A 55,047-nucleotide genomic window follows, 5' to 3' on the forward strand; every position below is an offset into this window, starting at 1 on the left:
CACGAACCTCAGGCGAGAACTTGTTCGATTTCTTCATGGCTCCATCTTCTCAAGAGTGGGAGCCTCCTCAAAACCCGGGGCGATTCACTCTTGCATGGTGTCCACCAGTTTTCTTAGTGGACACTATCCTTCACGCCGGCCGACGCTGGCTCAAGATGGGTTCGCCGGACGGATACAGCGCGTCAGCACATCCTTGAGGTAGGCGTAGGGGTCGTGCCCGTTGAGCCGGGCCGTTTGCACCAGGCTCATCACGGCGGTGGCCCGCTGGCCCGCGTGCAGGCTGCCGGCGAAGAGGCTGTTCTTGCGTCCGAGTGCGACCGGGCGGATCGCGTTCTAGACGCGGTTGTTGTCGATCGGAAGCGCCCCGTCGGCCAGATAGCGCGTGAGCGCGCCCCAGCGTTTGAGGCTGTAGTCGATGGCCCGCTTCGAGTGCATCGTTCTGGACGACATCGGCTATGTTCAGCACGACTGCGACGAGATGGAAGTGCTATTCACGCTGCTGGCCGAGCGCTACGAGCGCAATAGCGTCGTCATCACCACGAACCTCGTGTTCTCCGAATGGGGACGCATCTTCAAGGACCCGATGACAACCATGGCGGCGTTCGATCGGGGCGTGCATCACAGCGTCGTGCTCGATCTAATGGCCGTCGACAGCTACCGCACTCAAGCGGCCGGTACATCACAGAAAGCACGCACCGCCGCCGTCGCGGCGGTCGGCTAAACGGCTGCAGATTTAATTGTCGCCACCGTCAAATCTAATTGACGTCGGACAGCGTGCCCCTGTACCGCGTCAAGACGGGTTGGGCGGACACTTACCCGTATGCGTCCGGGGAACCCGCCATGTGATGTCACGGCAAGCTGATCGTGACGTGCGCCTGCCTCGGAGCGACTTTGACGATGTCGCTGAACTGCTCGAGTTCTTTGTTTGTGTTGCGGGTAATCAACGTCTGCAGGCCCGCGAACACGAGCATTGCGATGAAGGCGTAGCCGCTTAACACGGCCCAGAGCGGTATGTTGCGTCGCAGGGCGTGTCGAATGGAGTCGGGTGCCGCCCAGTCCGGGGCGAAGCCGGGGCGTTTGCCTTTGAAATGGGCGATTTCGTCTCCGAGCCGGCCAACGAGGTAGCCGAGCTTCTCGGGCGATTCGAGCAGGTATTTTCCGCGAAACCCAAGGAGGAGGCACAGGTGGTAGACCTCCAGGGATTGGAGACGAGCCGTCCCTTCTGCTCTGAGCCCTTCAAGGCGTTCGAAGAAGCGCTCGCCTGCGAGCTGGTCGCCAAAGAACGCGAGCTGCAGCGGCTGACGTTCCCAGCTGTCGCGGATCGACAGGCGCGACGAGAGGATGTGTTCATCCATTGCTGCGCAGAAGGCGTACTTGGCGGCGAAGATATCTTCGGTCGGAATGTCGACCCGTTTGGCGTTGCGCTCGAATTCGTCCAGAAACTCTTTGAGCCGATTCCTGAATGCGTCGGCATCGTTTGGCGCGGCGCGGTTTCGCACCAGGAACATGAGATAGAAGCCGTCATACATCAGATCGGCGAGGGTCTTTGACTGGCGCGGGGCGTCCGCGGGACGCCGTCGCATCTCAGCGTCGCCAAAGAGAGAGGGAGGGCTGTTGGGAGTCATCATTGCACCAGCGCAAAGAGTTCGACCCGAAGGTCTCGGAATCCAGATGGCGTATAGACGGCGATCGTCTGGGCCTGCAGCATGCGCTCAAAGAGCGGGCCGCTTGGCTCGATTGAGAAGTAGTAGTTGCCCGGCCGGACGGGTATTGCGGCGGGGACCTGGGGGGCGGCGGTGATCTTTACCCCGGGCATCGCAGAGAGCAGCAGCTTATCGACGTCATCCGGCGCGCCCAGCTTGAACCTTAGCGGAACCGCCTCGACCAGTTCGGGCGGCGGCATATCTGCCGACACCGCCAGGTAGAAGCTCGTACCTTCGTTGAGCTTTTCGCCGTCGAGGCGCCCGACGTAGAACGAGGGCTTGGTCTCGTTCAGCGTGATGGTTGCGCAACGAGTGGAGATGACCGTCTCAAGCAGTTCGCGGATGATTCGGTCGAGCTTGAAGAACGATGGCGCCGGAGCGAGGTGATCGTAGCTTGGCAGGTCATCGAGGGTGTAGCTCTTCGAAAACGTCATCAATGCGCCGGCGACTTCGAGCAAGCCCTCGAACAGGCGTTCGGGGTGCAGGCGAGGGTGCCGGAACAGGTGACTGAGCCGCGCGTATGCACTGCTTGCCGTATGGAGCAGCCAGAACGACGCAATGTCACCTGAACGCACCTCGACGATATTGCGGCTGGGTTCGCGGTGAAATCCGTACAGCGCAGCACACTTTGCCTGGAGGATGTCGAGGGTGCGCCGCAGCATTGCCAGCAGGGTTGGGAGTGCGTCGATCGACGCGGCCGGCGCCATGAAGCTCGGATCGAGTTCATAGCCGCCGGTCGACGTCTTGCGCACTCTGACGGCAGGCAAGGTTACGAACTGTTCAAGCGCATCGTTTTCGCTCAGCAAGCGCGGCTGCTTTCGCAGCAGCATCACATCCGCTTCGGCTGCGCGGGTAAACAGGTCAGGCGCGTGCTCGCTTGCGGGGCGAAACCGTGCGTTGGTTCGGTTGTCGCCGGGCTGCGCGTGGTTGCCGCCACTTTGCCGCAGATGCGCGAGCGCCAAATGAAAAGTGATCGCGTCGCTCGAGAACTCTCGTTGCGATAGGTTGACTGGATCGGGGAGTTCGTCCGCGTCCGGCGCGGCATAGAAATCACCATCGGGGAAGACGGCGCGGATTTCGTCCAGCCGGAGGATGCCGCTTGCAAGGGCTTCTTTGTCGATTCGCAGGTTTCGAAAACCCCAGGCATAGGGGTGCAGCGTCCGGCTCAACTCCGCCAGGCGGGTCTCGTGGTAAAGATCCTGGCGCTGAAAGTGCTGCGGCCGCAGGAAGAGGCCTTCTCCCCACAAGACTTTTGCTGCTGAAGTCAAAATGCTTCTCCTGATACGGCTACTTCGATTCTTGGGGAGCTGCGCCACATCGGGCTGCTGCCAAGCGGGCGGGTTGATCTTCTGCCCAGCCGATTGTCGCCCCGGCGCTGACGCTCAGCGCGCATGCGTGTGCGCCCAACAGCACACCACTCTTCGCCGCAGCTGCGCGCTCGAAGGCGACTCGCCAGCGCATCGGCGCCGGCGTTCGGTACCCGGCAGCAATTGCAAGAAACGAAGCCTCCCTGCTGACCTTCTCCTTCAGCTCCAGCTTCTGGTTGGGCGTCAATATCAGTTCGCGGACTTCGATTAAATCGGCGCCGAGCGCCTCTTTCTCCTTACCAGGCTGCAGAACCGCATCGGCCGACATCGCAAGGAAGGCGTCAGCGCTGCGCAGCTTGTAAACATGAAGCACCAGCGCGGTTCCCTTGCCGTCCGTCGTTGCATTCAGGTTACGCGCGGCGTGGATGCGCAGCGGGACTTCATCGAAACCTTCTGTTGAGTCGAGGCTTGCGCGTTTGAGTCCCACTCTGTTCAGCGCGCTATCTGCAGCCGATCCGACCATGGTCGCGGTCTCGGTCGTGCTGCATGCGCACATCATCAGCGCGAGCGCTGCTACAGCCAGTCTGGGATTCGACCGACTGCCTGCTGATGCGGAAGAACTGCACAGTGCGTATGGCATCGTCATTGAAAGCGTGTTTCCTTGTTCGTAGAGTACCACCCATGCCGCATACGCCAACGGGATATGCGGGCAAGGTGTGAAGTGCAGCATGAAGCCGCACACGAGCACTCAAGACCAAGATAGGGAGCCGACCATGAATGACCAATACATACGCCGCGTGCTGGGCGGCAAGCGATTGATTCCGCTTTGCGCAGCCTTCTTGCTTGCCGCTTGCGCCACCACGCCGCAAGTCTCTGAACTCGATCAGTTCAAGGACGTCGCAGCGGTTCAACAGCGCGTTGATGAGCTTGTGAGTTCGGGTGACGTGCAGAAAGCACAGGCGATGCTTGAAGGGGCTGCGAAGGCTAATCCGACTGACCCCGCGCCGTGGGTTCGACTGGCACAACTGCAATTTGACCGGGGGAACTACTCGGGCACGATCGCCGCCGCCGAAGAGGCCGTCCAGCGCGATGCAAACAACACCCAAGCCAAAGGCTTGGCCCTGGTTGCGAGCTTGCGTATCGCGGTTCGCAATATTCAGGAGCTGCGCGGCGGCGTCGCACTTGGCGGCGATACGCGTGGCGAGGCGGAGCGTCTGGCTCGCACGCTGCGCGAGACGATCAAGGAAGACGTTCTTGTTCCGGTTGCGCCAAGTGGCGAGACCAAAAAGAAGTCGCGTACCGCGTCCGCCAAGCAGGCTTCGCCGGTTGCTCAGACGGCGCCTGCCGCATCCGCTGCCCCCGCAGCGGCCGTGTCGACGGCGCCGGCGAAGCCGGCAGCCCCGGCCGCCAAGGCTCCTGCCGCGCCCGCCAAAGCCTCCGCCGACCCGTTCGGCGCGTTGAAGTAACCGCCCCCCACCAGACGAACCGAACAGGAAAAAAGCACCATGGCCAAGAAAGACAGCGTTCAGCAAAAACTGACCCGCGTTCGCCCGCCTCGCGTCCAACTCACCTATGAGGTGGAGCGCGGCGACGCGGTTGAGCAGAAGGAACTGCCCTTCGTCGTGGGCGTGGTGGGCGACTTCGCCGGCCAGTCCGAGATCGAGCAGCCGCGCTTGCGTGATCGTCGATTTGTGAATATCGACGGCGACAACTTTGACGATGTTATGCAAGGGCTTGAGCCGCGCGCAGCCTATCGCGTCGACAACCGCTTGACGGCGGAAGGCGGCGAGTTCGCTGTCGATCTGAAGTTCCGGTCGATTGAAGACTTCCGGCCCGAGTCCGTCGTCCAGCAGGTCGACCCGCTGCGCAAGCTGCTGGAGGCTCGCAGCAAGCTTGCAGATCTGCGCAACAAGCTCGCAGGCAACGACAAGCTCGAAGACATTCTGCAAGACGTGCTCAACAGCACCGAGAAACTCGCCGCCCTGAGCGCCGAAGCCAAGGTGGAGGAGTAAGCCATGAATTCACCGTCCGTCGCCCATGTGCAACAAGCCGTCGAGGCGCAAACCAGTCTGCTTGATCAGATCGTGTCCGAGAGCCGCGTCGCGCGGTCTTCGGTCGAACACGATCGTGCCCGCGACCTGATCTCCGAGCTGGTCAGCCAGGTCATGAGCGGCACCGTCGTGATGTCGGAGAACCTTGCCGCCACGCTTGATGCGCGCATTGCAGAACTTGACGCGATGCTCTCCGAACAGCTTTCGGTTGTGATGCACGCGCCGGAGTTCCAGAGGCTCGAATCGTCCTGGCGTGGTCTGGAGTACCTGTGCAAACAGAGCTCAACCGGCCAGATGCTCAAGATCAAGCTGATGAACGCGACCAAGCGTGAGCTGGTGAAGGACTTTCGCGGTGCGATCGAGTTCGATCAGAGCGCGCTCTTCAAGAAGGTCTACGAAGAGGAATTCGGCACCTTTGGTGGCGCCCCGTTCGGAACCCTGCTGGGCGACTTTGAGATCAGCCGCCAGCCAGAAGACATGTACTTCATCGAGCAGATGTCGCATGTGGCGGCTGCGGCGCACGCGCCGTTCATTTCTGCCGCGTCGCCGGAGCTGTTCGGTCTGGAAGGCTTTACCGATCTGGGCAAGCCGCGCGATCTTTCCAAGGTATTCGATACCGTCGAGTATGCAAAGTGGAAGACCTTCCGCGAGTCTGAAGACGCCCGCTATGTCGGGCTGACCCTGCCGCATTTCCTTGGGCGCCTTCCGTACAACCCGAAGGACGGCACGACGGTTGAGGGTTTCAATTTTGTCGAGGACGTTGATGGGACCGATCACAGCAAGTATCTGTGGGTGAACGCGGCCTACGCCTTCACTTCGCGCATTACGGATGCGTTTGACAAGTACGGCTGGTGCGCGGCGATCCGCGGCGTTGAAGGCGGCGGTCTGGTCGAAGACTTGCCGACGCATACCTTCAAGACCGACGAAGGTGAAGTGGCACTCAAGTGCCCGACCGAGGTGGCGATTACCGACCGCCGCGAGAAGGAGCTCTCGGATCTGGGCTTCATCCCGCTGGTGCATTGCAAGGGTACGGACTACGCCGCTTTCTTTGGCGCGCAGTCGGCCCAGAAGGCCAAGAAGTACAACACGGATGCGGCCAATGCCAATTCGGTGTTGTCGGCGCAGCTTCAGTACATCTTTGCCGTTTGCCGTATCTCGCATTACCTCAAGGCGATGATGCGCGACAAGATCGGCAGCTTTGCCTCGGCCGGCAATGTTGAAAACTATCTCAATAGCTGGGTTGCGCAGTATGTCCTGCTCGACGATGGCGCGTCGCAGGAAGCCAAGGCGGAGTTCCCGCTTCGTGAGGCGTCGGTGCAGGTCTCCGAGGTCCCGGGCAAGCCGGGTGTCTATCGTGCGGTCGCCTTCCTGCGCCCGCACTTCCAATTGGATGAGCTCACGGTTTCACTGCGCCTGGTGGCCGAGCTGCCTCAATCCGCAGGCGCGTAATTCGTAACTCTCTACCCCGAGTATTGAAGGAGCCATAAGTGAAAGACATTTACCTGCAGTTCAAAGGCAAGTACGACGTCAAGGGCGAGTCGCGCGATGGCGAGCACAAAGAGTGGATCGAAGTGAGCTCATGGAGCCACCTGATTCGTCAACCACGCTCGGCCACGGCATCGACCTCCGGTGGCCATACCGCCGAACGTTGCGAGCATGGCGAGATGATCTTCGTGAAGGACATGGACTTGACCTCTCCGCGGTTGTGGGAAGGCTGTTCCGCGGGCCACACCTTCGACGAAGTCACCATCGACTTCATGCGTGCTGACGGCGACAAGCGCGTCAAGTATCTCGAGATCAAGCTCAAGCATGTGCTGATCGCGTCGGTGACGCCATCGGTGGCAGGCGAGGGCATCCCCACCGAAACCTTCACCCTGAAGTACGCCGCTGTGCAGTGGACCTATACCGCGCAGGACATCAAGGGCGGCACCAAGGGCAACAAGGTTGCCAAGTGGAGTCTGGCCAAGAACTCCGCCAGCTACGAAGTCTAAGCAAGTGGTCGCACTGCGCCGGCACGCCCGGCGCAGTGCGCTGCATGAGATGAGCGCGCCATGAAAGGTTTCAATCCCACGCTGTTTGAGCGACTGTTCGACGAGGCGCCTCATCGCGGCGATGATCCTGCGCCCTTGCGCCGCTGGTCTGTCGAGGAGCTCAAGGACAGCGTGGCGCGCGATCTGGAATCGCTGCTCAACAGTCGTTGCGGTCTGCGTGAGTCTTCGCTTGCCGTATATCCCGAGGCGTCGCGTTCGCTTGCCAGTTTCGGCATGACCGATTTCGTTGGTCTGAGCCTGGCGAATCCGGCTGATCGCGCGCGTATCTGCGCCACGCTTGAGCGCACCATCCTCCAGCACGAGCCGCGCCTCAAAAGGGTGATTGTCGGGTTGCGAGGCGACGAGCGCAGCGTGGGCCGCCTCAACTTCACGATTCAGGCTGTCCTGCATGTTCCGCCCACCGCCGAGCCGGTTGGCTTTGATGCGGTGCTGCAACCGTGCACGCAGCAGTACTTGGTTGCGAGCAGTCGTCGCACCCTTCAGGCGGTGGTATGAACGATCTGCTGCCTTACTACGAGCGGGAACTGACCTTCCTGCGGCGTCATTCGCGCGAGTTCGCCGAACGCTACCCGAAGATCGCTTCGCGTCTCTTGCTTTCTGGCGAGACCTGCGAAGACCCGCATATCGAGCGGATGCTCGAATCCTTTGCGCTGCTCTCGGCCCGTGTTCACAAGAAGCTCGATGACGATTTTCCTGAACTGACCGAGAGCCTGCTTGGCGTCATTGCGCCGCATTACCTCAAGCCTCTGCCTTCCTGTTCGATCGCGCGCTTCGACATGGGCGGCGCCGACGCGCAACTCTCCGAGCCCGTGAGCCTGCCGCGCGGCACCTCGTTGTCTACGCGTGCTTCGGGCGGGGTGGCATGCCGTTTTCGCACCGCCTACGACGTCACCTTGGCGCCGATACGGATTGCGGCGGCTGGCTTCGAGCAGCCGGTAATCTCTGGGCGAAGCTTGAGAGTGCCGCCGGATACATCCTGCGCGCTGACGCTGACGATCGAGTCAAGCAGCGCGGCGAACCCGCTCAACGCGCTCAGGCTCGATCGCCTCAGACTGTTTCTGGATGGTGAGCCTTCGCTGGTCTGCCACCTGCGTGAGGCACTGTTCTCGTCGCTGCGCGGGATTGCGGTGGGTTCGCCCGAACAGAATGCCTGGCAGGTGCTCAATCGCGATGTGGTTCAGCCTGTGGGGTTCGGCATCGATGAAGGCCTGCTCGACTACGACGCGCGATCGCAACTTGCGTATCGCCTGCTGACCGAGTTCTTCCTCTTTCCGGCCAAGTTCGACTTCTTCGATCTGGACTTTGCGGCGCTTCGCGCAGCCCTGCCGCCGGGTACGACGCGGTTTGAGATCAAGTTTTTCCTTGGGCGCGGCGCAACCGAATTGCAGCCTGCGCTGCTTGAGCGTGTGTCGTCCGCGAACTTCGCGATGGGCTGCACACCGGTTGTGAATCTGTTCGAACGCAACGCCGAACCGATTCGTCTGGATCACAGCCGCACCGATTACCCCTTGGTGGTGGATGCACGCCGCGCGGCTTCGTTCGAGTTGTACTCGGTCAATCGCGTGTCTCGGGTCGAGAAGAGCGCAAGGGGGGAGCGGATCTCCGAGTTTCGGCCGTTTTACGGCCTGCGCCACGCAGAAACGCCCGCCGGTGAGGGGCGCTACTGGCACTTGCGCCGCGATGCGCAAGTGGCAAGCGTGTCGCCGGGCTACGAGTACGAGATTGCCTTGGTCGACTCGACCGAAGACCTCGAGGAAGAGCGCACCGAGACCTTGAGCATCGAAGTGACGGCAACCAATCGTGACTTGCCGTCGCAACTGCCCTACGGGCTGCCTGAAGGTGACCTCTTCATTGAGGGCGGCTCCATCGCGAGGCGCATCGCGTTCTTGCGGCGGCCGACGCCGACCTACCGATTCCGCACTGAGGACGAGGGGCTGTGGCGCCTGATCTCGCACCTGTCGCTCAATCGCCTGTCGCTTGCTGAAAATGGTCTTGAAGCGCTCAGAGAAACATTCGGGCTCTATAACGCGAGCCGCGCTGCCAGTAACCAGCGCATGCTCGATGGACTCAAGACGATTGAGCACCGACCCGCCAGCGCCATGTTGCCAGGCGATCCCTTCCCGGCGTTCGTGCGTGGGGTCGATATCGAGATCGGGGTCGATGAACAGGCTTTCGTCGGGGTCGGGCTCAGCTTGTTCACCGCCGTGCTTGAGCACTTCTTTGCGCTGTACGTGCACCTCAACAGCTTCACCCGGCTGCGCGTGCGATCCACGCGCAGTGGCGAGGTCCTGATTGCCTGCAAGCCACGCAGTGGGGATGTGGTGCTGGTGTGAAGGCAAGGTTCAGCAGCGCAATCGGGCGACTGTTCGCCAAGCCTCAACGTGTCGGATTCTTCCAGGCGGTGCGTCTGTTGCGGCGTCACCTGGCAGGGCGCGACATGCGGGCCAGCGACGCGCTGGGCGATCGCGTGCAGTTTGGCAACTCGCTGGCGCTTTCATTTCCCGCCAGCGAGATCGAAAAGCTTGAAGACATCTCTCCTGCAAGCACGACTGCGGACGCGCCTGTCACGCGGGTGAAGCTCACCCCAGCCTTCATTGGCCTGACGGGAAATCAGGGTGTCCTGCCCCAGCATTACACCGAGCGCCTGCTGGAGCGCGAGGTCAATCACCGCGATCGTGCTGCGCGTGCATTCCTCGACATATTCGCCAACCGCAGTGCTGTGCAGTACTTCGGTGCCTGGGAAAAATACCGCCCGCACTTTCAGTTCGAAGCGGAGGGGCGCTCACGTTACCTCCCGACAGTACTGGCGCTGGCGGGTGCCGGTGCGCCGGCTTTGCAAGAACGTCTGGACGACGGTTCGGATGCATCGCTCTACGACGAGACGATCGCCTACTACGCGAGCATCCTGCGCGCCGCGCCGCGCTCGGCGCAGTCGATTGCCGCCGTCCTGTCGGACTACTTCGCTGCGTCCGTTCGCCTTGTGCCCTTTGTTGGGCAATGGTTCCGGCTGCCGGACGAGAGCCTCGCGCAACTGGGGCTTGCGAATGCCAGCCTGGGGGTCGATGCCGTCTGCGGCGCCCGCATTTATCAGCGGGATTCGCGCATCCAGATCGAAGTCGGGCCACTGTCGCGTTCTGCATTTCTGGCGTTCATGCCGGGCGGCGCTTCGGCGCGCGCGCTGGATCGCTTGCTGGGCCTGGTTCTGGGTCCGACCATCGAAGTCGAAGTGCGCGTGTTGCTCGATCGGCGTGAAGTCCAAGCGCTCAAGGTGGGCCTTGCAGGTGGCGGGCGCCTGGGCTGGGACAGCTGGCTCGCCACCGAAAGCTTTGAACGCGACCCCGACGACGCCACCTATCGTTTCATGCCCGGCTTTATGCGCGGGCAAGCACAACCTTCAACGAGCCCAATATGAGTACGCATCTCAAAGTCCTGATCGGAAAACTGAACGACACCTGCCGCAAGGCTGCCGAGCGCGCCGCAGGCGTATGCATGGGTCGTGGCCACTATGAAGTGGATATCGAACACTTGTTCGTCGCGCTCGGCGAACAGGCCGACAGTGACCTGGCCGTGATCGCGCATCGCTCCGGCATCAGTCTGCAGGCGCTGTTGAATGATCTTGAAGCCGAGCTTGCCCGACTGCCGACAGGCAATACCCGCACCCCGGTCTTCGCCGAGCGGATTCCGCAACTGCTTGAGGCGGCTTGGCTGATCGCATCAATCGATGATTCCCAGGCGCGAATCCGCAGCGCGCATCTGCTGCACGCCTTGCTCTCCGACCGCAAGCTGGCCCAGATGGCCTACCGTGCGTCGAAGCTCTTCGCCAAGTTCCCGGTTGATGCGCTCAAACACGATCTGACCGCGCTGTCGGCCGGCTCGGTTGAGGCTGCCCAAGCTGCGGCGACCCAAGACGCGGCGCCCGAGGTGGCGGATCTCGCGTTGGAAGAAGGCGCCAAGCGCTCGCCGACGCCGGCGCTCGACCAGTACACGACCAACCTTACCGCGCGTGCGGCGGAGGGCAAGATCGACCCGGTCATCGGGCGCGACACCGAGATCCGTCAGGCAATGGACATCCTGCTGCGCCGTCGGCAGAACAATCCGATCCTCACCGGTGAAGCGGGTGTCGGAAAGACCGCGGTGGTCGAAGGACTTGCGCTGCGCATTGCGTCGGGCGATGTGCCGCCGCCGCTGGCGGGCGTGAATCTGCATTCGCTCGACATGGGCCTGCTGCAGGCTGGCGCCAGCGTCAAGGGCGAGTTCGAGAACCGGCTCAAGTGTGTGATTGATGAGGTCAAGAAGAGCCCGACGCCGATCATCCTGTTCATCGACGAAGCCCACACGATGATTGGCGCAGGCGGCACCGCCGGCCAGAATGACGCTGCGAATCTGCTCAAGCCGGCACTGGCGCGCGGTGAGTTGCGCACGATCGCCGCGACGACCTGGGGCGAGTACAAGAAGTACTTTGAAAAAGACGCGGCACTGGCCCGGCGCTTTCAGGTGGTGAAGGTCGAGGAACCCACCCCCGAGCTTGCCTGCGCGATGCTCCGCGGCATGGCGCCGCTGATGGAGCGGCACTTCGGCGTTCGCATCCTCGACGAGGCCATCACGGAAGCGGTGACGCTTTCGGCCCGCTACATCACGGGCCGCCAATTGCCCGACAAGGCGATTGGCGTGCTCGATACCGCCTGCGCGCGTGTTGCCTTGGCTCAGAGCGCCACCCCAGGCCCGATCGACGACTTGCGCAAACAGATCGCGCGGCTCGATACCGAGTTGGCGAGCCTGACACGCGAAGGCGCGCTTGGCCTCTTGCATGCGTCGCGCCGTGAAGAGCTGACGCAACGTCGCGATGCCTTTGCCGCGAGCCTGCAGGGACTCGAAACGCAATGGCAGCAAGAGCGCGAGATGGTGTCGCAGATCCTCGCCCTGCGGTCGGCGCTGGCGGATGGCGCAGCAAGCGATGATCCGCGCCACGCAGAACTGGCCGACTTGATGGCGCGGCTGAGCCAGACGCAGGGTGAAAACCCGCTGGTGCCGCTACAGGTGGATGGCCGTACCGCGGCCGAGATCATCGCGGCCTGGACCGGCATTCCGCTCGGGCGCATGGTCAAGGACGAAATCAAGGCCGTGCTGGGCCTGCGCAAGGCCATGGCGGAACGCGTGATTGGCCAGGACCATGCTCTTGAAGCGATCGCGCAACGGGTGCGCACCGCGCGGGCCAATCTTGAAGATCCGAACAAGCCCAAGGGCGTCTTCCTGTTCGTCGGCCCCTCAGGGGTCGGCAAGACCGAGACCGCCCACGCGCTGGCCGAGATCCTTTACGGCGGTGCGCGCAGTCTGGTCACCATCAACATGAGTGAGTACCAGGAGGCGCACTCGGTCTCTGGCCTCAAGGGTTCTCCCCCGGGCTACGTCGGCTACGGCGAGGGCGGCGTGCTGACTGAGGCAGTCCGGCGGCAGCCTTACAGCATCGTGCTGCTCGATGAAGTGGAGAAGGCGCATCCGGATGTGCTGGAGCTCTTCTTCCAGGTGTTCGACAAAGGTGTGATGGACGACGCTGAGGGCCGCGAGATCGACTTCCGCAACACCATCATCATCCTGACTTCGAACGTGGCCTCGGGCACCCTGATGTCGGCCTGCATCAACAAACCGGCCGACGAGATTCCGGCGCCTGACGCCTTGCTCGACGCGATCCGGCCGCAGCTCTACAAGGCCTTCAAGCCCGCCTTTCTTGGCCGCTTGAGCGTTGTGCCGTTCTACCCGATCTCGGACGATGTGCTGGCCAGCATCATTCGCCTCAAGCTCGCGCGTATTGCACGTCGCGTGGCCGAGAACCACAAGGCGGTGTTCAGCCATGACGAGGCTTTGATCGAGGCGGTGCTCGCCCGCTGTGTCGAAGCGGATTCGGGCGCGCGGAACGTGGACAACATTCTCAGCGGCACGCTGCTGCCCGAGATTTCTGAAAGCGTGCTGACGCGCATGGCCGAAGGCGCCGCGATTGCAAAGATCAAGGTCGGCGTCAGCAAGAAGGGTGGCTTTACCTACAAGATCAGCTGAGGAGTGCTCGTGAGTACGATGTTCGATTTGCCGCATGCCCAATACCTTGATGCCGGCCCGACCGTACTGCCGGGCCTGGTCTTCCGTGATGGACGTGCAGTTCTTGGGCAGGGGCGCGGCTTCCTCGGGGTGCTGACGCCCTCGGCGCTTGATCGACTCGGTGCGCCCTCGCAGGAAGAGCGGGTGTCCGCCAGTCTGTCTTCGTACCTGTCGGTGCTGCTGCAAGGTGTGCGCAATGGCGCCTGGGGCGCGCTGGGTGAGGGCGCCACGGATCTGTACCGTTTTGCGTTGGCCCAGGGCGAGCGGCACCGGGTTCATTCGGAGCCGACTTTCCGCAACGCTTTGTTTGCACGCAAACCCACGGTGGGTGTGGTGTTCGAAGGCGTTCTGGTGACCGACCATGAGCTTGTTTTGCGGGTGGATCCGTTCATGCGCGTGGAGCAGGGCGGCGAGCAGGGATTCGGGTGCTACTTTGACTGCGGCAAGCCGGTGCGGGTCTTTCTTGCTGGCGGATCGGTCAAGCGGGTTCTGGAGTTCACCGTCACGGCCTGAGGCGAGTCGGTTTCAGGCCGTTTGCCGTCGCAGCGTATGATCTGCCGATTGAACATGAGGATGTTTTCGCATGGCTATCGGCATTCTGATCATTGGCGACGAGATACTCTCGGGGCGCCGTCAGGACAGGCATCTGAGCAAGTCCATCGAAATGCTTGCGGCGCGTGGGCTTCGCCTGGCTTGGGCGCGCTTGTGTGGTGACGACCCGGAGCGCCTGACGCGGACGCTGCGCGACTGTTTTGTAAGCGGCGATGTCTTTTTCTCGTTTGGTGGCATCGGTGCAACGCCAGACGACCACACCCGGCAGTGCGCAGCTGCTGCGCTGGGCCTGCCATTGGCGCTGCATCCGCAAGCCGAGGCCGAGATCCGGGCGCGCTTCGGCGACGAGACCACGCCGAACCGGCTTGAGATGGGCACCTACCCGGCGGGCGCGCACATCATTCCGAACCCGTACAACCGGATTCCAGGTTTTTCCGTGGCGAACGGCCATTTCGTACCCGGTTTCCCGGTCATGGCTTGGCCGATGCTGGAGTGGGTGCTCGATGGGCAGCTCAAGTCGCTTCACCACGCCGAGCCCTATCTTGAGGATTCGATGTGGGTGTTCGATGCGCAAGAAAGCCAGATTACCGATCTGATGCGCGAGCTTCAGAGCCGCTTTGCGGTGACGGTGTTCAGTCTCCCGAATGCGCACGCTCCGGGCGGTCGGCGGCAGATTGAACTGGGCGCCAAGGGGGCGCCAGATCAGGTTGCGGCGGCCATGGACGTGATGCGCGCCGCACTCGCCGAGCGCGGGTTCGAAACCCGGCCACTCGGGCAGGGTTCAGCGGGCTAGTAGCCGGCGCACAATAAGAAAAAGCCGCAGGGTTGCGCTGCGGCTTTAAGTCGGACGTCACGCATCGCGTTGTCGCGCGACGCCCGATGGAGGGCAGAACCGGGGCCGCATGGTGCGGCCCTTGCCGGAATCAGGCAGCCTTCTTGGTTGCCTTGGCCGGCGTTGCACCGCTGACGGCCTTGACGGTCGCGTCGGTCGCGGCGGTCACGTTGGCTTCAGCGATCTCAGCGACTTGCTTGGTGGCCTTGCTCAGGCTGTCGTAAGCCGAGTTGGCGGCGGCGATGGCCGACTTCACTGCGGCGATCGCGACATCGGAGCCGGCCGGTGCCGACTTGGCGGCCTTATCCAGGCTGGCCGAAACCGATTTGTTCATCTCTGCAAGCTGGCCTTCGAAGAGCTTGGAGATCTCTTCATGGGCTTGTGCGCCGATCTCGTACACGCTGCGCGAGTAGGCTACCGATTTTTCAACCATCGGCTGGGCCAGCGCGGTTTGCAGGGTCATCAGCTCTTGAATGTCCTTGGCGCCGAGTACGGTCTTGGCGTTGGCGAGGCTGTCTTCCATCAGTGCGCGAGCGGCAGTGATGTTCAGGTTGGCGAGGCGCTCAACGGTGGCGAACGTGGTGTTGGCAACGCTCAGCAGGGATTCAACTTGGGTTTTGTTGAACGCAGCGAATTGTTCAGGGGTAGCGAACATGATGTGATCTCCTAGGAAAGACTCAGGGCGAAAGATTTTGCACCGCAACAATTCCGATTATAGGCGGGCCGCCTCGCCCGTCAAGCGTTTTTTGCTGCGGTGCAATATCTATTGTGGCAGTGAGCTTGGAGATCGTCTTGTGTGTTGATTTTATTAAGAAATTGCGACGACTTCTGGCCCCGCTTCGGGCCCCGGCTTGTATCCGAATTGGCGCCCTGCCGCATGCCAATCGCGTGCGGCTGATCTAGCGATGGACAAACTTCGCGGCGCGTTTTTCCAGGAATGCCGCCATGCCTTCGCGCTTGTCGGTCAGCGAAAAGGCGGCATGAAAGACGCGCCGCTCAAACAGCAGGCCTTCGGACAGGCTGCTTTCGTAGGCGCGGTTGATTGACTCCTTGATCATCATGACCACCGGCAGCGAATGGCTGGCGATGGCCTGCGCGGCATCGAGCGCTTCGCAAAGTAGCTGATCGGCGGGGATCACGCGTGAAACAAGGCCGGAACGTTCGGCCTCGGCGGCGTCCATCATCCGTCCGCTCAGGCACAGATCCATTGCTTTGGCCTTGCCAACGGCGCGTGGCAGGCGTTGGGTGCCGCCCGCGCCCGGCAGGATGCCGAGCTTGACCTCGGGTTGGCCGAAGCGCGCGGTCTCGGCGGCGATGATGATGTCGCACATCATTGCCAGCTCGCATCCACCGCCCAGCGCAAAGCCTGCGACCGCGGCGATGGTTGGCTTGCGACAGCGGCGGATGGCTTCCCAGTTCCGGGTGATGAAGTCGGACTTGTAGACGTCCATGTAATCCCAGTCCGCCATTGCGCCGATATCGGCGCCGGCGGCGAACGCCTTGTCCGAGCCGGTGATGACGATCGCACCGATTGCCTCATCCGCTTCGAAGCCTGCAAGGGCGTGGCCGAGTTCGTCAATCAGTTGATCATTCAGCGCGTTGAGCGCCTTCGGGCGGTTGAGCGTGATGAGGCCGACGCGCGCGTGGCGTTCGACCAGGATGGTCTGGTAGTCCATCTTCCCCCCTGATGGTTGGCGCTGCCATGCCCCCCGGCACGGCAACATCCCCGCGATCAGCGGCCGGTGCTGTTGGCCGGCTTGGCCGCAGGCGCTGTTTTCTTTGGCTGGATCGTCACTTTGACGCGCGACTCGCCGTTAGGCTCGACGGTGGCATTGGGCCCATTGGTGACGAGGTAGGTTTCGTTGTAGCCGTCGTAGTTGATGTACTGGCCGTCGACCTCGTCCTTGCCGCTTCTGACTTTGGCGCGATTGAAGAGCTGTACGAGGTCAGTCTTCGCGTCGTACTCGATCCGCTCGGCCTCGCCGTCCACCCATTCATCCTTGAGTTCGCGCTTTTGGCGGAAGCGCGCGAGGCCGCCCTGACCACCGGTCGCAACGCCTTTCTGAAAGCCTTCAATATCCTGAGTTACCACAACCTTGTCGGAGAGGATGCTCAGGGTGCCTTGGGTGAGTTTGACGCGGCCTTCGAAGATCTGGACCTTGTTCTTGTCGTCCACCGTGACGCGATCGGCCTCAACATTGACCGGTTTGTCGCGGTCGGCGCGCTCGGCCCGGGCGATGCCGCCGCAGAGGGTGAAGGCCAGGAGTGCCAGGCAGATTGCCTGACGTGACGGTGCTGCGAGTGTCATTGCCCGCTTCCTTGTCTGTTCCGGTAGATCGTGGCGCGTACCTGTCCGACCACCGCGGTGCCGTTGATCTGGTCAATTTCGAGCCCCACGCCGTCAAGCACCGAGGCGCCGCGTGTCATGCGCACCGGCTTGTCGGTCGTTGCTTTCTCTTCGTTCGGGCGAATCAGGATCTCGCTGGTTTCAAAAGTCATCTCGGGGGCGCCCTCGGCCGCGTCGCGCCGGCCACGGACGTCGCCGACCAGTTTCACCTGGTCGCCAGAGCCGGACACTTCGCCGGTCCGCGCGCTCAAGTGCAGGGTTTGCGGCTTGCCGAAGTGCGCAAGCTTGGCGTCTTCGACATGCGTCGTTTCGTCGTCCGGGTAGTGACGCGCGGTGGCGGCTTCCAGAATGTAGAGACGGCGCCCGGTCGCATCAAAGCGCTCCTGCACCGGTTTGCTGGCGATCATGTCCGGATCGTGGCGCAAGCGGCCGTCCGGGCGCGCCGCCTGGGAGCGCACATACTGTTCAAGCCAGAACGCCGTGCCTGCGAGCAGGGCGGCAAGCAGCACCGGGAACAGCGAAGTCCAGGCGCGCTTCATTCGTCGGCAAGATACCGCGCGTTGAAGGCGGCAAGCTGCCCCTGCGCTTCGAGGATGAAGTCGGTGACTTCGCGCACCGCGCCACGGCCGCCTGGGCGGCTGCTCACCATATCGACATGCTGGCGCACGAGCGGATGCCCATCGGCCGTGGTGGCGGCAAAGCCACAGGCGCGCAGGATTGGCAGGTCGACCACATCGTCACCCATGTAGCCGGCCTGGCTCGCATCGAGCTTGAGTTCGGCCAGCAAGCCGCGCAACACGGCGCGTTTGTCTTCAACGCCCTGGTAGAGGCGCGTGATCTGCAGGTTTTCGCAGCGCTGCTCAAGCGCCTTGGAGCGGCGACCAGTGATGATGGCCAGCTCGATGCCGGCTTGCTGCAGCATCCGCAGACCGTGGCCGTCGAGGGTGGAGAAGCCCTTCATTACATCGCCTTCGGCGGTGAACCAGATCGTGCCGTCGGTCAGGACGCCGTCGACATCGAAGGCCATCAGTTTCAGGCGCAGGGCGCGTTCGCGGGCTCGGGTCATCAGATTACCTTGGCATCCATCAAGTCATGGGTGTTGAGTGCGCCGACCAGCACGCCCGATTCATCGAGCACGAGGATCTGGTTGATGCGGGCGCGTTCCATCGTGGCGGCGGCTTCGGCGGCCAGTTGATCCGGGCCGATGCTGCGCGGCGAGCGATGCATGACGTCGGCCACGCTCAGACCGCGGAAGTCGGTTTGCGCGCCGAGCAGGCGGCGCAGGTCGCCGTCGGTGAAGATGCCGATCGCGTGCATGGCTTCGTCGACGATCGCCGTCATGCCCATGCCGCCGCGCGTGACTTCAAGCAGCGCTTCACCAAAGCTGGCCGATTCGCGCACATGCGGAATGCGATCACCGGTACGCATCACGTCGGACACGCGGGTCAGCAAGCGCCGCCCCAGTGCGCCGCCCGGATGCGAGCGCGCAAAGTCGTCGGGGCCGAAGCCGCGTGCGTCGAGCAGTGCCACCGCAAGGGCGTCACCCAGAGCCAGCGCCGCGGTCGTGCTGGCCGTCGGGGCGAGGTTCAGCGGGCAGGCTTCGCGTTCAATCGTTGCGTCGAGGTGCACGTCGGCGAGTTTTGCGAGGGCCGAAGCGGGATTCCCGGTGATTGCGATCAAGCGCGCGCCATGGCGCTTGATCAACGGTGCGATGGTCAGCACTTCCGCGGTGGTGCCCGAGTTCGACAAGGCAATCACGACATCACCGCCGGTGATCATGCCCAGGTCGCCGTGAGCGGCTTCTGCGGCGTGCACAAAGTAGGCGGGTGTGCCGGTTGAGGCGAAGGTCGCCGCAAGCTTGCGTCCGATGTGCCCGGACTTGCCGACGCCGGTCACGATGACGCGGCCCTGTGCCGCGAGGATCATTCGCGTGGCGGCCACGAAGCTGGCGTCGAGCTTGCGCGCAAGCGCGCTGACGGCGTCCGCTTCAATCGCGAGCACTTCGCGACCGAGGGCGAGCAATTGCTCGTCGGTTGCCCGGGAAACGGCTTGTGGCTTGGTTTCTTGCATGGTCACGCTGCGGTTACACTAGATTTTCATTATATCAGACGGGTTTTTGCGGCCTCAGGCCGCGCCAGGCGAAACGCGACGCTGATGCCATTGACGCATACCCTTGATTTTGTGCTGCTTTTGCTGGCCGCTTCGGTGGTCGGCGTGATGCTGTTCAACCGCTTTCGCCTGCCGGGCGAGCTGGCCTATCTGGCGGTGGGCGCCCTGATCGGCCGCGCGGGCCTGAACCTGATTCCCGATGAGGCGGGCGCGCGGGCGCTGGCGGAATTCGGCGTCGTGTTCCTGATGTTCACGATTGGCCTCGAGTTTTCGCTGCCTCACCTCTTGAGCATGAAGCGCCTGGTGTTCGGCTTGGGCGCTGCGCAGGTTGGCGCGACCATGTTGCTGGCGCTCGCGCTGGGTAGCCTGCTTGGGGTGCCGGCGGGGGCGGCGCTGGTGCTTGGCGGGGCCTTGTCGATGTCTTCGACCGCCTTGCTCTCCAAGCTCTTGATCGATCGGATGGAACTGGATGCGGCGCACGGCCGGATGGTCATGGGCGTGCTGCTGTTTCAGGATCTGGCGGTCGTGCCTTTGCTGGTGCTGATTCCCGCGCTGTCGCAGCCGCCCGAGGCCCAGTTGCAACTGCTGGCCTTGGCCGCGCTGAAGGCCGCCGTGCTGCTTTCGGCCGTGCTGTATTTCGGGCCGCGCCTGGTTGGGCGCTGGTTCCTGCTGGTTGCGCGGCGTCGCTCGTCCCAGCTCTTCATGCTCAATGTGCTGCTGGTGACACTCGGGCTGGCCTGGCTAACCGAGCGCTTTGGTTTGTCGCTCGCCCTGGGCGCCTTCATTGCCGGCATGTTGATCTCGGAAACCGAATACCGGTACCGGGTGGAAGAGGACATCAAGCCCTTCCGCGATGTGCTGCTCGGGCTCTTCCTCGTCACCGTGGGTACCTTCCTTGATGCGCGGGTGATTCTGGGCAATCTGCCGCTCGTGATCGGTCTCTTGCTTGTGATGCTGGCGGCAAAGTTTGCCGTGGTAGTCGGGGCGGCGCGGCTATTTGGTTCGACGCCCGGCAATGCGGTGAGGACCGGGCTTTGGCTGTGCGCGGGGGGCGAATTCGGCTTCGTGCTGCTCTCGCAAATGTCGGTGAACCGCTTGGGCAGCGAAGCCTTGATTCAGTCGGCGGTTGCGGCGGTGGTGCTGTCCTTGCTGACTGCGCCGTTTCTGGTTCAGGCCAGCAACCGTCTGGTGATGCGTTTCGTCAAATCCGAGTGGCTCCTGCGCTCGATGGAGCTGACGCGCGTGGCGGTGCAGTCGATGACGACCGAGCGGCACGTCATCATCTGCGGTTATGGCCGCACCGGCCAGCTGATCGCCCGCTTTGTCCAGCAGGAAGAGGTTGGGTATGTGGCACTCGACCTCGACCCGGATCGCGTGCGCGATGCCGGCGCCGCCGGCGAGACGGTGGTGTATGGCGATGCGGCTCGTCGCGAAACCTTGATTGCGGCGGGTGTATCGCGTGCCGCGGCGGTTGTGGTGTCCTACGCCGACGTTGGCTCTGCCTGCCGAGTGATGGATCTGGTGCGCGAACTGCGGCCGGATATTCCGGTGGTTGTGCGGGCCGGCGAAGAGGCGCAACTTGAAAAGCTCACCGCCGCCGGCGCGGCGGAAGTGGTGACCGATATCTTCGAGACGAGCATCACGCTCGCGAGCCATACCATGGCGCTTACCGGCGTGCCGCTCTCGCGCGTTATCCGGCGGGTGCGCGACATTCGCTCGCAGCGCTACGCGTTGATGCGAGGCTACTTCCATGGGCGCTCTGATGTGGCCGATGACCCGGATGCGACGCTCGAACGCTTGCACTCGGTTGCGCTGGCAGAAGGTGCCGGGAGCATCGGCCGTTCGATTGCCGAACTGGATTTGCCAGAGGCCGGCGCCAAGGTGTCAGCGGTGCGGCGCCGTGGCATCCGCGCGCTGAACCCTGAGCCGGATCTGGTGTTCGAGCCAGGGGATGTGGTGGTCTTGCTGGGAACGCCTGAGGCTCTGGCGCTTGCCGAAGCGCGTTTGTTGCAGGGGGCTTGAAATGGAAACGGGCCACTGACGTGGCCCGTTTCCGGTGTGTTGGGTGCTTAGAAGCCCATGCAGACGAGGAATCCCGCGCCCTCATCGATTGCCCCGGACTGAGCCGCGGAGGGGCCTGCCGTGGTGCTTTTGATCGCGCGCATCGCGCCTGTGTGAACCACGCCATCATCCAGCATCGCATCAAGCGGAACCACGTGGCGACCGCGAATATTGGTGCCACAAACAATCAGCGTGCCCGGCGTGTCGGTAATCGCGGCGCTTGTGCTCGCGCTGACCACACTGAATACGCCGGCATCCGCATGAGTCGGGTTCCCGGCCCCGGGATCGCCGGTGAGCAAATTCGCGCGGCGCAGATGGTCCCAAACGCAGGACGGTTCCGATTTCGTCCCGCCCGCGCCTGCGGCGTTGTCGGCAAACGAGCCGCTATCAATCAGGCCATTGCCCTGTGTTGTCTTCGTGGCGGGGTCGCACGTGCCTGCGCCCCAGCGCGCCACCGCGCCACGGTCATCGCCCGGCAGTGCCCGGTATTTGTCCTGATAGGTCAGCACGGCGACCGAGATCGAGCGCATGTCTTGTGCGATGTTCTTGACCTTGGCGCTTTCGATCAGCTCCTGGCCTTTGAGCACGCCGCCGAGCAGCAGGCCGATGATGACCAATACAATCGCGATTTCAACGAGCGTGAAGCCGGCTTGCCGTTTCATGATGAGTTTCCAGGTGACAACAGTTGATGCGAATTGCCATGCAGGAAGTGTGCCGATGCGCTTGGGGCTGCGCTCGTCATTGATTTCGAGCCATTTTGCACCGGCAGAGCGGCCGCAGAGGTCCGGGCTGTCTGAATCTGGACGGTTTGGCGACCGTTTTTCGACGAAGCGGGTGAGGCGGCATGTTTGAGTGGCGCGTCTGGCGCGACGCGGCCCGCATGCCGGGCTATGCCCTGGCGATCATGCTGGCATGTCTGCAGATGGCCATGGTGGCGGGCTTCGAAGGGATGATTGGCCGAATGCTGCTGACCGCACATCTGGGGGCCTTTCTGCTCTGGCAACCGGTTGTATCGAGCGAGCGCAGGATCGAGGCGGTGCCGCTGCTCCTGATGGCGCTGGGTTTGGCGGCCTTCCAGTGGTTGCTGGGCTGGATCAGTCTGGCGGTGTGGATCGGCATGCTTGCCGGTCTGGTGGTGGCACAGGCGGCAACCCGAAGCGCACGCCGAGATCGTCTGCCTGAACTGCTTGGGTTTGGCTATCTGGTGCTGGTCTTGTTCGCTTGGGTGGTGCCAAGCGGGGCGCCGACCGATCCGGATGTGCGCCGGCTGCTCGAGCGTGCTGCCTGCAATGCCGGCTATGTTGCGGTGGTATTGGTGGCGATTGCGGCCGTTGCAAAGCGGGTTCGGCGTGGTCCGGCTTTGCCGGATTTTGCCGCTGCGGCAAGCGCCGTGCTGTCCGTTGGTACCATCGTGCTGACGGCGCTCGCGTTCATGTTCCTCGGTGGTGAGCCCTACGAGCGTGCATTGCTCAAGTCGGTAGCGTCGGTGGCGGCTGTGCTGCTTCTGCTGGGCTGGTTGTGGAACCCGCGCGGCGGCTATGCCGGCATGGCCTTGTTGTTGTCGCGCCGGGCACTTGCAGGCGGTTTGCCGCTGGAGGAATGGCTGGCAGAGGTGGCTGAAGAGGCGCGTCGGGCCAGCTCGGCAGATGCGTTCCTTGCGGCCACCGGCCAGCGCATGCTTGATCTCCCGGATGTTGCCGGGGTGCAGTGGCGCGTGGCCGGCGGCGCGGCCGGACAGTGCGGAAAGACCGGGCGCCAGCAAACGCGGATCGCCCACGGGGATCTGGAGGTGGTTTTGCAGACCCGCGGCAGTGCCGATGCGGTCACGCTGTGGCGCTGGGACTTGATGGTCAAGATTCTGGCCGAATTCCATCGTGCCCGGCGGCAGGCGAGCGATCTGGCCGAGATTGGCTATCTGCGGGCAATTCATGAGACCGGCGCGCGGCTCACGCACGACGTGAAGAACTTGCTGCAGTCTTTCGAAGCCATTCTGTTCGCGGCCGAGGTGGGCTTCGGGCGTGACCCGGAAGGTACGCGTGCGCTGATCCAGCGGCAGCTGCCCGCTTTGGCGGCACGCCTGAAACTCACGCTTGAAAAACTGCGGCAGCCGGGCCTTGAAGAATGCGCGCAGGAGAGCCTGGCGGCATGGTGGGCGCAGCTGCGTGCGCGGCTCCATGGTGTGCGGTGCGAAGGTGAGGCGGGCCAAGGGCAGTTCGTCCCGGCCGGCTTGTTCGACCGTTTCGTCGACAACTGCATCCAGAACGTGCGCGACAAGGCCGGCGCGCGCGGGGTTCCGCAAGCGTGCGTGACGCTGTTCGAGCAACGCGGGCATCCCGCGGTGCGGGTGTCCGATGATGGCGCCGCGATTGCGCCCGAGCGCGCCGCGAGGCTCACGCGGGAAACGGTGAGTTCCGAGGCTGGGCTTGGTGTTGGCTTGTTGCAGGTGGCCCGCGAGGCGACCTTGATGGGGTGGCGGGTGCGTCTGGTGGAAAACCGCGATGGCGCGGTGAGCTTCCAGATCGAACGCGATCAGCCCGAGACTGACGCCACCTGAGCGCCATCCGTTTGCGGCGGATCGCGCTCCAGCTCGTGGCGTGAAGCGAGCCGGTGCACGACCACCGTGCCCTTGCCCTTGATCGGCACAATGTGCGGCGGATCGAAGTTGAAGCGGTTACGCAGCCGCGCGTAGGTGGCGGCATCGCACTGGATGGAGCCCGGTGCGCCTTCGCCGGTAATCCGGCTGGCAAGGTTCACCGTGTCGCCCCACAAGTCGTAAATGAACTTCTTCTTGCCCACCACGCCCGCAACTACCGGGCCGGTGCCGATGCCGATGCGCACCCGGATCGGATTCGCGCCACGGGCGCCGGCGCCGGCCAGCCAGTCACGCATGTCCAGCGCGAGCTGCGCCACCGCCTCGCACGGATCGCGCAGTTCGGTGTTGAGCCCGCCAGCCACCATGTAGGCATCGCCGATCGTCTTGATCTTCTCCAGCCCGTGCCGCTCGGCCATCTCATCAAACTGCGAAAACACGCGGTTGAGCATGCCGAATACCTGCTGCGGGGTCATGTCGGCGGCCAGCTCGGTGAAGTTGACGATGTCGGCAAACATCACCGTGACTTCGGCAAAGCCGTCGGCAATCGTGCAGTCGTCGTCCTTCAGGCGTTGTGCGACCGGATGCGGCAGGATGTTCAGCAGCAGCCGTTCCGATCGGCCCTGCTCAATCCGCAACTGGCGGTGAGCGTCTTCAAGTTCGCCGCGCGCCTTTTGCCGCTCCACGATGGCAAAGCGCATCAGCAGCCAGATGATTGCCGAGATGGTGGCGAAGTTCAGCGCGAAGAAGGCCATCGAGGCCTTGAGCGGTACTGGTGCGGGCGTGGTGACGATGAAGTCGGCCAGCAGGAAGTCGAACATGCCGGTCAGCAGCGTCAGGAACAGATAGGCAATCAGCCAGGGCACCGACTCGCGCGGCCCCGCGCACAGCAGCGCGCCCACCGGCGCCAGCAGGCCCCAGAGAATGACGCCCGATGCGGTGACGAAGTTGCCCATCGCCCATTGCGCAATGAATGGGAAGAACAGGAAGATCGCCAACTGACTGAAGCGGAACACAGCGAAGTTGCCGCTCAAGGCGTAAATCAGCAGGTTGGTGGCAACCAGCACCTGCAATACGAAAGGCAGCGTGGTCGAAAGCTTCGGGCCCAGGCCCCAGTAGATCAGCAGCCAGCCAATCGCGGCAATCGACACCAGACCACTGGCGAACACCAGCAGCGACTTCTGCAGGCGCAGCTCTTCACTGTCGCCCGGATTGATGCCCGCATTGCGCAGGCGCTGGAAAATGGATGCCGATGCATGCATGCGGCAAGTGTGTCGCCCCCGGCCGACGTGCGTCAAGCGAGTGTGACAAACGTCACGGCAGGCGGCCGGCTTCGATCAGTCGCCCAACCAGCACGAAGCGCGAGATCCAGATGACCTGATCGTCGAATACGCCATTTGCGCTGCCGGGGTCTTCTGCCAGATCACGAGCCACCACGATCTGGCCGGTGAGACTCCCGTTGGTTTGCTCATCCGCCCCGGTGCTGGAGTCGGGGGGGATCTGGCTGCCATCAGTATTCGTGCCAAAGCTGCCGTTGCTGCCGAACGACCACACTGCCGCGGCTACGGCGCCATCGCTTGCAAGCTGCGCCGGGCTTGCCCCACCTGCGGCGATCTGGATGCTGCCCGGGGTGTCCAGCCTAAGCAGATCGTCTTCCGCGAAGTCATTGGTCACAACGTACGCAAGGCGGCGTCCCCATCCATCAATCGCGGTGATGCCCAGGCTTTCCCAAGGGAGCAGCCCGCGTATGGCCGGGCAGCGACCGGCGACTCGTGCGAGTTCCTGGCCCTTGCCTGGCGCACCGCCTTGTGCCGGACACGGCAGTTTGCCATTGACGGCCGCGTAAGCGAGCAGCGCGCTGCGCGCTTCGTCGAGCGCGAGGCGGGTATCTGAGGTCTGGCGCTGGGTTGTCTGCACCCTAACGGCCATCAGCACACTGGTGCTGAGGATGGCAATCACCGCGAGCGCGATGGCAAGTTCAACCAGAGTAAAGCCACGCGCCTTGGCGTGTGCGGAGTTGGGCGCTTTTCTCATTGCGTGCGCTTGAGGCGAGGCGGGTTGGTGATGCTGAAATCGGTCTGCCAGCCGGCCAAAGCGAGCCGGGCGCTGTCTGACGCGACAGGGGTGTACTGGGTGAATTCCAGCCAACGGTTGAAACACAACCACTCGGCGGTGGGGTTACCGCCGGCATCGTAGTGCGTGCAGGCGCCCTTGATAGTGGTGGTACCGGTCAGCGGTGGCGAGAAGGCTGCAAGCGTCTGTGGATCGTGAAAATCCAGCGCCAGGCGGCCACTGCCATCGCTTGCAAGGTAGCTGCCAGCATCGTTGCCGGCTGCGAACAAGTAGCGCAAACCGCTGTTTGCCGCGGGCGTGCGTCCGGCCAGTTCAATCGCCACGCGGGCGCGCACCGGAACGAAGAGCGCGTCGGCAGTCAGCGGGAGGACGCGGTCGTTGAAACTGGGATCTGCTCGACTCGTTACGAAAGCCGGCCCGCCGGCGGCGTTGCTAATGCCGGCACGGCTTTCGAGAAACGCAGAGGATGGCCCATTGCTGCATGCGGGAGTTGCCGTCCGGCTTTGCCCTTGCAGTGCGGTGCCGGGCGCAACGATCACGGCAATGGCCGCTGCGCTGACACCGCTGGAGGCATCGAGGACGCTCAGTTCGCCCTGATAGCTGGGGTTGATGGCGGGTTGCGTGCCGTCGGGGCCCCGCGTGTAGGCCTGAAGTGTGTTGCGGGCCTTCGGCGAGATGGCATACCACAGGCACTCGCCGTTTCCGTCCGAGGGGCGCTCGACACCGAGGGTCTTCCACGGAAATCGGCCGACAGCATTCGATGCGCAGTTCAGATCGGCATCGCCATCATTGTCGAAATCCGGACAGGGCAGGCTGCCGGGCGACGTATCTTCCCAGGCGGCGTACTGGATGAGCGCATGGCGAGCGTTGCGCAGCGCCATGTCGGTTCGCAGGCTCGCGCGCAGATCGAAACCACCGAAGGTTTGCAGGGTGCGGTTGGCGACGAAGATGGTGACGGCGGTGAGCAGGATCAGCAGGATCGGTAGCGCAAAGCCGTCTTCGCTGGCGCGTTTCACGGGTAGCTGTCGTCGGCGACCATGCGGATGGAGCTGCCTACCGGCACTTCGACCGAACGACCGCCGCCGGTATTGATTCGCGCGCTGTGTTCGGTGAAGGACTGCACGGCACCGCGGTCGGTGCGTGCCTCGCCATTGACCCAGATCGTGCTGCGGCCGTCGCTTGTGCGCACGATGCCGTCCAGCCTGAGTTCTGTTTCGATTTTCGCCACACCGGGTTCGACGTTGCGTGCCCGCATGTTGTCGAGCCGTGCACGCTGTTCGGCCGTGTTGAACAGGCGCCCGAGCTGGCTGGCGGGGTCTGGCCGCGCTGGCACCTGGGCGAGCGCGGCGTTGCAGATCAGGAGCGGGAGAATCAGGATGGGTTTCATTTTGCGACCGGGCCGGGCGTGCCAAGCGTAATCCAGTCTAGCTCACAAACCACGCTAACGGGCGGGGCTTCCGCGCCGGCATCGGCCGCCTCGCGTTCGAGCGTGCATCGGCGCGGCAGCACGCTTGCGCTGCGCTGCTCGCGCAGCACGGCCAGCATTCGCAGCAGATCGCCTTCGTGCCAAAGACTCGCCCTCAGGGTCATGGTGCTTGCCTGAAGCGGCAACTCGTTGTTGGCATTCGGCAAGGGGCGCTGTGGCGCCAGTTCGAAGTCGAGCGCGGGCTCCTTGAGCTGCTGCCGCAGCCGTGTTGTTGCCTCGGCCCATTCGAGTCGCCGCTCGCTGCCAATCAGCCCGGACTGCCGCAGTTGTTCGAATCGACCCAGCGCACGGCGGATTTCTGGCTCGTCGCGCAGCGCTGCATTGAGTTTGCCGGTGACCTGGTCACGCACTGCGTTCGCTTCGCCGTGCTGCTGTTCTGCGATGCGCCTGCCCTTCTGCGCAATGCTGAAGGTGGCCGCACCCAGGCCCGCCATGGCCAGGGCAGCGACCAATGCGATGAGGTAGCGACGGGCCGAGGGCGTGTTGATCATTTGGCGCGCCGTTCTGGATAGCTCGCCTTGAGCACAAAGCGCGGGTCGGGGTCACGGCCGCCGACCGAGCTTCGCAGCGTGCGGTCAGAGGTGTATTCGAAGGGCAGGCGCACGACGCTGGCCTCAATGGCGCCTTCGCGCCGCAGGCTTTCGATGATCTCGTTGATCGCCAGGACCGCTTCGCGCTGGCTGAGCGGCGTATTGGCGGGGAGCGTTGCTTCCAGCGTGACGACATCGCGCACCGCAGCCGCCTTGGCAGGGCTGGCGGCGCTGGCGCGGTATGCCTCGTCGACCTGCTCGGCGGCCAAGCTCCATTCGATGCGCTTGACGGTGACGGCGGGGTGGCGATCGAGCGCGCGGCTGAGCCTTACCAGGGCGTCTGCCGGGCCGTCGGCGAGCGAATCGATGCGTTCAATGCCGCCGATCCCCGCTTGCAGCGCGTCGAGCGACACCGGCAGCTTGGGCATGGTGGAGAGCAGGCGCTCATAGCGCAATTCGTTGCTTTGCGCATCCAACAAGGTGTCTTCGATCGACTGACGCAGCATGCGCGTATCGAACACGGCCTTGCCTGCCAGCATCAGCCCGATGGCGAGCGCGACCAGCCCGCACGCCAGGGTGACGCGCTGCGCGATGGCCCAGCGCCAGGCCATGCGGTCGCGGGGCGGGGCGAACTGCGCGTTGCCGCCGTGTGTGGCTGCGGTGTGAAGCAGCAGCGGCAGGGCGTCGGAATCCTCTGGCGGCGTCGCCAGGCCGATGGTGGCGGCACGCTCACCGCTATCGAGCAAAAGGTAGTGAAGTGAATCCGAATCGACGCAGGCGCTGCGCACCGCCGCCAGATCGCTGCCGTGCACAATCACCGCCACGACGACCTGCGTGCCGCGCGCCAGCGCCCTTTGCGTGACCAGGTACTGGTAAGTCTTCTGGACTTCGAAGGGGATCGATGCGCCCCACGCGCTGGTGTGGGACTCGGCCGTCGTGGCGAGGCGCGAGAACCGAAGGCTGCCGTCTTCGAACAGGGTCTGCCGCAGACCGGCCGGCGTGCGGGTGACCACCAGCAGCCGGGCATTGGCGCGCACCTGGTGGCGCATTGCATGGCCCAGCAACAGCGCTGGCGACGTGATACTGGTGAGCACGACGTCGGCCGCGCGCAGGCGCTCCATCCAGGGTTCGAGCAGGGCGGGCCGCGTCAGGGCGGCGAACAGGATGCGTTCGTCGCGCCGGCCGCTACGCTCCCGCCCGAGCGAGACCGCGCTGGCGTAGGGTGAGCCATAGAAGAACTGGTTCTGCTTGCGTGCGATCAGCGCGCGGCGGTCAGCACCGACAACGTAGGGCGTGGTTTCGACCTGGAAGCCCTCTTCCACGCAGTCGGTGAGCAGGGTGAAGTAGCCGCCCTTGTTATCTTCAAGCCAGCCGGCAAACTCAGCGTATCCGGCGTCGTCCGGCCGGAAGCTGGGGCCGGGCGTGAGCGCGCGGGCCTGCCAGTACCAGCACGAGAGGCCGCTTGCGTCGAGGTAGAGCAGGTGGCGCAGCATCGCTTCAGACCTTCATCTTCGTGATGATGTCGTAGATCGGCCCGAGCACCGACATCATCACCCACAGCAGCAGCGCGCCCATCAGCAGCGTGAGCAGGGGTTCGAGCATGGCTTGCAGGCGCGCGATCGATTCACGCACGTCGCGCTCATAAAAGTAGCTGACGTTCTGCAGCGCCTTGTCCAGCGCACCGGTGTTCTCGCCAATGCGCAGCATGCGGGTGACCAGCGGCGGAAACAGGCCTACCTTGCCAAAAGCGGCGGTCACGTTCTGGCCTTCGGCGATGTGTTGTTCGACCATGACCAGCGCGCGTTGCACGAGCTTGTTGCCGGCCACATCCTGCGCGATGTGAACCGCATCGATGATGGCGATGCCGGAGCCGTACATCATCGAAAACAGCGAGGCAAAGCGCGCCAGCACGATCTTGCGATAGACCTCGCCGAACAAGGGCGCGGAAAGCTTGGCGCGGTCGATCCGCAGTTGAACCCCGGGGTGGTTGAGCGCGAGCAGGCGCAGGCCGATCACGATGCCGACCGCCACCAGTGCCAGCCACCAGCCGTGCTGGCTGACCAGATTCGACACCCAGATCAGGATGCGGGTGTGCAGCGGCAGGGCCTGCCCGGTGGAGAGGAACAGTTTTGCCAGTTCCGGCACCACATACACCATCGATACCGTGATGGCGCCCAGGATCACGCTGATCACGATGCTCGGGTAGATGACCAGACGGCGGGTGTAGCTGGAGAGTTCGTCTTCGCGCTTGAGCGATTCGTTCAAGGCGCCCAGCACTTCGGGCAGGTTGCCGGTGGCTTCACCTGCGCGAATGAGCGCGCAGAACACGGAATCGAAGGCGCTGGGGTGCTCTTGCATCGCCTGCGACATGCTGCGCCCGCCTTCGATGCTCTCGACCAGGCCGGCGACGATCTCGCGAAAACGCGGGTGTACGGTTGAGTCGCGCAGATCGCAGAGCGATTCAAGAATCGGCACACCGGCACGGGTGAGCTGTTCGAGGTGGAAGCAAAAGTGCATCAGCTCGCGCCGAGGGACCTTGCCGCGGCGCCATGCCATGCCGCTGCGGGTGGCCTCGCCGTTGATGAAGTCCAGATCCATCCGGCGCAGCCGCAGTTCCAGGTCCACCAGATTGATCGCCTCCATTTCGCCGCGGATCACGCGGCCGGTGCGGTTCATTGCGCGGTAGGCAAAAACGGCCATGGGCGGCGGGGCCTCAGCTCATGCGGTCGGTGAGGTCGACCACCCGTGCAAGTTCGGCAAGCGAGGTGGTGCCGTCCAGCACCCGCCGCACGCCGTCTTCGGCCAGCGTGCGGAAGCCTTTCGCGCGCGCGGCGTTGCGGATCTCGCGCAGGGTTGCGCGGCGCGCCACCAGCTCATCGAGGTCGCCATCCATGCGGATCACTTCCATGATCGCCGCGCGGCCCTTGAAGCCCTGGAATTCACAGCGGGTGCAGCCGCCGGGTTCGTGGATCGCGGCGGGCGCGCGCTCGGGCGCGATGCCCATCAGGCGCAGCTCGAAGGATTCGGGCGCGCGGGCGCGCTTGCAGTACGGGCACAGCTTGCGCACCAGGCGCTGGCCGACCACGCCGATGATGTGGCCCGACATGATGTCTGGCTGGATGCCGATGTCGAGCAGGCGCGGGATCACGCCGAGCGCTGAGTTGGTGTGCAGCGTCGAATACACCTGGTGGCCGGTCATCGCGGCGCGGAAGGCCATCTCGGCGGTTTCCGCATCGCGGATCTCGCCCACCAGGATCACGTCCGGGTCCTGCCGCATCATGGCGCGAACGCCGTTGGCAAAGTCCAGCTTGGAGGCTTCCGAAATCGAGGTCTGGCGGATCATCGCCATCGGGTACTCGACCGGGTCTTCCAGCGTCATGATGTTGATGCCTTCGTCGTTGATATGGCGAAGGATCGAGTACAGCGTGGTGGTCTTGCCGCTGCCGGTGGGGCCGGTGACCAGGATGATGCCCTCGGGGCGGGCGATCATCAGCTTGAGCATGTCCAGCTGTGCGTCGGCCAGGCCCAGGTCGTCCAGCGGCACGATGCCCTTCTGGCGATCGAGCACCCGCAGCACGATGTTCTCACCGTGGATCGTCGGCTGCGCCGAGACGCGGAAGTCCACCGCGCGGCCGCTGATGTTGATCGAGATACGGCCATCCTGCGGCGCGCGGGTCTCGGCGATGTTCAGGTTGGACATCACCTTCAGCCGCACCGCCATCGCCGCCCAGTACGAGCGGTGCAGCGCGCGGATCTGCCGCAGCATGCCGTCGATGCGGTAGCGGATGCGCAGGAAGTTCGCTTCCGGCTCGAAGTGGATGTCGGAGGATTCGCGTTTCACCGCATCGGCCAGCAGCGCATCGACCAGGCGCACCACCGGCTGGCTGTACTCGTCGCCCGAATACGAGAGGCTGCGGAAGTCGACTTCGCCGGTTTCGATTTCGTGCAGGATGCCGTCGATCGAAAGCTCGTAGCCGTAGTGCTGGTCGATCGCGCGCACGATCTCCGAGTCGCCGGCCAGCAGCGTCTCGATCGAAATGTCGTCCGGCAGCGCGCTGCGCAGTTTGTCGAGCGCGACGATGTCGTCGAGGTCGGAGACCGCAACCGTCAGCGAGCGCCCGTGCGCATCGAACGAGAGCGGCAGCATGCGGTGGCGCTTGGCCAGGTCTTGCGGCACCAGGCTCAGCGCGATCGGGTCGACAATCGCCCGCGACAGATCCACCGCCCGTTTGCCGAGCGTTTGCGAGAGCGCGTCGCGCAGCGTGCTCTCGGTGACGAAGCCCAGCTCGATCAGCAACTTGCCGAGCGCCTGATTGGTCCGCGCCTGTTCCATCAGCGCGATGCGCAGCTGGTCCTCGCCGAGCAGGCCCTGCGTGATCAGGAGCTGCCCGAGGGGCTGTCGATTCAGCGTCAGCGGATCGCTCATCGGCTTACTGGGGGGTGAGTGACTGGGCCCGCCGCAGTGCGGCGTCGCGGTTGAAGGCGGCGGGGCGGTTGTTGGCCGCCTGCAGCGCGCGTTCGTAGTACTGGCGCGCCAGCTTGGGCTGGTTGATCCGGTCGAGCGCCACCGCCAGGTTGAACAGGAAGTCCGGATTGTCCGGCTCCAGCGTCACCGCCTTGAAGTAGGCCTGCTGCGCATCGTGCCAGCGCCCGCCTGCGGCCTGCAGATTGCCCAGCGCGAAGTGGTTGCTGGCGACATCCGGCTGTTCGCCAGCCGCGAGCTTGAGCCGGCTTTCGGCCGCCAGCGGATCGGTTTCGCGCCCTAGGGCAAGCAGGCCAGCGCGTGCGACCGGGTCTTGCGGATTGTTCTTGAGGGCACGGCTGAACAATTGCTCGGCTTCGGCCGCGCGCCCCTGCCGCAGTGCCGTGGCGGCGAGGCCGTTGATGGCGTCGGACGCGCGCGGATCGCTGCGCAGGGCGTCTTCGTAAGCCGCCCGCGCCAGCGGCAGATCGCCGCGCTCGTAGGCCGCATAGGCCAGATCGATGGCGGTGGCGGCTGGCGAGCGCTGGGTGCCGGCGCCTGTGCGCAGTTTGATCGCCCCTTCCGCGTCCTGGTTATCCGCTTCGCTGATCGGCGTGCTGCGCCGCGTGGGGCGGCGCGGGGCCTCGATGCCGGGCACCGGGGCAGCGGCCTGCGGGGGCGGGGTGAGGCGGGTGCTGTTGTCCGCTTGGGCAGCCGGGCCGGCCGCGGTGGCGTCGTCGAGCGCGAGGGGGGCTGCGACCGCAGGCCGGTTGCCGATGTTGGGCATGGCCAGGCTGCGCGGTTGGGTTTGCATCCACACATAGCCAGCGCCCAAGCCGGCCGCGACGAGCCCGGCGCCCGCCACCCACCAGGTAGGCGATACGCGCTGCCGCGGTTTGCTGCCGAAGAGTTGGCGCGCATTGCGCCGCGCCGCTTCATCGGCGGCCGCGGTGGCGCTGGCCGAGGGCAGCGCATGGCGTGGCGGCGGCGATTCGATCTGGCTGCTGGCGGGTGTGGCGCGCGGTGGCGTTTGTGCCGGCGGGAGCGTTGCGCTGTCGAGATCGATCGGCGCCAGCGTCAGTGCTTCGGCCACTTCCGCCGCCGTGGTGGCTGCGCTGTTGCCTTGCTGGCGGTTGGCTTCGGCCTTGCGAAGCGCGTCGATCAACAAGCTCACTTCGCGCCTGCCGCCATGGGTATTTGCTCAAGGTTGAGCAGGCTCGGCCCGGCTTCGCCCTTGAAGTAGTCATCTTTGGGCAAGGCATCGCGGAAGTCGCGGTAATCGCCTTCCAGGCTGGCGCGGCGGACGATCGTTGGCCGCAACAGGATCACCAGTTCGGTCTTCTTGCGCGTGTCGTTGCGGTTCTGGAACAGCGCGCCGAGCAGTGGCACGCTGCTGGCCACCGGCACGGTGTCCTTGTTCAGATCGATCGCGTCTTCCATCAGCCCGCCCATGATCGCGATGTTGCCGTTCTCGACGCGGATCACCGAGTCCATTTCGCGCGAGCGGATGATCGGGATTTCGTTGGTGATGCCGACCAGCTTGAGGGCTGGATTCGGATCGGTCACCTTGCCGACGATGCGCGAGAGGCTGGGGCGCACGTTCAGGGTGACGGTGTCGTTGTCACCGATTTCGGGCGTCACGTTCATCACCAGCCCGATCGGCACCGTATGCACTTCGGTGGTGTAGGTGGTGACCGTCTGGTTCTGGTTCTGGTTGGTGTTTGACTGGATGGTGAAGTACACCGTGTTGTCGACAACCTTGAGCACCGCGGTCTGGTTGTTGAGCACCGAAACCTTGGGGCTGGATAGCACCTTCACCGTGCCAAAGGATTCGAGCAGCTTGACCGACCCGTTGAAACTGCCGCCCGCCGACAGGAAGCCCAGTTCGATCAGGCTGGATGGCGGCGCGGCAATCTTGCCGATGGCCTGCTGCACCACCTGGAAGCCGGTGCCGGAGAGGTTCAGCTTGCTCCACTCGATGCCCTGCTGGTAGTTCTGCGAAAGATCGACTTCGGCGATGGTGGCTTCGATCAGCACCTGACGACGTGCGCTTTCGAGCACGCGGTCGAGGAAGGACTGGACTTTCTCGTGCTGGCGGGCCGAGGCGCGCACGGTGATGACGCCCGCTTCCGGGTTGGCGATCACCGAGGCCGCTTCGCGAAACCGTACCGATGCGCGCCGCGGTGTCTCTTCTGCCGGCGCTGGCGTGGTTGCGCGGGCATTGCCGGGTGCGGCGGCGATGGCCGCAGCGGGCGCTTCGTCGGGTTCGACGTCGACCAGCTTGTCGGTTTCGCGCAGCAAGTCGCGCACGTTCTGCACCAGGGTCTCCCACAGGCGGTGGCGCGAGGTGTTGTCGACCTTCGAGCGTGAGCCGTTGTCGCTGCCGCCGCTCGAACGCGCGCCGATGCCGCCCTGGCCGCTGATGCCGGTGCCGCCGGTCGAGATTTCGGTGGCTGTGGACACGCTGCCGCTGGTGTCGCGGCTCATGTTGACGTAGTCGACCTTGTAATTGCGCAGGAAGGGCGCGTCCGGCATCACGATCAGGGTGTCGCCCTGGGTTTCCCAGCGCATGTCGACCTGGCGGGCGATGCGGTTGAGCAACTGCGGCAGGGTCTGGTCAAGTGCATTGAGCGTGACCGTGCCGGCGATGCCGGGGTGTACGTCGATATTGATACGGGCGTCGCGCGCCAGCGCGAAGAGCAGATCCTGGACCTTGACGTTGTGTACCACCACCGAGTGGGTTTCGGTGCGCGCGCCGGTCTTTGGGCGCGGGAGCGCGAAGCTCTGCGGGACGGGGTCTGGAATTGGCGCCTGGGCTGTTTGCGCGGTGGCAGTGGCTGGCCCGGCCGAAAGGTGTTTGCCGCCGTCGGGCACGACCGGGTTTTGGGCGCAACCCGTGAAAAGCAGTGCGGCCATCGAGGCAAGGGCAAAGTCTGCTCGTCGCGTCATGGGCAGGGTGCGGCGTCCTATGGGGCGGTGGGATCAGATCTCATCTTAACTGAATTCGCTTCTGCGGCGACCGGCACGGCCTTGGCAGGCATGGCCTGGGGCCGCGCCGGGCGGATGCTCGCGAGCGGGCGGACATAGGGGCGGTCGTTGCGCAACCAGTCTGGCGCGCTGGCCAGTGCTTGCCGGGCTTCGGCGGCGCTGGCGAAGTCACCCCAGACGACGCCGATGCGCCCGATCGGTTTGCCCGGCGCGACATACAGGTGCACCGGAATGTCCGTGGCGATGGACTCCGCTTTGGCAATCAGGGTTTCGAGGCCGCGCGCCTTGTCCGGGGCCGCGGCGCCGATCTGGATCGTCCAGCGCTTGCCGTCGGTGCTGCTGACCCAGTTGCGCGACGCCTGAAGCCGGTTTGCGATCGCGCCGCCCAGGATGTCGGCAAAAGGCGCGGGAGCGACGGGCGCTGCGAGTGCGGCCGGGGGCTGAGCGCGCGGGGCGTGGGGGACGGTGGGGTGGGCCAGCACGCCGGGGCCGGGCGCAGGAGCAGGCGCCGGCTGCCGCTGCCACCACCATGCACCGAGGGCGGCTGGCAGCAGCAGTGCCAGCAACGCAAGGCTTGCCGAGCGAAGCGCAAGCGGATCAGGCATGGCGGCGTCACGCGCGGCAAGCCGTACCTCGCGCAGGCCGATGTCGTGCTTGCCGGCCGCGAAGGCGGCGAGCATGGCCTTGTCCGCCAGCACATTGATGCGGCGGGTGAGGCCCTTTGCGCTGCGCGCGATGGCCGACATGGCCGGGGTTGAGAACGGTGGGCGCCCGCGGTGGCCGGCGGCCAGCAGGCGGTGGTAGATGTAGGCGTGGGTTTCGGCCGTGGTGAGCGGTGCCAGCTGAAAATGGTGGGTGATGCGGTCGCGCAGCGCACGTTGGGCATCGGTCGCCAGCAGCTGGTCGAGTTCCGGCTGGCCGAAGAGCACGACTTGCAGCAGCTTGTGGCGTGGCGTTTCAAGGTTGGAGAGCAGGCGCACCTGTTCCAGCGAGGTTGCGGGCATGGCGTGCGCTTCGTCGACGAGCAGGATGATGCGTCGCGCTTCGCCGTAGAGCGTAATCAGGCGTTGCTGGATTGCGTCGAGCATGCCCGTATCGGGATTCTCGTCGATCGCGGCGCCTATTTGCGTTGCAATCGTCCGCAGCAGTTGATCGGGCGGCAAGGAAGGGTTTGCCAGCCAGATCGGCAGGGTCTCGGGCGAGAGTTTCTCGAGCAGCATTCGCAGCAGCATCGTCTTGCCGGCGCCCACTTCGCCGGTGACCTTGAGCACGCCTTCCTCGAAGCGCAGCGCAAAGAGCAGGGCTTCGAGGGTGGCGCCACGCTCTGCGCCGGCAAAGAAGTAGTCGGGGTTGGCGGTGATGCGGAAGGGCGCCTCATCAAGCCCGAAATGTTCAAGGTAGAGGGTGCTGCTCACGGCCTATTCCTCACGGCCATCTCCGGTGGGCATCTTGAGCCCGAGGACGTTGATGCGCCCGTACAGCGTGGTGCGGTGAATGCCGAGCAGCCGCGCCGCCTGCGACATGCTGCCGCGCGCGCTGGCCAGCGCTGATTCGATGTAGCGGCGCTCGGTACGGCGCATCGCTTCATCGAGCGAGAAGCCCTCGCCTAGGATGTCCGGCGGCAGCGGCTCGTCGGCTGCTCGCAGCGCGGGGTCGAGGTCAAGCTCGGCCGCCAGTTGTACCCGCGCCACCGTTTCGCCGGCATAGCGCGCCAGGAGGCGCAACACGATGTTGCGCAGCTCGCGCACGTTGCCGGGGAAGCTGTAGTCGCCCCACAGCGCGCTGGCGTCGCGCCCAAGCGTGAAGGGCGGCAATCCGGATTCGGCCGCCAGCAGCGGCAGGAAGTGTTGCAGCAGGACGAAGCGGTCGTCGCCGAGTGTTCGCAGCGGCGGCATCTGCAGGTTGAGCACGCTGAGGCGGTGGTAGAGGTCGGCGCGGAAACGCCCGGCCTTGACCTCTTCGCGAAGGTTGCGGTTGGTGGCGGCAATGATGCGGGCGCTGGCGCGCCGTGCGGTGGTCTCGCCCACGCGCAGGTACTCACCGTTTTCGAGCGTGCGCAGCAGCTTCGGTTGCAGGTCCAGCGGCAGTTCGCCGACCTCGTCCAGCAACAGGGTGCCGTCGCCCGCTTCTTCGAAGAACCCTGCGCGCGCACCGGTTGCGCCGGTGAAGGCCCCGCGCGCATGGCCGAAGAGCGCGGCCTCGATCAGGCCGGGCGCGATCGCGGCGCAGTTCACCGCAACGAAGGGTTTCTTTGCCCGGTTGCTGGTTTCGTGCAGGGCTTGGGCCGCGACTTCCTTACCGGTGCCGGATTCACCTTCGAGCAGCAGCGGGAAGGGGGCGTCGGCCAGACGCAGCAACTGAGCCCGCAGCGCCTGCATCGGCGCCGATTCGCCGACCAGGCGCATACGTTGTGGCTTCTGCGCGCGCGCGTTGCGCGTGTGGCCCACGGCGCGCAGAAGGGCGTCGCGCAACAGCGGCGGTGAGGCGGGTTTGGCGTGGAATTCAAAGGCGCCGATCGCGCGGGCATGGCGGGCGCTGGCGAGGGCATCCTGGCCGGAGAGCACGACGATGTGCAGTTCCGGGGCGGCGCTGAGCAGCTCGCCGACAAGGGCGAGACCCTCGTCCGGGCGATGCGGGGCCGGCGGCAGGCCCAGGTCGACGAGGGCGGCGTCGATCGGGCGCGTGCTATTGCGGACCAGGGCAATGGCTTCCGGGCGTGAGCCTGCGGCAAGCGTGTCGAACTCGGGCTCGAATGCCCAGGCCAGGGTTTCAACGATGGAGGGGTCGTCGTCGACAAGCAGTAAGAGTGGGCGGTTGGTGTCAGGCACTGGCTTGGCTGTCGAAATTCGGACAGCTGCGAGTGTAGACCGACTTCATCTCCCCGGCGAGGCAGAAAAAAGTGTAAGAGATGTTGCGTCGCGGCATCGCTCGTCGGTGGCGCGTCTGCGCTCTGCTAAAATCCATGCCCTTTCGCTTCCCCCGCCAATACCGTGTCCGACGCGCTTGTCGAAGTCCGCAACGTCACTTTTGATTACCAGGGCCGCCAGGTTCTGCGTGGCGTCGACCTGGTCGTGCCGCGCGGCAAGGTTGTGGCAATCATGGGCGGTTCGGGCTCTGGCAAGACCACGCTGCTGTCGCTGATCGGCGGGCAGTTGCGGCCGCGTGAGGGGCAGGTGCTGGTCGATGGTCAGCATGTGGCATCGCTGCCGCGCGAAGCGTTGTACCGTCTGCGCCGCCGCATGGGGATGCTGTTCCAGTTCGGCGCCTTGTTCACGGACTTGTCGGTGTTCGACAACGTGGCGTTCCCGCTGCGCGAGCACACCGAATTGCCTGAGGAACTGATCCGCGATCTGGTGCTGATGAAGCTGCACGCGGTTGGCCTGCGCGGTGCCGCAAAGCTGCGGCCGAGCGAGCTGTCGGGCGGCATGGCGCGCCGCGTCGCGATGGCGCGGGCGACGGCGCTTGATCCGATGCTGATGATGTACGACGAGCCCTTTGCCGGGCTGGACCCGATCTCGCTTGGCGTGATCGGGCAGTTGATCCGGCGCTTGAACGATGCGCTGGGCGCGGCGTCGATTCTGGTGACGCACGATGTCGTCGAGTCGCTCGAGATCGTCGACTACGTGTACTTCATTGGCGAGGGGCGCGTCGTCGCGCAGGGTACGCCAGACGAAATCCGCGCCTCGACCGACCCGTATGTGCATCAGTTCGTGCATTCCGAAATCGAGGGGCCGGTGCACTTTCATGTGCCTTCCAATCACTACGCCACGGCTTTGCTGGGCGGGGAGGGCGCATGAAAGCGATAAGCGATCTGCTGCGGCGGCTTGGGGCGCTGATCGTCAATGCGGTCTGGCGCCTTGGATTCGCGGTGCGATTCTTCTTCGGCCTGCTCGCGTTTTCAGGCCAGAGTGTCCGCCGCTTCCGCTCGCTGACCATGCGCGAGATCTACATGAGCGGCGTGCTCTCGCTGCTGATCATTTCGGTGTCCGGCTTGTTCGTCGGGCTGGTGCTCGGCCTGCAGGGCTTTGAAACACTGCAGCGCTTCGGTTCGAGCGATGCGCTCGGTACGCTGGTGGCTTTGTCGCTGGTGCGGGAACTCGGCCCGGTGGTGGCGGCGCTGCTGTTTGCGAGCCGCGCCGGCACCGCCGTGACGGCAGAGATCGGGCTGATGAAGACGACCGAGCAGCTCAAGGCGATGGACATGATGGCGGTGAACCCGATCTCCCGCGTGGTGGCGCCGCGCTTCTGGGGCGGCGTCATCGCGATGCCGCTGCTGGCCGCCTTGTTCTCTGCGATGGGCATTTTCGGCGGTTGGCTGATCGGCGTGGTGCTCATCGGTGTCGATGCCGGCTCGTTCTGGTCGCAGATGCAGGCGGCGGTCGATTTTCGCTATGACATCCTGAACGGTGTCATCAAGAGTTTTGTGTTCGGCGTGGCGGTTTCGCTGATCGCGGTGTTCGAGGGGTGGGACTGTGTGCCGACCGCCGAGGGCATTTCGCGGGCGATCACGCGCACCGTGGTCAGTTCGGCGCTGACAGTGCTTGCGCTCGACTTCGTGCTGACCTCGTTCATGTTCCGGGAGCTTTCATGAATCGTTCGACGGTAGACCTTGGCGTCGGCGTCTTCACCCTGATTGGCGTGGCGGCGGTGCTGTTCCTGTCGCTCAAGGTGGGCAATCTTGGCGGTGAGAAGATCGAGACGCCGTATCAGGTGCAGGCGCGCTTTGACAACATCGGCGGGCTCAAGGTGCGCGCGCCGGTCAAGGCCTCTGGCGTGCTGGTCGGGCGGGTGGTGGGCATCCACTACGACACTGAAAAGTACCAGGCGACGGTCACGCTCAACGTGGATAGTCGCTACACCTTCTCGCGCGATACGTTTGCCACGATCAATACCGCAGGCTTGCTTGGCGAGCAGTACATTGCCCTGAAGCCGGGTGGCGACGAGCAGAACCTGAAGTCGGGCGATGTGATCAGCAAGACGCAATCGGCAATGGTGCTTGAAGACATGATTGGCCGCTTCCTGTTCGAGAAGGCATCGGAGGGCGCCTCGGGCGCCAAGTGATGCGCGGCCTGGCCTTGCTCGCCTCCTGCTGCCTTGCCGTCGCCGCGACGCCGGTTGCGGCGCAGTCGGCCGATGATCCGGCCGAGTCCTTCAACCGGGCCATGTACGGCTTCAACGACGGGCTCGACCGCGCTGCGCTCAAGCCGCTGGCGCAAGCCTACGATTTCGTGGCGCCACTGCCGGTGAAGGTCGGCTTCACGAACTTCATCAACAACTTTCGTGACATTCCGAATGCGATCAACAACTTGCTGCAGGGCAAGCTGGTCAGCGCCGTTTCGGATGTCGGGCGGATCGCGCTCAATTCGAGCTTTGGCATTCTGGGCGTGATCGACGTTGCGACCGAGTTCGGGCTTGAGCGCCACAACGAAGACTTTGGTCAGACCTTGGGCAAGTGGGGCGTGCCCAGCGGCCCCTATCTCGTGCTGCCCTTCTACGGCCCCAGCACGGTTCGCGATACGGCCGCGCTGCCGGTGGACTACGCCTTCGCGGGCCGCCACCTGGTGATCGAGCGCGTTGCAATTCGCAACACGCTGACCGGCTTCGAACTGATCAACGACCGCGCCGCCCTGCTTGGCGCGGAAAAGGCGCTGGATGAGGCGGCGCTTGATAAATATGCCTTCATCCGCAATTTCTACCTGCAGCGTCGGCAGAGCCTCGTCTACGACGGCAACCCGCCGCGCCCCAAGGAAGAAGATGATTATTGGGATGAATCGACTGAAGCCGCCCCGGATGCGGCCGTGAAAGGGAATCCATGAAGTTGATGCCGCAATGCCTGGCCCGTGGCGCAGCCGCGCTCTCTGCCCTGCTGCTCAGCGCTGCCGCCCTGGCAGGGCCGGCGCCGGACGAGTTGATTCGTGGTGTCGCAACCGATGTGCAGACCATCGTTCGTCAGGACAAGGCGATCCAGTCCGGCGACATGAGCAAGGTACTGGCGCTGGTGGATGCGAAGGTTCTGCCGCACTTTGATTTTTCGCGCATGACGGCGCTGGCGGTCGGGCGTGACTGGCGTAGTGCCACGCCTACGCAAAAGAGCGAGCTGACAACCGAGTTCCGCACGCTGCTGGTGCGCAGTTACGCCAATGCGGTGGTGCGCTTCAAGGACTACGAGATCACCGTGAAGCCGCTCAAGCTCAAGCCCGAAGACACCGAAGTGACGGTGCGATCGGACGTTCGCAAGGCAGGCTCGCCGGCGGATTCGGTCGACTACACCCTGTACAAGAAGGGCGAAGACTGGAAGGTCTACGATGTGGCGGTCGCTGGCGTCAGCCTGATCACCAACTATCGCGATTCCTTCGGCGCCGAAATCAAGGCGGGTGGCATTGACGGACTGGTCAAGTCTTTGCGCGGCAAGAACACGCAGAACGCTGGCCCGGCCGAGGCTACGGGCAAGAAATGATTCGCGAGGAAGGCGATCGCCTCAAGATCGAGGGCAGGATCACGATGGAGACCGCGGCGGGCCTGCTCGACGCTGGCCGCGCGCTCTGTGGGCAGATTGAGTGCAGCAGTGGGCGGGTGATCGACCTTTCGGGGGTAACCGCGGTCGATTCCGCTGCGATCGCCGTCGTGTTGGCCTGGATGCGGGCGGCCCGGGCGAGTGGCCGCAGCCTGCGACTTGAGGGTGTGCCGCAACAGTTGCGCTCGCTCGCTTCGCTCTACGACCTGAGCGACCTGCTGCCGCTGGACGCCCCTGCAACATGAGCGCCGCGATCGCGGTTCGCGGGGCCGTCAAGACCTACGGTGACGTGCGGGCGCTTGGCGGTGTCGACCTCGAAATCCAGCCCGGCGAATTCTTTGGCCTGCTCGGCCCTAACGGCGCCGGCAAAACCACGCTGATCTCCGCGCTTGCCGGCTTGGTCAGGCTCAGCGAAGGCCGCATCGCGGTGATGGGGCTCGACGTGGTCGACGATTACCGTGTCGCGCGGCGGATGCTTGGCGTGGTGCCGCAGGAGTTGGTATTCGACCCCTTCTTCACCGTGCGCGAAATGCTGCGCTTGCAGTCCGGCTATTTCGGGCTGGGGCGCAATGATGACTGGATCGACGAGCTGCTCGCCAATCTTGATCTGACGCGCAAGGCAGACGCCAACATGCGCCAGCTTTCCGGCGGCATGAAGCGCCGCGTGCTGGTGGCGCAGGCGCTGGTTCATCGCCCGCCGGTCATCGTGCTCGACGAGCCGACCGCCGGCGTCGATGTCGAGTTGCGGCAGGGCTTGTGGGCCTTCGTGCGCAAGCTGAACGAGCAGGGCCACACCATCGTGCTCACCACTCACTACCTCGAAGAGGCGCAGACCCTCTGCAACCGCATCGCAATGCTCAAGGCCGGGCGCGTGGTGGCGCTGGATGACACGGCGAACCTGTTGCGCGCCGTCGATGGGCACACGCTGCGCGTCAAGGTCGAAGGCGTATTGCCGGCTGACCTGGGCGGCGCACCGCCCGAGCGTGACGGCGACTGGTGGGTGTTCTCGTCGGAAGACTACGGGCAACTCGCCGAGCGCCTGGTGCGTTTGCGCAGTGCGGGCGTGCAGATCAGCGAATTCGAGGTCGGCCAGCCCGATCTGGAAAAAGTGTTCGTCGATGTGATGCGGAGGGCTGGATGACGCCTGAGTCCTTTGCCGCTTTTCGCGCGCTGCTCTACAAGGAATTCCTCCGTTTCTGGAAGGTCAGCTTCCAGACGCTCGGCGCGCCGGTTCTCTCGACCGTGCTGTACCTGATGATCTTCTCGCATGTGCTGCAAGCGCATGTGACCGTCTACGGCGCGATCGAGTACACCGCCTTTCTCGTGCCGGGGCTGGTGATGATGGCGGTGCTGCAGAACGCATTTGCCAACAGCAGCTCTTCGCTGATTCAGAGCAAGATCACCGGCAACATCGTCTTCGTGCTGCTGACGCCGATTTCCTACCGCGAGTTCTACCTCGCCTATGTCGTGGCCTCGGTGCTGCGCGGCGTGGCCGTGGGGCTTGGGGTCTGGCTCGCTTCACTGTTCTTCGTGCTGGTGCTGCCGACCTCCCCCCTGTGGGTGGTGGTGTTTACGATCATGGGCGGCGCCATCCTCGGTTCTCTGGGCGTGATCGCCGGCATCTGGGCCGAGAAGTTCGACCAGCTTGCCGGCTTCCAGAACTTCCTGATCATGCCGCTGACCATGCTGGCCGGCGTGTTCTACTCGGTGCATTCGCTGCCCTCGTTCTGGTACGGGGTCTCGCATTTCAATCCGTTTTTCTACATGATCGACGGTTTCCGCTACGGCTTCTTTGGCGTTTCCGACGTCTCGCCCTGGCTGAGCCTTGCGATCGTATCGGTCTTTCTCGGCCTGCTGGCGGCGCTGACCCTGCGCATGCTCGCCTCAGGCTACAAACTGCGCGGCTAAGGCGATGCGGCTTGCCGCTCGCCATGAATGATTGAGAACCATGTTTAGAGCTGAAGAAATCCAGAGCCTCATCACACAAGGCCTGCCCTGCGAGTTCATCCAGATCGAAGGCGACGATGGTGTGCATTTTTCCGGCATCGTTGTGAGCGCTGCGTTCGCAGGCAAGCCGCGGGTGCGCCAGCACCAGGCGGTCTACGCCACGCTAGGCGCCTTGATGGGCAATGAAATCCACGCGCTGCAACTAACGACCTACACCCCCGAACAATGGGCCGCATTCCGCAAGGAGCTCGGCGAATAATATGGACAAGCTCCTGATTACCGGCGGTCGCCCGCTCTCTGGCGAAGTCGCCATCTCCGGCGCCAAGAACGCCGCGCTGCCTATCCTGTGTGCGGCGCTGCTGAGCGACGAGCCCCTGGTGCTGACCAACGTACCGCGGTTGAACGATATCGGCACCATGCTCAAGCTGCTCGCGCAGATGGGCGTCAAGATCGAACGCGACGGCGATACCGTGACGCTCGATGCCAAGGGGCTCGACAACCCGCTCGCACCGTATGAGCTGGTGAAGACCATGCGTGCCGCGGTGCTGGTGCTGGGGCCGCTGATGTCGCGTATCGGCCACGCCAAGGTCTCGCTGCCGGGCGGTTGCGCCATCGGTGCGCGGCCGGTCGATCAGCACATCAAGGGCCTGCAGGCGATGGGCGCGGAGATTCATGTCGAGCACGGTTACATCGATGCCAAGGGCGGCAAGCTGCGCGGTGCGCGCATCTTCACCGACATGGTCACCGTGACCGGCACCGAGAACCTGATGATGGCCGCCTGCCTCGCGGAAGGCGAAACCGTGATCGAGAACGCCGCGCGCGAGCCGGAAGTCGTCGATCTGGCCAACTGCCTCGTCTCCATGGGGGCGCAGATTTCGGGCGCCGGCACCGACGTGATCCGCATCCGCGGCGTCGCGAAGCTGCACGGCGCAACGCATCGCATCATGCCGGACCGCATCGAGACGGGCACCTACCTGTGTGCGGCGGCCGTCACCGGCGGCAACATCCGCCTCACCGGCACGACCACCAACTACATCGACGCGGTGGTCGACAAGCTGATCGATGCCGGCTGCGAAGTCGGTTCCGAACGCGACGCGATCACCCTCAAGGCGCCTTCCCGCCTCAAGGCGGTGAGTCTGCGTACCGCGCCGTACCCCGCCTTCCCGACCGACATGCAGGCGCAGTTCATGGCGCTCAACGTGGTCGCTGAAGGCACTGCGATCATCCGCGAAACGATTTTCGAGAACCGCTTCATGCACGCGGTCGAGCTGATTCGCCTCGGCGCGAACATCAAGATCGACGGCAATACCGCCGTGGTGACCGGCGTCGACAAACTGCAGGGTGCGACCGTGATGGCCACCGACCTGCGCGCGTCGGCCAGCCTGATCATCGCCGGGCTGGTGGCGGAAGGCGAAACCCTGGTCGACCGGATCTATCACCTCGACCGTGGTTACGAGCGGCTGGAAGAGAAGCTCGGCGCGCTCGGCGCGACTGTGAAGCGGGTGAGCTGAGATGGCGTTTGAAGGCATCACCCTTGCGCTCTCGAAAGGGCGCATCTTCGAAGACACGCTGCCGCTGCTCGCGGCAGCAGGCATCGCGCCGATCGATGATCCGGAGAAATCGCGCAAGCTGATCATCGATACCAACCGGCCCGATGTCCGCCTGCTGATCGTGCGCGCCAGTGACACCCCGACCTATGTGCAGTACGGCGCAGCCGATCTGGGCATCGCGGGCAAGGATGTGCTGATCGAGCACGGCGGTGCCGGCCTGTACCAACCGGTCGACCTTCAGATTGCCAAGTGCCGCATGTGCGTGGCGGTGCGCGAGGGCTTCGACTACGCCGCTGCGGTGCAACCGGGCGCACGCATCCGCGTGGCGACCAAGTACATCCAGATGGCGCGCGACCACTTTGCGCAAAAAGGCGTGCATGTTGATCTGATCAAGCTCTACGGCTCGATGGAACTGGCACCGCTGGTTGGCCTTGCCGACGCGATTGTCGATCTGGTCTCCAGCGGCGGTACCTTGCGCGCGAACCACCTTGTCGAGGTAGAAGAAATCATGGCGATCAGCTCGCGTCTGATCGTCAATCAGGCATCGCTGAAAATGAAGCACGCGATCCTGCAGCCGGTTATTGACGCTTTTGCCGGAGCCGTGAAGTGACAGACATCCTGCGCATGAATTCCGCCAGCGCTGACTTCGACACGCGTTTGAATCGCCTGTTGGCCTTCGAGGCCGCCACCGACGAGGCGGTTGAGCATGCGGTGAGCGAAATCCTTGCTGCAGTCCGCCGCGACGGCGACCTCGCGGTGCTGGGCTACACCCGCCGCTTCGATGGGCTGGACGCGGCCGAGATGTCGCAGCTTGAACTGCCGAAATCCGAGCTGCAGGCCGCACTGGCGGGCTTGCCAGCGGCGCAGTGCAGCGCGCTGGAAGAGGCTGCGGCGCGGGTGCGGGCTTACCACGAGCGCCAGCCGCTGACGAGCTGGGAATACGAAGAGGCTGACGGCACCCGTCTGGGCCAGCAGGTCACGCCGCTTGATCGTGCGGGGCTCTATGTGCCCGGCGGCAAGGCGAGCTACCCAAGCTCGGTGCTGATGAACGCGATCCCGGCCAAGGTGGCGGGCGTGCGCGAACTGATCATGGTGGTGCCGACGCCGCGCGGCGAGAAGAACCCGCTGGTGCTCGCCGCTGCGGCAGTGGCTGGCGTAGACCGCGTGTTCACCATCGGCGGGGCGCAGGCGGTGGCGGCGTTGGCCTACGGCACCGAAACCATTCCGCAGGTCGACAAGATCGTCGGCCCCGGTAACGCATACGTCGCAGCGGCCAAGCGCCGTGTGTTCGGCACCGTCGGGATCGACATGGTCGCCGGCCCGTCTGAAGTGCTGATCATCTCGGACGGCTGTGGCAACCCGGACTGGGTGGCGATGGACTTGTTCGCGCAAGCCGAACACGACGAGATGGCGCAATCCATCCTGCTGTGCCCCGATGCCGCCTTCCTCGATGCGGTGGCTGCTTCGATCGACAGACTGTTGCCGACCATGCCGCGCGCCGCAACGATTCGCACCTCGCTCGACAAGCGTGGCGCCTTGATTCAGGTGCGCGATCTTGATGAAGCCTGCGAGATCGCCAACCGCATCGCACCCGAGCATCTTGAATTGTCGGTCGAAGAGGCAGACCCGCTCGTCGCGAAAATCCGCCATGCGGGCGCAATCTTCGTCGGCCACTGGTCGGTCGAGGCGCTGGGTGACTATTGCGCCGGCCCGAACCATGTGCTGCCGACTTCGCGCAGCGCGCGTTTCTCGTCGCCGTTGGGGGTTTATGACTTCCAGAAGCGCAGTTCAGTGATCCGCATGTCCAAGGCAGGCGCGCAGCGTCTGGGCAAGACGGCGTCGATCCTGGCGCACGGCGAAGGCTTGCAGGCGCACGCGCGTTCTGCTGAGTTGCGGGTCGAAGCAAAGTAAAAGGCGCCGCTCATCACGAGCGGCGCCTTGTTCCACTGTCTGCTTGCTGCGGCTTTTGGCCGCTGCAGCGCATTCAGTTCGCGACGATTTCCTTAAGCGCATCGATCAGTGCGTCGCACTGCGCATCGGTGCCGATCGTGATGCGGAGGAACTGGTCGATTCTTGGCTGGCGGAAGTGGCGCACGATGATGCTGCGCTCGCGCAGTTGCCGCGCGAGTTCGGCTGCGTCGTGCTGCGGGTGTTGCGCGAACACGAAGTTCGCGGCTGAGGGCAGCACCTTGAATCCCAATTCGGCGAGCGCGTCGTTCAGACGCTCACGGCTCGCGACGACCTTCGCGCAGCAGGCCTGAAAGTACTCTTCATCCTCGTAGGCGGCCACCGCACCGGCAATCGCGAGGCGATCAAGCGGATAGGAGTTGAAGCTATTCTTGACGCGTTCGAGCGCTTCGATCAGTTCGGGGTGTCCGGCGGCAAAGCCGACCCGCAAGCCAGCGAGCGAGCGTGACTTGGACAGCGTCTGCACCACCAGCAGGTTCGGGTAACGGTCGATCAGCGCGATCGCGCTCTCGCCGCCGAAGTCCACGTACGCTTCATCGACAACGACAACCGAGCCGGTGTTGTGCTGCAGCAGTCGTTCGATCTCGCTCAGCGCGAGCAGGCGGCCGGTTGGCGCGTTCGGGTTCGGGAATATGATGCCGCCGTTGGCGCGGCCGATGTAGTCGTCGACCCGGATCTCGTAGTTAGCATCGAGCGGCACAATGCCTGCTTCGATCTCGTAGAGCCCGCAATACACCGGGTAGAAACTGTAGGAAATATCCGGGAAGAGCAGCGGCGCGGGGTGCTTGAGCAAGGCCATGAAGACATGCGCCAGCACTTCGTCCGAACCGTTGCCGACGAACACCTGCGCTGGCCGGATGCCGTGGTAGCTCGCAATCGCCGATTTGAGGCGGTCGGCGTTCGGGTCCGGGTAGAGCCGCAGGGCGTCGCTCGCTTCTGCGGCAATCGCGGCGAGCGCCTTCGGGCTGGGCCCGTAGGGGTTTTCGTTGGTGTTGAGCTTGACCAGGTTGGCCAGCTTGGGCTGCTCGCCCGGCACATACGGCGTCAGGCCTTTAACGACATCACTCCAGAAGCGGCTCATGGGTCTTTGCGGGTAGTCGGAAGGGGTAGTGGCAGGTCTGCAACAGTGCTGCGGCGCAGCGGGGCAATGCTATCATGCCCCCCTCAATCCCAACCCCCAGCGGGCATCAGCGCCCGACAGCAAGCCATGCGGCAAGTCGAAGTCACCCGTAACACGCTTGAGACGCGCATCACCGTGCGGCTCAACCTGGATGGCTCAGGCCAGTCCAATCTCGCAACCGGCATCGGATTCTTCGATCACATGCTCGATCAGATCTCCCGTCATGGGCTGATTGATCTGGATGTGCAGTGCGAGGGCGATCTGCATATCGACGGCCACCACACGGTGGAAGATGTCGGCATCACCATCGGTCAGGCTTTTGCCAAGGCAGTGGGCGACAAGAAGGGGCTGACCCGTTACGGCCATGCCTATGTGCCGCTGGATGAAGCTTTGTCGCGGGTGGTTGTCGACCTCTCTGGCCGTCCGGGTCTGGAACTGCACTGTGATTTCACCGCCGGCATGATCGGCGCACTGGATACGCAACTGGTGTTCGAGTTCTTCCAGGGCTTCGTCAACCACGCTGGCGTCACCCTGCACATCGACAATCTGCGTGGGCGCAATGCGCACCACCAGTGCGAAACCATCTTCAAAGCCTTTGCCCGCGCGCTGCGCATGGCGACGACACCTGATCCGCGTGCTGCGGGCATGATGCCGTCGACCAAGGGCTCGCTCTGAGCGCGTCGCCATGAAAATCGCAATCGTCGATTACGGCATGGGCAACCTGCGCTCGGTCGCCAAGGCACTTGAACATGTTGCGCCGGCTGCGCAGGTCATCGTCACCTCAGACCCGGCGGTGCTGGACGCTGCTGACCGCGTGGTGGTGCCGGGGCAGGGCGCGCTGCACGACTGCATGCGCGAGTTTCTTGCGCGCGGTCTGCGTGAGGCGGTCGAACGCGCCTCGCGCACGAAGCCTTTTCTGGGCGTCTGTGTTGGCATGCAAATGCTGTTTGATCATGGTGAGGAAGGCGACACCGCCGGCTTGGCCTTGATTGCCGGCGATGTGCCGCGCTTTTCGTCTGCCATGACGGCGGCGGACGGCAGTCACCTGAAGGTTCCACACATGGGCTGGAACCGTGTCGACGCCGCGCGTGCGCATCCGATGTTCGAGGGTATTGAAGCCGGCGCGCGTTTTTACTTTGTGCACAGCTATTACTGTGCGCCGCGCAATGCTGCCGATGCGGTGGCGTCTACGCAGTACGGCATTGCCTTTACCAGTGCAGTGGCGCGGGATAATATTTTCGCGACCCAGTTTCACCCGGAAAAGAGCGCTTCGGCAGGCTTGAGATTGCTGTCGAATTTTGTCCGCTGGAATCCCTGACCGAGCTTGCTGCTGATTTTCAACGGGCGCTCCTGTTCGACTCGCTTCGCCGAACGGCGCCGATCTTCAACTCTGCTGTGTTGACCTGACTATGCTGCTGATTCCCGCGATCGACCTCAAGGATGGCCACTGTGTGCGTCTGAAACAGGGGGACATGGAAGACGTCACCGTGTTTTCCGAAGACCCCGGCGCCATGGCGCTGCATTGGCTGGAGCAAGGCGCGCGGCGCCTGCATCTGGTGGATCTCAACGGTGCCGTTGCCGGCAAACCCAAGAATGAGCCGGCGATCAAGTCGATCGTCGCGGCGGTCGGCGACGACATTCCGGTTCAGCTCGGCGGCGGGATCCGGGATCTGGATACGATCGAACGTTATCTGGACGACGGAATCAGCTACGTCATCATTGGAACGGCTGCGGTGAAGAACCCGGGCTTCCTGCATGACGCCTGCAGTGCATTCCCCGGCCACATCATCGTCGGCATCGACGCCAAGGATGGCAAAGTGGCCGTCGATGGCTGGTCGAAGCTGACCGGTCACGATGTCATCGATCTGGCAAAGAAATTCGAGGACTACGGCGTCGAGTCGATTATCTACACTGACATCGGCCGCGACGGCATGCTTGGTGGCGTCAACATCGAAGCCACCGTGAAGCTGGCGCAGGCACTGCGGATTCCGGTGATTGCCAGCGGCGGTATTGGTAGCCTGGCCGACATCGACGCGCTCTGCGCTGTCGAAGAAGAGGGCGTGATCGGCGCCATCACTGGCCGCGCGATCTACGAAGGCAAGTTCGATTTCAAGGTTGCCCAGGCGCGCGCTGACGAACTCAACGGTGTCAGCGAAGGTTGATTCATGCTCGCCAAACGCATCATTCCTTGTCTTGACGTTAACGCCGGCCGCGTAGTCAAGGGCGTTAACTTCGTCGAGCTGCGTGATGCGGGCGATCCGGTTGAGATTGCGCGCCGCTATGACGACCAGGGCGCAGACGAAATCACCTTTCTCGACATCACCGCCAGTTCTGACGATCGCGACATCATCCTGCATGTGGTTGAGCAGGTGGCTGAGCAGGTATTCATCCCGCTGACGGTTGGCGGTGGCGTGCGCGAGGTGGCCGATGTGCGGCGCCTGCTCAACGCCGGGGCCGATAAGGTTTCGATGAACACTGCGGCGGTGAACAATCCGCAACTGGTGGCCGACGCTTCCGGCAAAGTCGGGTCGCAATGCATCGTCGTCGCGATCGACGCCAAACAGGTTGCACCCGGAAAGTGGCAGGTCTTCACCCATGGTGGCCGCAAGAACACCGGGCTCGATGCAATTGAATGGGCGCAGCGGGTCGCTGCGCTCGGGGCGGGCGAGATCCTGCTGACCAGCATGGACCGTGACGGCACGAAGAACGGATTCGACCTTGGCCTGACACGCGCAGTGTCCGACGCCGTGTCGATTCCGGTGATCGCCAGCGGCGGTGTCGGCAATCTTCAGCATCTGGCCGATGGTGTCACCGAAGGCCGTGCCGACGCGGTGCTGGCTGCGAGCATCTTTCATTTTGGCCAGCACACCGTTCGCGAAGCCAAGGAATACATGCGCGATCAAGGGATCGAGGTGAGATTGTGAGTGCCGTGGTGAATGACACCCGCTGGTTGAACGAGGTGACTTGGGACGATCAGGGCTTGATCCCGGTGATTGCCCAGGATGCCGCCACCGGCGATGTGCTGATGTTCGCGTGGATGAATCGTGAGGCGCTCTCGCGCACGGTCGAGAGTGGCGAGGCCGTTTACTGGAGCCGCTCGCGTCGCAAGATCTGGCACAAGGGCGAAGAGTCAGGTCATGTTCAGAAGGTCATCGAGATACGTCTTGATTGCGACGGCGACGTGATCCTGCTGAAAGTCGAACAACAGGGCGGCATCGCGTGCCATACGGGCAGGCGTTCTTGCTTCTTCACCCGTTTGCACGACGGCAGTCAGTGGCAAGTGCAGGAGCCGGTACTCAAAGACCCCAAGGACATCTACAAATGATCGATCCAGAAGTGCTGCAACGCCTCGGGCGCACACTGGCCGAGCGCAAGGGCGCTTCGGCCGACAGTTCCTACGTCGCCAGCCTCTACGCCAAGGGCACGGACGCAATCTGCAAGAAGGTTGCCGAAGAAGCCGCGGAAACCATCATGGCCGCCAAGGATGGCGATCTGCGTCATATCGTCCACGAAGTGACCGATCTGTGGTTCCACAGCATGATCCTGCTGTCGCAGTTCGGCCTTTCGGTTGACGATGTGCTGGTGGAGTTTCGCCGTCGAGAAGGCATCTCGGGGATCGACGAAAAAGCATCGCGAGGCACGGCATGAGCGACTGCCTGTTTTGCCGGATCGTGCGGGGCGAAATCCCTGCAACCAAGGTCTATGAAGATGAGCTTGTGCTGGCGTTCAAGGACATTCGTCCTGTTGCGCCGGTGCACCTGCTGGTGATTCCGAAGCGTCACATCGAATCGCTTGTAACAGCAACCAGCGATGATGCCGAAGTGCTTGGGCGCATGTTCTCGGTTATCGGCAAGATTGCCGCCGAGCAGGGTGCGACAGACGGTTTCCGGACGATCGTCAACTCGGGCAGGGTCGGTGGGCAGGAGGTGTATCATCTTCACGCACACGTAATCGGTGGCGGGGCACAGTTGCCAGCCATGATCAAGTATTGAGGAGTGCATTAAATGGGTTCTTTCAGCATCTGGCATTGGTTGGTCGTGTTGGTCATCGTCCTGCTCGTGTTCGGCACCAAGAAACTGCGCAACATCGGCGAAGATCTCGGCGGTGCGGTCAAAGGTTTCAAGCAGGGCATGAAGGACGGCAGTGACGCCGCCGCCCCCGATTCGGCCGAGGCCGCGCAGATCGCGAAGCAGACGATAGATGTCGCTGCGCGCGAGAAGGAAAAGAGCTGATTGCCGGTTTGCGATCGTCTGCAGGGCGCCGATGGCGGCGCCCTTTCCATTTCTGAGCGAGCCTGTGCATGTTTGATGTTGGATTCACAGAACTGATGGTGATTGGTCTGGTGGCGCTGGTCGTCATCGGCCCTGAAAAATTGCCGCGTGTTGCGCGCACCATCGGCCATCTTCTCGGGCGGATGCAGCGTCATGTCGCAGAGGTCAAGGCCGACATCAGTCGCGAGATCCAGCTCGACGAAATGAAGCGACTACAGTCGCAGGTTGTCGATTCGGCCCGCGAGATTGAAAACTCGATCCGTGACCAGGCGCGCGAGTTTGAAGACGCGATGAAGCCGATTGCGCACGAAGTTGAAACGCTGGCAACGCCGGCCGCCCAAGCTGTTGCTGCACCTGCGCTTGAGCAGCTTGTCGAGCTTCAGCCCACCGCACCAACCGACCCATCGGCGCCCCCACAGGCTGAGCCGGCCGGTCCCGATCGCGCGGACGACACGCAGCTCGATCTGTTTGGACAACCCATGCCCTCGCAACAAACGGTGCGCTGACCCGACATGGCCGATCTTCAAGAAGAAAGCTTCATCTCTCACCTGATCGAGTTGCGGACTCGTCTGGTCCGCGCTGCGGCGGCTTTCGCGATCGTGTTTCTCTGCCTGATGCCCTTTGCGTCGCAGATTTACGATCTGCTGGCTGCGCCGATGATGGCAACGCTGCCGCAGGGCACCCGCATGATCGCAACCGGCGTGGTGACGCCGTTCTTCGTGCCGATCAAGGTCACGATGATGGCTGCGTTCGTGATCGCGCTGCCCTTCTTGCTGTGGCAAGCGTGGGCTTTCATTGCGCCGGGGCTTTACGCGCACGAGAAGCGCCTTGCGGCGCCGCTGGTGATCGCCAGCACGCTGCTGTTCGTGATCGGAATGGCGTTCTGCTATTTCTTTGTTTTCAAGACCGTATTCAAGTTCATCGCGGCGTTTGCGCCCACCAGCATTACGCCGGCACCGGATATCGAGCAGTACCTCTCATTCGTGATGACGATGTTCATGGCCTTTGGCCTGACCTTCGAGGTGCCGGTGGTCGTGATTCTGCTGGTCACCGCCGGGCTGGTGACGATCGAAAAACTCAAGGAAGTGCGCTCCTACGTGATCGTGGGGGCCTTTGTGATTGCCGCAGTGATCACGCCGCCTGACGTGACTTCGCAGATCATGCTGGCGGTGCCGATGTGCCTGCTCTATGAGTTGGGCATCATCATTGCGCGGATGATTACGCCTCGACCGGACGATCCGGCGATTCAGGCGCGCGACTGAGTCATTCCGAGCTGGTGACGGCGGGCCGGCGCCCGATCACGATCTTTTGCTCGATTGCTTTCGAGCCGCGCATCAGTGAAAGGCTTGCTTCCGCACCGGGGGTCAGCCCGGCAATCGCTTCAAGCATGCGTGGTGGTGACCCCACGGGTTTGCCGTTGATGGCAACGAGCAGGTCTCCCGGTTCGATGCCCGCTTTGTCGGCGGGGGCGCCGTTTACGATGCCTGTGATCAGCGTGCCGGCCTGCGCGGGTAAGCCCAGCGTTTGAGCTTGTTCGGCGCTGAGTTCACGCACCTCAACCCCGATCCAGCCACGCGTGACTGATCCGGTCTGGATGATCTGCTCCATGACGTTTCGTGTCAGCGAGGCAGGAATTGCGAAACCGATTCCGAGTGATCCGCCCGAGCGCGAGTAGATGGCCGAGTTGATCCCGACCAGATTGCCGCGCGCGTCGACCAGTGCGCCGCCGGAATTCCCCGGGTTGATTGCAGCGTCTGTCTGGATGAAGTTCTCGAAGGTACTGATGCCCAGTTGCGAGCGGCCAAGTGCGCTGACAATCCCCATGGTCACGGTTTGCCCGACGCCGAACGGGTTTCCGATCGCCAGCACGACATCGCCCACCTGCAGCGTTTCGGCCGCACCGAACGTGATCGCCGGCAGCTTGTCGGCCGCGATATGCAGCACGGCGAGGTCAGTCTCCGGGTCGCGGCCGACGATCTTGGCCGGCAGCTTGCGCCCGTCGTAAAGCGCCACTTCGATTTCGTCGGCCTGCTCAACGACATGGTTGTTGGTCAGGATGTAGCCGGAATTGCTTGCGATCACGCCAGAGCCGAGTCCCGAAGCCCGGCGCTGTGTCGCGCTATCGCCGCGGTCGCCGAAGAAGTGGCGAAATAAGGGGTCGTCGGCAAACGGGTTGCGTGCGGCCTTGATCTCCTTGCTGGTGAAAATATGCACCACGGAAGGGAGTGCCTTGGCGGCCGCGCCGGCATAGGAGCTTTGCGCCGCGCTGACTGGCGCCGACTGTGTTGCCTCAGGCACGGCTTCGAGCACAGGAACGAACTGGGCAAGGGTCGGCTGCTTGGTGAACCAGCCGGGCTTGAGTGTCGTCACCACGAATAGCACGGCCAGTGAAACGGTGACTGCCTGGCAGAAGATCAGCCACAAGCGGCGCATAATCGATGCTCT

59 protein-coding genes and 1 pseudogene are annotated in these 55,047 nt (G+C 63.8%); 35 read left to right on the plus strand and 25 right to left on the minus strand.

The features are described from left to right. Nucleotides 1-150: 150 nt before the first annotated feature. Nucleotides 151-423 (minus strand): annotated as a pseudogene (locus OPU71_RS01590) (IS66 family transposase); the annotation flags it as partial. Between OPU71_RS01590 and OPU71_RS01595 the strand changes: the two are divergent. Continuing rightward, a complete protein-coding gene (locus tag OPU71_RS01595; protein ID WP_324256022.1) occupies nt 416-721 on the plus strand; it encodes an ATP-binding protein in 306 nt (101 codons plus the stop codon). The pseudogene OPU71_RS01590 and the gene OPU71_RS01595 overlap by 8 nt on opposite strands. Before the next feature lie 127 nt (nt 722-848). Here OPU71_RS01595 and OPU71_RS01600 read toward each other — a convergent pair whose 3' ends face one another. The 3 genes from OPU71_RS01600 to tssJ are packed head-to-tail and all read right to left on the minus strand — an operon-like array spanning nt 849 to nt 3,740. After that, a complete protein-coding gene (locus tag OPU71_RS01600; RefSeq protein WP_267724328.1) occupies nt 849-1,625 on the minus strand; it encodes a DotU family type IV/VI secretion system protein in 777 nt (258 codons plus the stop codon). Continuing rightward, complete coding sequence (gene tssK / locus OPU71_RS01605) at nt 1,625-2,971, minus strand: type VI secretion system baseplate subunit TssK (protein WP_267724330.1); 1,347 nt, start codon at nt 2,969-2,971, stop codon at nt 1,625-1,627. The genes OPU71_RS01600 and tssK overlap by 1 nt, the downstream gene beginning before the upstream one ends. Nucleotides 2,972-2,990: 19 nt before the next feature. Next, nucleotides 2,991-3,740: a type VI secretion system lipoprotein TssJ gene (tssJ, locus tag OPU71_RS01610; RefSeq protein ID WP_267724332.1), complete on the minus strand. Its 750-nt coding sequence runs from the start codon at nt 3,738-3,740 to the stop codon at nt 2,991-2,993. A gap of 43 nt (nt 3,741-3,783) precedes the next feature. On the opposite strand from tssJ, the gene OPU71_RS01615 reads away from it, so the two are divergent. From OPU71_RS01615 to OPU71_RS01660, 10 genes are all read left to right on the plus strand, one after another. Further along, nucleotides 3,784-4,476 carry a tetratricopeptide repeat protein gene (locus tag OPU71_RS01615; RefSeq protein ID WP_267724334.1) on the plus strand — a complete coding sequence of 231 codons (693 nt, stop codon included), beginning with the start codon at nt 3,784-3,786 and terminating at the stop codon, nt 4,474-4,476. Nucleotides 4,477-4,515: 39 nt separating this feature from the next. Then, on the plus strand, nt 4,516-5,022 hold the full coding sequence (tssB, locus tag OPU71_RS01620) for a type VI secretion system contractile sheath small subunit (RefSeq protein ID WP_267724336.1): 507 nt from the start codon (nt 4,516-4,518) through the stop codon (nt 5,020-5,022). 3 nt (nt 5,023-5,025) lie between these two features. Continuing rightward, complete coding sequence (gene tssC / locus OPU71_RS01625) at nt 5,026-6,510, plus strand: type VI secretion system contractile sheath large subunit (protein ID WP_267724338.1); 1,485 nt, start codon at nt 5,026-5,028, stop codon at nt 6,508-6,510. A gap of 38 nt (nt 6,511-6,548) precedes the next feature. After that, nucleotides 6,549-7,052, plus strand: a complete 504-nt coding sequence (locus OPU71_RS01630) for an Hcp family type VI secretion system effector (RefSeq protein ID WP_267724340.1) — start codon at nt 6,549-6,551, stop codon at nt 7,050-7,052. Nucleotides 7,053-7,112: 60 nt separating this feature from the next. Continuing rightward, on the plus strand, nt 7,113-7,607 hold the full coding sequence (gene tssE, locus OPU71_RS01635; RefSeq protein WP_267724342.1) for a type VI secretion system baseplate subunit TssE: 495 nt from the start codon (nt 7,113-7,115) through the stop codon (nt 7,605-7,607). Then, the gene (tssF, locus tag OPU71_RS01640) at nt 7,604-9,445 is read left to right on the plus strand and encodes a type VI secretion system baseplate subunit TssF (RefSeq protein ID WP_267724344.1); all 1,842 of its coding nucleotides are present in this window, start codon (nt 7,604-7,606) and stop codon (nt 9,443-9,445) included. The genes tssE and tssF overlap by 4 nt, the downstream gene beginning before the upstream one ends. Continuing rightward, a complete protein-coding gene (gene tssG, locus OPU71_RS01645; protein WP_267724346.1) occupies nt 9,442-10,524 on the plus strand; it encodes a type VI secretion system baseplate subunit TssG in 1,083 nt (360 codons plus the stop codon). Before tssF ends, tssG begins: the two co-directional genes overlap by 4 nt. Further along, nucleotides 10,521-13,163 carry a type VI secretion system ATPase TssH gene (gene tssH / locus OPU71_RS01650; protein ID WP_267724348.1) on the plus strand — a complete coding sequence of 881 codons (2,643 nt, stop codon included), beginning with the start codon at nt 10,521-10,523 and terminating at the stop codon, nt 13,161-13,163. Before tssG ends, tssH begins: the two co-directional genes overlap by 4 nt. Nucleotides 13,164-13,172: 9 nt before the next feature. Beyond that, nucleotides 13,173-13,715 carry a hypothetical protein gene (locus OPU71_RS01655; protein ID WP_267724350.1) on the plus strand — a complete coding sequence of 181 codons (543 nt, stop codon included), beginning with the start codon at nt 13,173-13,175 and terminating at the stop codon, nt 13,713-13,715. A gap of 70 nt (nt 13,716-13,785) precedes the next feature. After that, the gene (locus tag OPU71_RS01660) at nt 13,786-14,547 is read left to right on the plus strand and encodes a competence/damage-inducible protein A (protein ID WP_267724352.1); all 762 of its coding nucleotides are present in this window, start codon (nt 13,786-13,788) and stop codon (nt 14,545-14,547) included. 130 nt (nt 14,548-14,677) lie between these two features. Here OPU71_RS01660 and phaP read toward each other — a convergent pair whose 3' ends face one another. The 6 genes from phaP to OPU71_RS01690 all read right to left on the minus strand — a co-directional run bounded on the left by phaP (nt 14,678) and on the right by OPU71_RS01690 (nt 19,003). Then, on the minus strand, nt 14,678-15,241 hold the full coding sequence (phaP, locus tag OPU71_RS01665) for a TIGR01841 family phasin (RefSeq protein ID WP_267724354.1): 564 nt from the start codon (nt 15,239-15,241) through the stop codon (nt 14,678-14,680). 244 nt (nt 15,242-15,485) lie between these two features. Further along, the gene (locus OPU71_RS01670; protein WP_267724356.1) at nt 15,486-16,262 is read right to left on the minus strand and encodes an enoyl-CoA hydratase; all 777 of its coding nucleotides are present in this window, start codon (nt 16,260-16,262) and stop codon (nt 15,486-15,488) included. 56 nt (nt 16,263-16,318) lie between these two features. Beyond that, entirely contained in the window at nt 16,319-16,894 is a 576-nt protein-coding gene (gene lptA, locus OPU71_RS01675; RefSeq protein ID WP_267724358.1) for a lipopolysaccharide transport periplasmic protein LptA, read from the minus strand. Continuing rightward, nucleotides 16,891-17,472, minus strand: a complete 582-nt coding sequence (lptC, locus tag OPU71_RS01680; protein ID WP_267724360.1) for an LPS export ABC transporter periplasmic protein LptC — start codon at nt 17,470-17,472, stop codon at nt 16,891-16,893. Before lptC ends, lptA begins: the two co-directional genes overlap by 4 nt. Beyond that, nucleotides 17,469-17,999, minus strand: coding sequence for a KdsC family phosphatase (locus OPU71_RS01685; protein WP_267724362.1), 531 nt, complete (start codon nt 17,997-17,999; stop codon nt 17,469-17,471). Before OPU71_RS01685 ends, lptC begins: the two co-directional genes overlap by 4 nt. Continuing rightward, a complete protein-coding gene (locus OPU71_RS01690) occupies nt 17,999-19,003 on the minus strand; it encodes a KpsF/GutQ family sugar-phosphate isomerase (RefSeq protein ID WP_267724365.1) in 1,005 nt (334 codons plus the stop codon). Before OPU71_RS01690 ends, OPU71_RS01685 begins: the two co-directional genes overlap by 1 nt. A 90-nt stretch (nt 19,004-19,093) precedes the next feature. On the opposite strand from OPU71_RS01690, the gene OPU71_RS01695 reads away from it, so the two are divergent. Further along, the gene (locus OPU71_RS01695) at nt 19,094-21,064 is read left to right on the plus strand and encodes a monovalent cation:proton antiporter family protein (RefSeq protein WP_267724872.1); all 1,971 of its coding nucleotides are present in this window, start codon (nt 19,094-19,096) and stop codon (nt 21,062-21,064) included. A 47-nt stretch (nt 21,065-21,111) separates the two neighbouring features. Here the strand turns inward: OPU71_RS01695 and OPU71_RS01700 are convergent, their stop codons facing one another. Next, on the minus strand, nt 21,112-21,765 hold the full coding sequence (locus tag OPU71_RS01700) for a prepilin-type N-terminal cleavage/methylation domain-containing protein (RefSeq protein WP_267724367.1): 654 nt from the start codon (nt 21,763-21,765) through the stop codon (nt 21,112-21,114). A 182-nt stretch (nt 21,766-21,947) separates the two neighbouring features. On the opposite strand from OPU71_RS01700, the gene OPU71_RS01705 reads away from it, so the two are divergent. Beyond that, nucleotides 21,948-23,657, plus strand: coding sequence for a hypothetical protein (locus OPU71_RS01705; protein WP_267724369.1), 1,710 nt, complete (start codon nt 21,948-21,950; stop codon nt 23,655-23,657). On the opposite strand, the gene OPU71_RS01710 is transcribed toward OPU71_RS01705, so the two are convergent. The 12 genes from OPU71_RS01710 to OPU71_RS01765 are packed head-to-tail and all read right to left on the minus strand — an operon-like array spanning nt 23,633 to nt 38,060. Beyond that, a complete protein-coding gene (locus OPU71_RS01710; RefSeq protein WP_267724371.1) occupies nt 23,633-24,955 on the minus strand; it encodes an adenylate/guanylate cyclase domain-containing protein in 1,323 nt (440 codons plus the stop codon). The two genes, OPU71_RS01705 and OPU71_RS01710, sit on opposite strands and share 25 nt — an antisense overlap. A gap of 52 nt (nt 24,956-25,007) precedes the next feature. Then, the gene (locus OPU71_RS01715) at nt 25,008-25,727 is read right to left on the minus strand and encodes a type II secretion system protein (protein ID WP_267724373.1); all 720 of its coding nucleotides are present in this window, start codon (nt 25,725-25,727) and stop codon (nt 25,008-25,010) included. Further along, the gene (locus tag OPU71_RS01720; RefSeq protein WP_267724374.1) at nt 25,724-26,782 is read right to left on the minus strand and encodes a hypothetical protein; all 1,059 of its coding nucleotides are present in this window, start codon (nt 26,780-26,782) and stop codon (nt 25,724-25,726) included. Before OPU71_RS01720 ends, OPU71_RS01715 begins: the two co-directional genes overlap by 4 nt. Beyond that, nucleotides 26,779-27,153: a hypothetical protein gene (locus OPU71_RS01725; protein ID WP_267724377.1), complete on the minus strand. Its 375-nt coding sequence runs from the start codon at nt 27,151-27,153 to the stop codon at nt 26,779-26,781. Before OPU71_RS01725 ends, OPU71_RS01720 begins: the two co-directional genes overlap by 4 nt. Beyond that, a complete protein-coding gene (locus tag OPU71_RS01730) occupies nt 27,150-27,743 on the minus strand; it encodes a hypothetical protein (RefSeq protein ID WP_267724380.1) in 594 nt (197 codons plus the stop codon). Before OPU71_RS01730 ends, OPU71_RS01725 begins: the two co-directional genes overlap by 4 nt. Beyond that, a complete protein-coding gene (locus OPU71_RS01735; RefSeq protein WP_267724382.1) occupies nt 27,740-29,275 on the minus strand; it encodes a hypothetical protein in 1,536 nt (511 codons plus the stop codon). The genes OPU71_RS01730 and OPU71_RS01735 overlap by 4 nt, the downstream gene beginning before the upstream one ends. Nucleotides 29,276-29,279: 4 nt before the next feature. Continuing rightward, nucleotides 29,280-30,482, minus strand: a complete 1,203-nt coding sequence (locus OPU71_RS01740) for a type II secretion system F family protein (RefSeq protein ID WP_267724384.1) — start codon at nt 30,480-30,482, stop codon at nt 29,280-29,282. A 13-nt stretch (nt 30,483-30,495) separates the two neighbouring features. Continuing rightward, nucleotides 30,496-32,208: a GspE/PulE family protein gene (locus tag OPU71_RS01745; protein ID WP_267724385.1), complete on the minus strand. Its 1,713-nt coding sequence runs from the start codon at nt 32,206-32,208 to the stop codon at nt 30,496-30,498. A gap of 4 nt (nt 32,209-32,212) precedes the next feature. Next, nucleotides 32,213-33,418 carry a tetratricopeptide repeat protein gene (locus OPU71_RS01750; protein ID WP_267724388.1) on the minus strand — a complete coding sequence of 402 codons (1,206 nt, stop codon included), beginning with the start codon at nt 33,416-33,418 and terminating at the stop codon, nt 32,213-32,215. After that, complete coding sequence (gene mshL / locus OPU71_RS01755; protein WP_267724390.1) at nt 33,415-35,193, minus strand: pilus (MSHA type) biogenesis protein MshL; 1,779 nt, start codon at nt 35,191-35,193, stop codon at nt 33,415-33,417. The genes OPU71_RS01750 and mshL overlap by 4 nt, the downstream gene beginning before the upstream one ends. 17 nt (nt 35,194-35,210) lie before the next feature. After that, nucleotides 35,211-36,647, minus strand: coding sequence for an ExeA family protein (locus OPU71_RS01760; protein WP_267724392.1), 1,437 nt, complete (start codon nt 36,645-36,647; stop codon nt 35,211-35,213). A gap of 3 nt (nt 36,648-36,650) precedes the next feature. Continuing rightward, a complete protein-coding gene (locus OPU71_RS01765) occupies nt 36,651-38,060 on the minus strand; it encodes a sigma-54-dependent transcriptional regulator (RefSeq protein WP_267724394.1) in 1,410 nt (469 codons plus the stop codon). A gap of 162 nt (nt 38,061-38,222) precedes the next feature. On the opposite strand from OPU71_RS01765, the gene OPU71_RS01770 reads away from it, so the two are divergent. From OPU71_RS01770 to hisD, 12 genes are read left to right on the plus strand one after another with little or no spacing between them, the layout of a single operon-like run. Beyond that, nucleotides 38,223-39,029, plus strand: coding sequence for an ABC transporter ATP-binding protein (locus tag OPU71_RS01770; RefSeq protein ID WP_267724396.1), 807 nt, complete (start codon nt 38,223-38,225; stop codon nt 39,027-39,029). Next, the gene (gene mlaE, locus OPU71_RS01775) at nt 39,026-39,823 is read left to right on the plus strand and encodes a lipid asymmetry maintenance ABC transporter permease subunit MlaE (protein ID WP_267724398.1); all 798 of its coding nucleotides are present in this window, start codon (nt 39,026-39,028) and stop codon (nt 39,821-39,823) included. The genes OPU71_RS01770 and mlaE overlap by 4 nt, the downstream gene beginning before the upstream one ends. Next, nucleotides 39,820-40,293, plus strand: a complete 474-nt coding sequence (gene mlaD / locus OPU71_RS01780; protein WP_267724400.1) for an outer membrane lipid asymmetry maintenance protein MlaD — start codon at nt 39,820-39,822, stop codon at nt 40,291-40,293. The genes mlaE and mlaD overlap by 4 nt, the downstream gene beginning before the upstream one ends. Then, nucleotides 40,293-41,048 (plus strand): VacJ family lipoprotein, encoded by a 756-nt coding sequence (locus OPU71_RS01785; protein ID WP_267724402.1) that lies wholly within the window; start codon nt 40,293-40,295, stop codon nt 41,046-41,048. Before mlaD ends, OPU71_RS01785 begins: the two co-directional genes overlap by 1 nt. Beyond that, nucleotides 41,045-41,689: an ABC transporter substrate-binding protein gene (locus tag OPU71_RS01790; RefSeq protein WP_324256023.1), complete on the plus strand. Its 645-nt coding sequence runs from the start codon at nt 41,045-41,047 to the stop codon at nt 41,687-41,689. The genes OPU71_RS01785 and OPU71_RS01790 overlap by 4 nt, the downstream gene beginning before the upstream one ends. Next, nucleotides 41,686-41,991 carry an STAS domain-containing protein gene (locus OPU71_RS01795; protein WP_267724404.1) on the plus strand — a complete coding sequence of 102 codons (306 nt, stop codon included), beginning with the start codon at nt 41,686-41,688 and terminating at the stop codon, nt 41,989-41,991. Before OPU71_RS01790 ends, OPU71_RS01795 begins: the two co-directional genes overlap by 4 nt. After that, nucleotides 41,988-42,887 carry an ABC transporter ATP-binding protein gene (locus tag OPU71_RS01800; protein ID WP_267724406.1) on the plus strand — a complete coding sequence of 300 codons (900 nt, stop codon included), beginning with the start codon at nt 41,988-41,990 and terminating at the stop codon, nt 42,885-42,887. Before OPU71_RS01795 ends, OPU71_RS01800 begins: the two co-directional genes overlap by 4 nt. Beyond that, nucleotides 42,884-43,654, plus strand: coding sequence for an ABC transporter permease (locus OPU71_RS01805; protein ID WP_267724408.1), 771 nt, complete (start codon nt 42,884-42,886; stop codon nt 43,652-43,654). The genes OPU71_RS01800 and OPU71_RS01805 overlap by 4 nt, the downstream gene beginning before the upstream one ends. A 40-nt stretch (nt 43,655-43,694) precedes the next feature. Next, the gene (locus OPU71_RS01810; RefSeq protein WP_267724410.1) at nt 43,695-43,952 is read left to right on the plus strand and encodes a BolA family protein; all 258 of its coding nucleotides are present in this window, start codon (nt 43,695-43,697) and stop codon (nt 43,950-43,952) included. 1 nt (nt 43,953) lies between these two features. After that, nucleotides 43,954-45,204: a UDP-N-acetylglucosamine 1-carboxyvinyltransferase gene (murA, locus tag OPU71_RS01815; protein ID WP_267724412.1), complete on the plus strand. Its 1,251-nt coding sequence runs from the start codon at nt 43,954-43,956 to the stop codon at nt 45,202-45,204. A gap of 1 nt (nt 45,205) precedes the next feature. Continuing rightward, complete coding sequence (gene hisG, locus OPU71_RS01820; protein WP_267724414.1) at nt 45,206-45,853, plus strand: ATP phosphoribosyltransferase; 648 nt, start codon at nt 45,206-45,208, stop codon at nt 45,851-45,853. 14 nt (nt 45,854-45,867) lie between these two features. Further along, nucleotides 45,868-47,154: a histidinol dehydrogenase gene (hisD, locus tag OPU71_RS01825; protein ID WP_267724875.1), complete on the plus strand. Its 1,287-nt coding sequence runs from the start codon at nt 45,868-45,870 to the stop codon at nt 47,152-47,154. A gap of 73 nt (nt 47,155-47,227) precedes the next feature. Here hisD and hisC read toward each other — a convergent pair whose 3' ends face one another. After that, a complete protein-coding gene (gene hisC, locus OPU71_RS01830; protein WP_267724416.1) occupies nt 47,228-48,292 on the minus strand; it encodes a histidinol-phosphate transaminase in 1,065 nt (354 codons plus the stop codon). A gap of 126 nt (nt 48,293-48,418) precedes the next feature. Here hisC and hisB point away from each other — a divergent pair, with 126 nt between their 5' ends. From hisB to tatC, 10 genes are all read left to right on the plus strand, one after another. Next, complete coding sequence (gene hisB / locus OPU71_RS01835) at nt 48,419-49,006, plus strand: imidazoleglycerol-phosphate dehydratase HisB (protein ID WP_267724419.1); 588 nt, start codon at nt 48,419-48,421, stop codon at nt 49,004-49,006. A gap of 10 nt (nt 49,007-49,016) precedes the next feature. Next, a complete protein-coding gene (gene hisH, locus OPU71_RS01840) occupies nt 49,017-49,649 on the plus strand; it encodes an imidazole glycerol phosphate synthase subunit HisH (protein ID WP_267724421.1) in 633 nt (210 codons plus the stop codon). 91 nt (nt 49,650-49,740) lie between these two features. Then, a complete protein-coding gene (gene hisA / locus OPU71_RS01845; protein ID WP_267724423.1) occupies nt 49,741-50,493 on the plus strand; it encodes a 1-(5-phosphoribosyl)-5-[(5-phosphoribosylamino)methylideneamino]imidazole-4-carboxamide isomerase in 753 nt (250 codons plus the stop codon). Nucleotides 50,494-50,496: 3 nt separating this feature from the next. Further along, nucleotides 50,497-51,255: an imidazole glycerol phosphate synthase subunit HisF gene (hisF, locus tag OPU71_RS01850; protein ID WP_267724426.1), complete on the plus strand. Its 759-nt coding sequence runs from the start codon at nt 50,497-50,499 to the stop codon at nt 51,253-51,255. Nucleotides 51,256-51,260: 5 nt separating this feature from the next. Next, entirely contained in the window at nt 51,261-51,656 is a 396-nt protein-coding gene (gene hisI / locus OPU71_RS01855) for a phosphoribosyl-AMP cyclohydrolase (protein WP_267724876.1), read from the plus strand. Beyond that, on the plus strand, nt 51,653-51,979 hold the full coding sequence (locus OPU71_RS01860) for a phosphoribosyl-ATP diphosphatase (protein WP_267724428.1): 327 nt from the start codon (nt 51,653-51,655) through the stop codon (nt 51,977-51,979). The genes hisI and OPU71_RS01860 overlap by 4 nt, the downstream gene beginning before the upstream one ends. Continuing rightward, nucleotides 51,976-52,323, plus strand: coding sequence for a histidine triad nucleotide-binding protein (locus tag OPU71_RS01865; protein ID WP_267724430.1), 348 nt, complete (start codon nt 51,976-51,978; stop codon nt 52,321-52,323). The genes OPU71_RS01860 and OPU71_RS01865 overlap by 4 nt, the downstream gene beginning before the upstream one ends. Nucleotides 52,324-52,335: 12 nt before the next feature. Beyond that, nucleotides 52,336-52,563, plus strand: coding sequence for a Sec-independent protein translocase subunit TatA (tatA, locus tag OPU71_RS01870; protein WP_267724432.1), 228 nt, complete (start codon nt 52,336-52,338; stop codon nt 52,561-52,563). 68 nt (nt 52,564-52,631) lie between these two features. Further along, a complete protein-coding gene (tatB, locus tag OPU71_RS01875) occupies nt 52,632-53,108 on the plus strand; it encodes a Sec-independent protein translocase protein TatB (protein ID WP_267724434.1) in 477 nt (158 codons plus the stop codon). Between the two features lie 6 nt (nt 53,109-53,114). Then, nucleotides 53,115-53,864, plus strand: coding sequence for a twin-arginine translocase subunit TatC (gene tatC, locus OPU71_RS01880; RefSeq protein ID WP_267724435.1), 750 nt, complete (start codon nt 53,115-53,117; stop codon nt 53,862-53,864). 1 nt (nt 53,865) lies between these two features. Here tatC and OPU71_RS01885 read toward each other — a convergent pair whose 3' ends face one another. Further along, on the minus strand, nt 53,866-55,035 hold the full coding sequence (locus tag OPU71_RS01885; RefSeq protein ID WP_267724436.1) for a Do family serine endopeptidase: 1,170 nt from the start codon (nt 55,033-55,035) through the stop codon (nt 53,866-53,868). Nucleotides 55,036-55,047 lie beyond the last annotated feature (12 nt).

Source organism: Niveibacterium sp. 24ML (assembly GCF_026586805.1).
GTDB lineage: Bacteria > Pseudomonadota > Gammaproteobacteria > Burkholderiales > Rhodocyclaceae > Niveibacterium.

Coding starts and splice junctions, on each gene's coding strand:
- OPU71_RS01745 (WP_267724385.1), bottom strand. CDS start 32,208: ATGAGCGATCCGCTGACGCTGAATCGACAGCCCCTCGGGCAGCTCCTG.
- lptC (WP_267724360.1), bottom strand. CDS start 17,472: ATGAAGCGCGCCTGGACTTCGCTGTTCCCGGTGCTGCTTGCCGCCCTG.
- tssE (WP_267724342.1), top strand. CDS start 7,113: ATGAAAGGTTTCAATCCCACGCTGTTTGAGCGACTGTTCGACGAGGCG.
- OPU71_RS01810 (WP_267724410.1), top strand. CDS start 43,695: ATGTTTAGAGCTGAAGAAATCCAGAGCCTCATCACACAAGGCCTGCCC.
- OPU71_RS01800 (WP_267724406.1), top strand. CDS start 41,988: ATGAGCGCCGCGATCGCGGTTCGCGGGGCCGTCAAGACCTACGGTGAC.
- OPU71_RS01805 (WP_267724408.1), top strand. CDS start 42,884: ATGACGCCTGAGTCCTTTGCCGCTTTTCGCGCGCTGCTCTACAAGGAA.
- hisC (WP_267724416.1), bottom strand. CDS start 48,292: ATGAGCCGCTTCTGGAGTGATGTCGTTAAAGGCCTGACGCCGTATGTG.
- hisH (WP_267724421.1), top strand. CDS start 49,017: ATGAAAATCGCAATCGTCGATTACGGCATGGGCAACCTGCGCTCGGTC.
- OPU71_RS01860 (WP_267724428.1), top strand. CDS start 51,653: ATGATCGATCCAGAAGTGCTGCAACGCCTCGGGCGCACACTGGCCGAG.
- lptA (WP_267724358.1), bottom strand. CDS start 16,894: ATGACACTCGCAGCACCGTCACGTCAGGCAATCTGCCTGGCACTCCTG.
- hisB (WP_267724419.1), top strand. CDS start 48,419: ATGCGGCAAGTCGAAGTCACCCGTAACACGCTTGAGACGCGCATCACC.
- OPU71_RS01725 (WP_267724377.1), bottom strand. CDS start 27,153: ATGAAACCCATCCTGATTCTCCCGCTCCTGATCTGCAACGCCGCGCTC.
- tssH (WP_267724348.1), top strand. CDS start 10,521: ATGAGTACGCATCTCAAAGTCCTGATCGGAAAACTGAACGACACCTGC.
- tssC (WP_267724338.1), top strand. CDS start 5,026: ATGAATTCACCGTCCGTCGCCCATGTGCAACAAGCCGTCGAGGCGCAA.
- OPU71_RS01595 (WP_324256022.1), top strand. CDS start 416: ATGGCCCGCTTCGAGTGCATCGTTCTGGACGACATCGGCTATGTTCAG.
- mlaE (WP_267724398.1), top strand. CDS start 39,026: ATGAAAGCGATAAGCGATCTGCTGCGGCGGCTTGGGGCGCTGATCGTC.
- hisA (WP_267724423.1), top strand. CDS start 49,741: ATGCTGCTGATTCCCGCGATCGACCTCAAGGATGGCCACTGTGTGCGT.
- mlaD (WP_267724400.1), top strand. CDS start 39,820: ATGAATCGTTCGACGGTAGACCTTGGCGTCGGCGTCTTCACCCTGATT.
- hisG (WP_267724414.1), top strand. CDS start 45,206: ATGGCGTTTGAAGGCATCACCCTTGCGCTCTCGAAAGGGCGCATCTTC.
- OPU71_RS01715 (WP_267724373.1), bottom strand. CDS start 25,727: ATGAGAAAAGCGCCCAACTCCGCACACGCCAAGGCGCGTGGCTTTACT.
- OPU71_RS01865 (WP_267724430.1), top strand. CDS start 51,976: ATGAGCGACTGCCTGTTTTGCCGGATCGTGCGGGGCGAAATCCCTGCA.
- OPU71_RS01795 (WP_267724404.1), top strand. CDS start 41,686: ATGATTCGCGAGGAAGGCGATCGCCTCAAGATCGAGGGCAGGATCACG.
- tssJ (WP_267724332.1), bottom strand. CDS start 3,740: ATGCTGCACTTCACACCTTGCCCGCATATCCCGTTGGCGTATGCGGCA.
- OPU71_RS01710 (WP_267724371.1), bottom strand. CDS start 24,955: ATGCATGCATCGGCATCCATTTTCCAGCGCCTGCGCAATGCGGGCATC.
- murA (WP_267724412.1), top strand. CDS start 43,954: ATGGACAAGCTCCTGATTACCGGCGGTCGCCCGCTCTCTGGCGAAGTC.
- OPU71_RS01685 (WP_267724362.1), bottom strand. CDS start 17,999: ATGACCCGAGCCCGCGAACGCGCCCTGCGCCTGAAACTGATGGCCTTC.
- tatA (WP_267724432.1), top strand. CDS start 52,336: ATGGGTTCTTTCAGCATCTGGCATTGGTTGGTCGTGTTGGTCATCGTC.
- OPU71_RS01785 (WP_267724402.1), top strand. CDS start 40,293: ATGCGCGGCCTGGCCTTGCTCGCCTCCTGCTGCCTTGCCGTCGCCGCG.
- tatC (WP_267724435.1), top strand. CDS start 53,115: ATGGCCGATCTTCAAGAAGAAAGCTTCATCTCTCACCTGATCGAGTTG.
- OPU71_RS01885 (WP_267724436.1), bottom strand. CDS start 55,035: ATGCGCCGCTTGTGGCTGATCTTCTGCCAGGCAGTCACCGTTTCACTG.
- OPU71_RS01700 (WP_267724367.1), bottom strand. CDS start 21,765: ATGAAACGGCAAGCCGGCTTCACGCTCGTTGAAATCGCGATTGTATTG.
- OPU71_RS01790 (WP_324256023.1), top strand. CDS start 41,045: ATGAAGTTGATGCCGCAATGCCTGGCCCGTGGCGCAGCCGCGCTCTCT.
- hisF (WP_267724426.1), top strand. CDS start 50,497: ATGCTCGCCAAACGCATCATTCCTTGTCTTGACGTTAACGCCGGCCGC.
- tssB (WP_267724336.1), top strand. CDS start 4,516: ATGGCCAAGAAAGACAGCGTTCAGCAAAAACTGACCCGCGTTCGCCCG.
- tssF (WP_267724344.1), top strand. CDS start 7,604: ATGAACGATCTGCTGCCTTACTACGAGCGGGAACTGACCTTCCTGCGG.
- OPU71_RS01615 (WP_267724334.1), top strand. CDS start 3,784: ATGAATGACCAATACATACGCCGCGTGCTGGGCGGCAAGCGATTGATT.
- OPU71_RS01690 (WP_267724365.1), bottom strand. CDS start 19,003: ATGCAAGAAACCAAGCCACAAGCCGTTTCCCGGGCAACCGACGAGCAA.
- OPU71_RS01670 (WP_267724356.1), bottom strand. CDS start 16,262: ATGGACTACCAGACCATCCTGGTCGAACGCCACGCGCGCGTCGGCCTC.
- OPU71_RS01660 (WP_267724352.1), top strand. CDS start 13,786: ATGGCTATCGGCATTCTGATCATTGGCGACGAGATACTCTCGGGGCGC.
- OPU71_RS01600 (WP_267724328.1), bottom strand. CDS start 1,625: ATGACTCCCAACAGCCCTCCCTCTCTCTTTGGCGACGCTGAGATGCGA.
- OPU71_RS01705 (WP_267724369.1), top strand. CDS start 21,948: ATGTTTGAGTGGCGCGTCTGGCGCGACGCGGCCCGCATGCCGGGCTAT.
- hisD (WP_267724875.1), top strand. CDS start 45,868: ATGAATTCCGCCAGCGCTGACTTCGACACGCGTTTGAATCGCCTGTTG.
- tatB (WP_267724434.1), top strand. CDS start 52,632: ATGTTTGATGTTGGATTCACAGAACTGATGGTGATTGGTCTGGTGGCG.
- phaP (WP_267724354.1), bottom strand. CDS start 15,241: ATGTTCGCTACCCCTGAACAATTCGCTGCGTTCAACAAAACCCAAGTT.
- mshL (WP_267724390.1), bottom strand. CDS start 35,193: ATGACGCGACGAGCAGACTTTGCCCTTGCCTCGATGGCCGCACTGCTT.
- OPU71_RS01730 (WP_267724380.1), bottom strand. CDS start 27,743: ATGATCAACACGCCCTCGGCCCGTCGCTACCTCATCGCATTGGTCGCT.
- OPU71_RS01740 (WP_267724384.1), bottom strand. CDS start 30,482: ATGGCCGTTTTTGCCTACCGCGCAATGAACCGCACCGGCCGCGTGATC.
- OPU71_RS01735 (WP_267724382.1), bottom strand. CDS start 29,275: ATGCTGCGCCACCTGCTCTACCTCGACGCAAGCGGCCTCTCGTGCTGG.